Raw genomic sequence first — 57671 nt, 5'->3', positions numbered from 1 at the left:
ATGAACGATGAAACGGCGGCAAAATCAATCAGCTTTATCAAAAAGAATCGCAGTTATGTAATTAACTATAATTACGGGCAGGATTTGGTAAAGAATTATATTGAAAGAAATGGCGGCACTGCCAAAAATCCTGCGAAGCAATGGGAACTTTTTGGTAAATTGCTGAGCAATGAGGTCGGCCCCGACCAGTTGCTCCAAAAGTAAACCGCTATGTTTAAAAAAGTTGTCCCTGTTTGCCTTGCGGCTATGTTATTAGCCGGCTGCTGCTATGCGCAAAAACGAATAGTTTGGCTTGATTCTGATACAGCCAATGAAATGGACGACCTGTATGCCATTACTTACCTGCTTAAAGATGCAGGTGTAAATGTAGTTGGCCTAAGTTCGGCCCATTTTAACAATGCCGATATGCTGGTTGGCGAAAAATGGCATTATTACCCCACCAGAAACATCAATACGGTACAGCTAAGCCAGGATTTAAACGAGGAGATGTTGAAACTTATGGGCCGCACCGATATACCACACCCGCTGGGTGGCCGCGGAACCATAGGCCATGCCTGGGGCGGCAAAGAACTGGTGCTTTCGGCAGCAGAAAAGGGTATCATAGCTACCGTACACCAACTTAAAGCAGGCGAAAAGCTGGATGTTTTGTGCATAGGCGCGGCATCAAACCTGGCATCGGCGATACAGGCAGATACCTCCATTATCCCGCACATAAGAGTTTACCTGCTGGCAGCCCGCTATTTTAGCGACCGCAAGGTTTGGGATAAAAGCGAATTTAATGTACGTAACGACCTGAACGCCTTCGACCTGTTGCTAAACTGCAAAGGTTTGGATTTAACTATTATGCCCATTAATACCGCCATTGCCTTAAAATTCGACCGTACCGTTTGCCGCGATAATTTAAAAGACAAGGGTAAATTGGGCCAGCTGTTATATAACCGCTGGGATTTTGTAGAAGCCGGCCAAACCTGGATTATGTGGGACCTTGCCCTTGTAATGGCCTATCTTGATCCTGCCAAAGCCGAAAAGATAAGCGCACCCGTGCCGCCAGAGAATGATGCACGCGAGATATCGGTTTACAAAACCATTGATGCGGCTAAAATGCAGGCCGATTTTTGGAATAGGATGGAAGGGAAGTGACGTGTTGGGGTTTGCGCAAACATTGGCTTTGAACGCTGGCTACGACTCACCCCGGCTACGCTGCGCTGGCCGACCCTCTCTCCGGCTGCGCCGCAAAGAGGGTTGAGCAAATAAAAATAATATTTTAGCCCCTCTATGCGCGAAGCGGAGAGAGGGGCAGACGGGCGTAGCCTCGTCGGGGTGAGTCAACTCGCCGCCCTGCGATACACGTTATTCCCCTCCGGAAATTAGCAAAATTTTACTGCTCAGCATACCCATTATAATAATACCATTAACCCAATACAACAATGAAGTCCCGAGTTTTAATAGCCCTTTTAATTGCAACCGGTATTTATGTGTCATGTAAAAATCCAAAGCCCAGCCATAACTTAAAACCAGGGCCGCCAAACAGTGGCTGGGGGGCCTACGCGGGATCAAAAGAAGGTAACCGGTATTCGTCAAATGAGGAAATCAATTTAAGCAATGTTAGCAAGCTGAAGGAGGTTTGGCGGTACAGCACTAACGATAAAGACACGGCCAACCGCAGCCAAAACCAATGTAACCCCATTATGGTTGATGGTATTTTATATGGCACCAGCCCCAAACTGAAGCTGTTTGCATTGGATGCGGCAACCGGCGAACAAAAATGGCTTTTTGACCCGGCCAAGGCCGATACCACCAACAGCGGCGACCCAATGGCTTACTACAAAGTGAGCAGGGGAGTAATTTACTGGCAAAACAAAAGTGGCGGCGAAAAACGTTTGTTTTACAGCGTTGGCGCCAAAACTTTTGCCATCGACGCCGAAACCGGCAGCCCCATCATGACCTTTGGTAAAAATGGTTACCTGGACTTGACAAAAAATCTCGACAGGGATACCAAATCATTTGTGGCCGGTACAACGCCGGGTGTAGTTTATAAAGATTTGCTGATAGTTGGTACGCGTGTAGCCGAATCGGCAGATGCCGCGCCGGGGCACGTTAGGGCTTACGATGTGCGGACGGGGAAACTGAAATGGATTTTTCATACCATACCACATCCCGGTGAGACTGGTTACGAAACGTGGATGGATACAGCCGCTTATAAAAAGTTTGGTGGCGCTAATAGCTGGGCCGGCATGGCGCTGGATGAAAAGCGGGGGTTGGTTTATATCCCCACGGGTTCCATTGGCGGCGATTTTTATGGTGGTTTCCGCAAGGGGCAAAACCTGTTTGCCAATTCGTTACTGGCTTTAGATGCTGCCACCGGCAAGCTTAAATGGCATTTCCAGGTGGTACATCATGACCTGTGGGACAGGGATTTGCCTGCCAACCCTAATCTGGTGACTATTATGCACGACGGTAGAAAGATTGACGCGGTAGCCCAGATCACCAAGCATGGTTATATTTTTATGTTCGACAGGACAAATGGTAAACCCGTTTTCCCGATAGTGGAAACCCCTGTACCAACCAAAGGATTGCCGGGTGAGGCGCCATGGCCAACACAGCCTATCCCGACTTTGCCGCAGCCCTTTGCCCGGCAAATGTTTAACCCCGAAGATGTTACTGACCGCACACCCGAGGCACACAAAGAAATGCTGGACAAATATAACCAGGTTAAAAATCGCATTATGTTTACGCCACCGAGTAAACAAGGCGGCTGGATATTTCCTGGTTTTGACGGCGGGGGCGAGTGGGGAGGCGCCGCGGTTGATATACAAACCAATATCATGTACATCAGCAGTTCGGAAATGCCCTGGGCGCAGGTGATGATTGATGTGCCTAAAGCGACGAGCGATGGCTCGCTGGCCGGCAATGGGCAGGTTATTTACAATAAAAATTGCATAGGCTGCCATGGCCCCCAACTAAAGGGCAACGGGTCGTCGTATCCGTCATTGGTCAACATTGGTAAAAAATATAAGGAGGACCAGTTGAGCCAGATCATAGCCAGTGGCCGCAATATGATGCCATCTTTTAAACAGATAACACCCGAAGATAAAAAAGCATTGCTGGCGTTCCTGCTTAAACTACCCGATGCCAGGGCAAATAAAACATTGGCCAAAGAACCAACCGCCGACCGCGCCGCCGCCACCAAAACCGAGAAGAAAATGGTTGACGAAATACCGTACACCATGACCGGTTACAACCGCTTTTTGGATAAGGATGGTTACCCGGGCATTAAACCGCCATGGGGTACGCTTAACGCAGTTGACCTTACAACAGGCAAACTGCTTTGGAAAGTACCGGTGGGCGAATATCCGGAACTGAAGAAAAAAGGCATCCCCATTACCGGTACCGAATTATACGGTGGCCCGCTGGTAACCAAAGGCGGGCTTGTATTTGTGGCAGCCACCAAGGACGAAAAAATTCATGCTTTTGATAAAAAAACAGGTAAAATGGTTTGGGAGGCCCAACTGCCCGCCGCAGGGTATGCTACGCCTGCCACATATGCTATAAATGGAAAACAATACGTGGTTATAGCTTGCGGCGGTGGAAAGATCGGCAGTAAATCGGGCGATGAGTATGTTTGTTTTGGGTTGGGGGAGTAAAGGTGAGGATGACTAATCGTTATCATTCAGCTTGTTTTTTTCGGCAGCTTTTACATTTGTCATATATCCTTAAGTAACGGTAAGTTGTTTATCGTGCCTTAAATATTGATATATTAGCGGCACTTATCATGATTATATTAAAAGCTTTTAAAGTAGTCATATGGCTGCTGATATTGCCGGTTTGTGTTTACGCGCAGGTAAAATATCAACAAAGCACCTTGTTTGGCTTTGCTGAAGACTCGGGTGCCGGTATTTTTGATATTGATAACGCGGGGAACGCCTATGTGGTAATGTCAGGCAGGGACGATATAAACTTTGGTGGTAAATTGTTTGACCGGCATGCCGCAAGCGACTACTCGGTAGTTGGCAAATTAAATGCCGCGGGCAAGGTAATGTGGTCAAGAACATTATCGGCTGTTACCGGGTTCGATCAGATTTATGACCTTAAGGTTGATAAAAATGAAAATGTCTACATTTCGGGTGCGGGCGGCGGTATCACGCTTGATGATGGCACGGTTTTGCAATCGGGTTTGTTTTTAATAAAGCTCGACAAAAACGGGAAAACCAGTTGGGGAATCATCTCTGATGGCTACCGTTATCCCGAAATAACGGGCCCGTTGGCGCTGGCTCCCGATGGCGTTTATTGGAGCGCTATATTTTACGATAATTTAAAGATTCAAGGCTACAACATCAACGCTTTTTACCCCAATACAACAACTCCTGAAGGCATTGTTGCCAAAGTAACATCGGCAGGTAAAATAACTGCCTTGTACCATGATCCGGCGCGGGGTTCAATCCCGCAGATAATGGTATCGTCAAACAACGGCTTAGCAACCGTGATCATGAGCAGGGGAGGTATTCCTAAAAGCCAGGTAGTACTTGATGCCAACTGCCAGGTGGTATCTGATAAGCCATGGCTTATTTATGGCGATTTTCCGCTCCCGGTGAGGGCTGCCGGCAGTGGTTATCAAATGCTTACCAATATTTACAATGATACACCCAATGGCCTTGCTTACAACGGTTTTTATGATTACAGTTTCGACGATAAACTAAATACCATTAGCGCAACCAGGGTATTTGCCGATAAAGAAAACCTGGGGCTGATTTACGGCACGTTGAAATACAATGATCAGTACTTTATAACGCTGCCTAAAACATGCTGCTTTGGCTATAATTTCGATTGGTTTTTGGCCGATGGAAAAGGTAACTACAACCTTTTGCCCGATGATAACATCGGCGCCTTCGGCGACGACCCGATAACACGAACTTATGTAAAAATGGTTGGTGATACGCTGAATATGCTGGTGAGGCATTTAAGTTATTATACTACCGATTATACTTTTGATGGCAAACACTATTCAACACCATCCAACCTGGATGGAAGCTATTTTTGGTGTAAATACCTGTACGAAGACGCTGATTCCTGTAAAAAGGTACACGCCTCGGTGCTTAAAAACGGCATAGAGGGTAGCCAGGATGTTATATTGCACCTGGCTTTGCCAAGATCATGCCCGGCGAGCGAAGATATTACGGTGAAATTGTCGCAAAAAGACCCGCCCCTTAATCAAAACGACTTTGTTTTACCCGCTACAGCCGTTATCAAAAAAGGAGATACCAGCACCAATATTATAGTAAAGGTGATTAATGACGCGGTGGTTGAAAATACCGAAACATTTACCGCCAACCTGGACATTGGTGTAAACGCTGCCGGCTATAAGCTTGCAACAGGATCGACTACCAGGGATTTTACCATTGCCAACGACGATAATACGCCGGCTAACAGAATTTATACCATTAGCTATACACCCCAAATAACAGAAGGCGCATCCGGATTGATTACTGTATCGTTACCACCTGGTACCTTGTTATCATTGCCGTTAAGTTTTGATTTTTTACCCCTTGCCGATCCTTTTGCCGCGCTGCCTGGTGCCGATTATACGCCCATTGCCATCACAATACCGGCAGGTCAAAATTCGGTACAGTTTAAGGTTGACGCCAAAACAGATGATTTAATTGAAGGCGACGAATTTATTAACGGACGGTTGAGCCCGGTATTAAATGATCTGGGCACATTTACCACGGCTAATGATGCTATCCGCATAAAAATAAATGATTTGAATAATACTGTTGCCAATAGGGTGATATTGGTTACGCCGGTTACCGATACCCTAAAAGAAGGGGGCGGCATTGCTTATAGTTTTAATCTGCTGCAACCTAATAAACTGGTAAGGCAGCTGCCGGTACAAACGATGCAAACACGATGGTTTACACCATTACAACAATCGCAAAATGATATTTTGATAGATACGCCGTCGGTTGCTGCATCATTCAATATCACTTACCCTAATGATAATATCATCAGCAAAAATCGCCGGGTAAAGCTAACGCTTAGCGCAAATGACGCGCATACGGGCAGCTTTCAGTTTTTGTGGAAGGGACAGCTTACCGATTCGCTCTCTGTTGTGGCAGTTGATAATGACCAGGACTACAAATACCTTGAAGTTTCGCCGCTGAGCCTTATTATTCCCGACGGCAAATCGGCGGATGTAACACTGCAGGTACCGGGTGGGCGTTATTTTGAGGACGATATTGCGATAGCTTATAAATGGGGCGGCACGGATATCAGTACAGATCAGCGGATAATTATGCCACAGGCTGGTGTAACTATCCCTATAGGGCAAAATAAGGTTAGCATCAATATGCCCGTAGCCGATGACCAAAAGATAAACGAATTTAATGATAGGTTAATTGAATTTAACGCTCTTGCCGGCAGCGATGGCAGTACTGTAGCCATCAATCCGCAAAACACGGTGGCAGTGAAAATTATTGACGATGATTTGGGTGTGTTAAAAATCCCTAACATTTTTACGCCCAATGGCGATGGGGCTAATGATACCTGGGTGATACCAAACCTGTCATTTGATGCGCAGTGTAAGGTTACCGTGTACAACCGTTTGGGTGTAGTAGTATTTAGCAGCATCGGTTATGCCACCCCCTGGAATGGCAAAACAAACAGCGGCGATGTACCGGCAGCAACATATTATTATATCATCAACTCGCGCGGCAAAAAGTTTTCAGGTAATGTTACAGTGTTGAGGTGATGCCGGGGGGCGAACGATAGATGCAAATTCAAACTATGCATATTCTTGCCTCAGGTTGGCCCAGCGCAGACCAAAAAGGATAATTTCTATCCATCTTAACCACATTAGCCAAAGCCAATAATTATTATATTGCAGCATATGCAAAATAATAAAACTGTTTCTCCAAATAAACGCCTGGTTCGGTTTTTCATCCCGTTTACTTTAATGGTTTTAGCGGTTTGCCAATCCTTCGGGCAATCGCGATATCAGCCATCGGCATTATTCCCCGCCTTGCCGCTGTTGCCCCCGGGTAATGAATATCGTACTGCCACCGGCGAACCCGGACCTGCTTACTGGCAAAACCAGGCCGATTATGTGATAGATGTAGCCCTGGACGATCAGAAAAATGTGGTTAGCGGAACCGCTACGATAACTTATACCAATAATAGCCCCAAATCGCTATCGTCATTATGGATGCAGCTGGAACAAAATGTTTTTAAAAAAGATTCAAGGGGCATAAAATCAAAATTATTCCTTTATAAAAACCCGGATGAAGAAACCGCCGATGGGGGATACGATATACAGGCAGTAAAGCTTAAGGATGGCGCAATTACAGGCGACATTAAATACAACATTTACGATACCCGGATGGAATTGACCTTGCCGCAGCCCTTAAAAAGCGGGCAGAAAGTATCCTTCAGCGTTCAGTACCGTTACAATTTCCCTCAAAACTATAAAAATGCCGATTTCCTGGTTAACCGTACCGATATCCTGCCAACCAAATACGGCAACATTTACGCGGTTGCCCAATGGTACCCAAGGATGTGCGTATTAGATGATGTGGAAGGCTGGAATACCTTGCCTTACCTGGGTAATGGCGAATTTTACCTGGAATACGGCAATTTTAACGTGAATATTACAGTGCCCGCGGGTTATATTGTAGAGGGCTCGGGCGATCTGCTGAATCCAGAGGAGGTATTAACCCCTGTACAGCTTAAGCGCTGGCTGGCGGCTAAACAAAGCGAGGCTCCGGTATTCATCCGCCAGGCCAAAGAAGTTACAGAAGCTTCGTCGCAACCTGTAAAACCTACCTGTACCTGGAAATACAGGATGGATAATACCCGCGATTTTGCCTGGACGGCCTCGAAGTCCTTTATTTGGGAAGCCTTCAGCTTCCCGGTGGCCGGGGGCAAAAAAGTGTTGGGAAGTTCGCTGTACCCGGTTGAATCCGACAAAAAAGACAGCTGGAAACGGTCATCGGAATATATCAAATTCACGTTGCAGCATTTTTCGGAAAAATGGTTTACTTACCCTTACAATAAGGTGGTAAATGTGGCATCCAACCTGGATGGTATGGAGTACCCGGGAATGGTGTTTTGTTCGGCCAGGGATACCGGTAACGCGTATTTTATGGTGGTAAATCACGAATTGGGCCATACCTGGTTCCCGATGGTAGTAGGCGGCAACGAGCGTAAATACGCCTGGATGGATGAAGGCTTTAATACCTTTATTGATAACCTGGCTGTAAAAGATTTTAACAAAGGCGAGTTCAGGGGTTATGCCGAGATATACAGCCCGCTTGATACGCTTTTTTCAGAGCGGGTTGTCCCCATCATTACCCGGCCCGATGCCATACCCGGCGATATGGTTTTCCCGGTTCAGTACCAAAAGGTAGCCTATGTGTTAACCTTGCTGCGTAACCAGGTAGTTGGCCCCGAAAGGTTTGATAAAGCTTTTCGCAAGTATATTGCCGATTGGGCCTATAAGCACCCTACACCCTGGGATTTTTTCAGGAGTATGGATAACTCGGTAGGCGAGGACCTTAGCTGGTTTTGGAAATCGATGTTTTTAGAAAATTACCGCCTTGACCAGGGGGTAACTAAAGTTGAAAACCTGGCAAATGGCAGGGCGCAGATCACCATCGAAAACCTGGAAAAAGCCGCCATGCCGCTGGTGGTTGAACTGACTTACGCCGATGGCTCGACAGAGCACCGGGAGTTCCCGGTAGAGGTATGGGAGTATACCGGCAGCTACACTTTTACAGGCAACAAAAAAGCGGCGGTAACCAAAGTAACCATCGATCCGGATAGCCTCTATCCCGATGTAAACAGGGCCAATAATGTTTATAAAATTGTTAATTAGCCAACACGGCACGGAAGGTGATTGAAGGGTGCATGGAAGGTCGCCAACGGTGCGGGAAAGGTGCATGAAAGGTATGTGGGAGGATAATGTTTTTTAAAGGTTTTTTTTGTCGCTCAACCCTTTATCAATAACAATAAAATAACATACAGTTAAATTGATGTTGATGCCCGGCCCTTAAATTTAAGGAAGCAAAAAACCAATGGACCGTATCCTTTTCCCCCGCCGTAACTTTGATGATCTTCGTAATTGCCCGATAGATAAACTGGAGGAGGATATCTCCCGCACATCTATCCGCTTAAAACTACAGGGCAACCTGATAACAGATAATGACCGCGAACGCTATAAGCAGGAGCTGGATAAACTAAGCGTTTTTAAATACATCAGCCAGTTGCGTAAAGGGAAACTAAGCTACGAGGATTTTAACCAAAAGGTAGAATTGACATTCTGAGTTTTAAAAACTCTCCTCATATATCTTTGAACCGGGCGTTTCCAGCCTGTAATGTTTTACCTGGCCGGGGCCTTCAAACTCAAAGCGCAGGCCTACAATACGGCCAATGCTGCGTTTTTGTTCAACATCCATGATTTGTTTGTTATTGAGGTAAATTTTTAAGCGATGGTTATTAACACTGCATTTTAAGGTTTGATATTGCCTGAAATCGCAGCCGAAGGCGCTCAGGTCGTGGTCATTGCCGCCAATCCAATATTGGCCGGTTAAAACGCCCATATTGGCAATACATCCTTTGTTTACAATGGGTATCACAATGGCCATCCCATCGCCCAAAATGGTTAAATCAGCTTTACGGCAAACGGATTGTCCCGGCGTTGCTGTATTGCGCAGCGTGCATTCCATCGTGAAATTATCGGCCCGGATGCCCGGAAATTCGCGCACGTTGCAAAATTTTAACCAGGTATCATTAAACACCGGTGTGCCCAGTTTTTGCTGCATCAGGCTATCTGTAATACCCATATAGCCATCACCCTTTATTTCGGCAGATGACAAGTACACCGGTACTGGCTGATGGTCTACAATGCCAACCCATCCTTTGGTTTTGATAAAAACAACAGACTGTTTAACTATCCGGTTGTTTACCACCAGTTTTGCTATAAAATGGCCGGGGGTATAGTAGATGGACGTATGCTGTTTACCATCGCCGGGCACAAGCTCACGTCGGCGTGGGTCCCATGATTGCTGGATGTAAACACTATCTGAATGAAAGGCAGATGCGTCATAACTAAAAACCACAGAATTGGGCAGGTCATCAGATGTCTTTTTACTGCTGAATTTTACGGTTGATAAATCCGGCGTGTCTTTTCTGTTAATGCCGGCAAAATAAAAGGTGGCAACCAATAGCAAGGGGATAGCCATGAACCACAAATATTTGTACCTGTTTCTTGAGATGGTAGTGGCTGCCGGAATTTGTTCAATTGTAATGGGGGGCTCGTTTTGTTCAACCACGCCATTAACCTGGTGGTGTTGCCTGAAATCGCGCCAGCTTTCATAATCCAGGAAACGGGCCAGGGCATTGAGCGTTGCGGCTGTTGGGGAGCTATCATAACGCACTTTGCCCCAAATGCGTTTTAGGGTTGAAATACTAAGCCTGACTTTTGTTTTTTCGAAGATCAGTTTGCTCAATTGCTCAAAATCGGCATTACTCCAAATGCTGTTATCGCCCCAGTTTAACGAGCGTTCAATAAGCTGGCAGCATAATAAAAGCAGTTGTTTTTCTTTTTCCATCAATTTTTAGGCGATGACACGGTATTATAAACCTGCAAAAACGGCTTGAACAAACTTGAACAGGATTGAAACGCCCGTTGTGCTTAATTCTGAATGCTATTTGCAACTTTTGCTAAAGTTAAAATCTATAAGCATGAAGAACAATATTTTATTTAGCCTCTTTTTAATAACTACGTTTTTTTGCGGCGATGCCTGTGCGCAGCAAAAGGGCGCCTATGATTTGAGTAGCCTGTTAAAACAGGATACGCCGATAACATCGTCGGCAAAAAAATTAAACAAAATTACCGATGGCACCAGGAAGGGGATTTCGTTTACAGGTATCGTTTGGCTCAAAGATATAGACTTTACAACCGGGACAATTGACGTTGATCTTAGGGGCAAAGACGTTTTTCAGCAAAGTTTTTTGGGCATTGCTTTTCATGGCGTCGATACGGTTACTTATGATGCCATTTATTTCCGGCCTTTTAATTTTCAATCAACGGACACGCTTAGGCGCAAGCATACCGTGCAGTACATCAGTCAGCCAAATTTTTCCTGGGATAAATTGCGGGCAGATCATCCGCTTGTGTACGAAAATGCCGTTAATCCATTCCCGCTGGCTACCGCCTGGTTCCACGCGCATATTGTGGTAAAAGCTGATGAAATTGTGGTTTATGTAAATCATTCAACCCAACCATCACTCAGAGTTAAAAAGCTGAATAACCGGCAACACGGCCTCATCGGATTGTGGAATGATAGTTTGCCCGGCGATTTTGCCAACCTCGTTATCAAACAGTAAAAATGCTAACCTATAAAAAACAAATCATGAAAAAGCTATTGATACTATTTGCTCTTTTTGCAGTAATTAAGGTAAGTGCCCAGCCAAAGTATAAGGTGCTGAACCTGCCGGCCATCAACCCGAAAGAATGGGATATTCCTAAAAATGATACCCTTGACTATGAATTAGGCAGCTACCAGGGTAAAAAAGCGCTGCTGATAAAACGAAAGATAGATAATTACAAATCGGCGAGCCTGGCCTATCCTAAGAGTTTAATTTTTAAGGATGGTATTATCGAGTTTGATTTGGCATTTGCGGGCAAGGGAAATGGTTATATCGGCCTCGCCTTCAGGATTAAAGATATTCATCATTATGAAACTGTATATTTTAGGCCATTGTCGTCAGGTACCATCAACGCCATTCAATATATGCCCGAAAAAAAGGCTGAATTTAACTGGTGGGATTATGAAGCCGATAAATACCAGGCCAGCGCGATACTGCCTGCTAACGGCTGGTTTCATGTTAAAGTGATAGTTACAGGCCAAAAAATGGAAGTATATGTGAACAATGCCGCTAAACCTGCCATGGTTTACACCTTCCTTGATCCTACATTAAAAAGTGGTTCAGTTGGTTACTGGCATGGTAATTCGTCGTTAGGCGCTTACCGGAATTTAACAATAAAAACACTTGAATAGCGATGAACAGAAGAATAATTCAGCATGCGAACAACGGTAATTTTAAAGTGTAAATAATATTGGCAGGTATTGGTAATTCCGGTATATTTATGGGTAAATCTATATTTTTTGCCTAATCAATGCCGGTTTTTAACCAAAATAAGTTTCTAAAAAACAAATCAACCATTATCATTTGGTCGACCTGTTGTATAGCGATCATTATCTGGTACACCTGGGTTTATGACTGGGGGCCCAGGGGGATTTTACACCTTAAAGACACGCATCCCGAAATGATGTTGGCAAAACTGGATGCCGGTAAGGGCCAACCCAATCCAGACTCGGTACTGCTCATCAAATCATTACTTCAAAAATTGGCCGCTCAATCCGACGAATCCGTGGATACAATCGCCGCTTCGACCAAAGGCGGGCAATATTTGATATTAAAAATGTATGGCAAGCACAGGAGCAGTATTTATATTATGCAGCGGGTAGACATATTGAGTAAAAGCGGAAAGAATAGCAAAGAAAATTTTTGGCTGGGCAAAGTACAATATTTTGATAAGCTTAAAATTGTTTTGATGCTGGAAGGGCTACGAGATAAATTTGGTTCTTAAAATTCCAATCAAAATATGCAACTTTATTGCCAGCCAAATTATATCTATGAAATTCAAAATATTGCCAGCCCCCATCTGTACTGTTTGCTTTATAGCGATTGCTTTTTTTAGTAATGCCCAATCGGTTTTTAAACCGCAAAAAGCGCTTTCAGTTACCATCCAAAAAAACTTTATTGCTGCGGATGCCCAATATAAATTATTAGCAACAAAGATAGGACCGGAGGAGTTCCCGAAAACTTATCATCCCGATAAGGATAAACAGGAAAATAGCAATTCGGGCTGGTGGTGCAGTGGCTTTTATCCCGGCAGCCTGTTGTTTTTATACCAGGAAACAAAAGATAAACTGCTGCTTACCGAGGCTACCCGCATTATGGGGGTATTGGCTAAAGAGCAGTTTAATACCCATACCCATGATTTGGGCTTTATGATGTATTGCAGCTTTGGCAATGCCAACAAAATTGAGCCAAAGCCGGAGTATAAACAAATATTGATCAACAGTGCCAAGTCGCTGTCAACCAGGTTTAACCCGGCGGTGGGCTGTATTAAATCCTGGGATTCAAAACCCGGCGATTACCTGGTGATTATTGACAACATGATGAACCTTGAACTGCTTTTTTGGGCAACGCGGGAAACGGGCGATTCCAGCTATTATAAAATAGCGGTTACCCATGCCAATACAACCATGAAAAACCATTTCAGACCCGATTTTAGCTCGTACCACGTTATAAATTACGATGCCCAAACAGGAGCGGTGAAAGAAAAGAAAACTGCCCAGGGTTTTGCTAATGAATCGGCATGGGCAAGGGGCCAGTCATGGGGTTTGTATGGTTATACTGTTATGTACCGCGAAACGCATGATAAAAAATATCTTGACCAGGCACAAAACATAGCGCATTTTATATTGACTAACCCGAATTTGCCGGCAGATAAAATTCCATATTGGGATTACAATGCCAGCAACATTCCCAACGCATTAAAAGATGCATCGGCTGCGTCGGTTATGGCATCAGCCCTGCTTGAATTATGCAGGTATAGCGATGCCAAAAAGGGGCGGCAGTATTTTGATGTTGCACAAACCATATTAAAAACACTATCGGCACCTCCTTATATGGCTGCTGCGGGTACCAACGGCGGTTTTATTTTGCAGCACAGCGTTGGCCATTTCCCCGCCGGGACAGAAATTGATGTCCCTTTAACTTATGCCGATTACTATTTTATTGAGGCAATGCAGCGTTACCTGGCATTCGGCACAAAAAAATAACTTACTTTTAGCTGTAAAAATATAAAATGGCATTAGGTAAAGGTAGGTTAGAGGCTTTCAGCGATGGTGTTATCGCCATCATTATCACCATTATGGTATTGGAGATGAAGGTGCCCCACGGCGATAGTATTGAGGTGTTAAAGCCGTTTATTCCAGTCTTTATGACTTATGTATTGAGTTTTATTTATGTAGGCATTTATTGGAACAACCATCACCATACCTTGCAGGCGGTAAAATCAATAAATGGCAAAACGCTGTGGGCCAACCTGCATTTGCTGTTTTGGCTATCGTTGATACCATTTGTAACCGGATGGATGGGCGAAAATCACTTTGCCAAATGGCCTGTAATGTGTTACGGTTTTGTACTGCTGATGAATGGTATAGCGTACACAATCCTGGTGAAAAATCTTGTTCGCCATCATGGCGAGCACTCCTTATTGGCACAGGCCTTTGGTGAAGACTGGAAGGGTAAAATATCTGTTATTTTATATGCCGTAGCCATTTGCTTATCCTGGTTTAGCCCTGTTGGGGCACTTGGGTTGTATGTTTTAGTTGCCGGCATCTGGTTTATTCCTGACAAAAGAATTGAAAATAAACTAACTCATCATGATGCTGACAGCCAGCTATAAATAGAAATACCTGGTTGTCTGTTGCTAAATAATATCAACTAAATGCATTTAGTTGATGGAAAAGTATAAACTATTTCGCAATTTCGTAGTTGTAGTAGTGTTTTAACCTAAGTGATTTTTATTGCATTTTAATTAACCAATATTTGCCACTACTATACGTTTACCTATGTTGGATATTGCTTATAACCATGAGCCGGAACTGCTTATCAGGGCAGCGCCACAACATCATGACAAGGATTTGCTATTAAAAGTAGCGGAAGGGGATGAACATGCTTTTCGCTGTTTGTTTATTATGCACCATCAGCAATTAGGTGTTCATATTCATCGTATTACCAACTCAATAGAATTGGCCGAAGAAGTGGTTCAGGATGTTTTTTTGAAAATATGGATGGCGCGCGAAACCCTTGCGCAAGTAGAGGATTTTAAGGCTTACCTGTTTGTTATATCAAAAAACCATGCCCTTAATTGCCTCAAAAAGCTGGCGAAAGAGAAGGTACAGGCAAAGAAACTGGAAGAAAGCAGTCGCGGTTTGATTATGGACGATCAGCAGGATAACTTGTACTACAACTTATTGGATGAAGCAATAGATCACCTGCCATTGCAACAGCAAAAAGTGTATTTGCTAAGCAGGCACAACCGGCTTAAGTATAACGAAATTGCCGATCAGCTTAAACTCTCCCGCGAAACGGTAAAAAAATACCTGCAAATAGCCACCACCTCTATAACCGATTATGTACGCAGCCATTTGGATGTATATTCGTTTGCTTTACTGGCAATAAGTTATTGGTTAAGTAATAAAAAATAAGGTTCTATGACGGTTTGTGTGGGTAATATAGATGCTGTTGCTGATTAGTTTCTAAAGATATATTTTGTTGACACATCGGGGCTTATTAAACACGAATTAGAGGCGTAGCCTCGGCCAATCTATCGAGTAGGAAGTAAGGGAAATAATCCCTTACTTCCTACTCGATAGATGTGTCGGGCCGATGGCCCTTGGGAAGAGAGTTATGTAGAAGCTAATTGAAATCGAACAACCCATACAAAGTGTCATAGAGCCAAAAATAAATAAAAGGAGGACGATGTAATTTTTTTAGTATGAAATCACCTTTTAAATTTTATGATAAAGTATACTGAGCTACTCCTGATTTATATGATCTCGTTCACGAATTTTTCGCGCAAAGATCGCTAAGGCGCAAAAAAATAAGCAAATCACTTTGCGCCTCGGCGTCTTCGCGCGAAATAAATCTTATCAACTTTAAATGCGATTTTCCTTACTACTATCTTAATGGCCATATGCTTTGATGGTTAAAGCACATGTGTATTTCTATGCTATCGTTTAAAAATATTTTTTTATTTTTTTCAAAAGCGATAGCCCCTTTTTTATCGCATTTATTGTCTTGTATGTGAGTTAACCCCAAGCTCGGCATTTACCAATTTATAATATGAATTAACATCTACCTGTATGAGTGCATTTAATGCAAGGCTTAACTGCCTGTTTAATAGCTATTACCACCAAACTGCTACGCAGCAGGAGCGGGATGAATTGTTTGAAATCATCAATTCATCTGCCAACGATGCGGAGCTTACTGCACTTATTCATGAAGCCTGGAATAGCCTTCAGGCAGATGAGCCGCTTTTTGATGCCGCAAAAAGCATGGATATGCTCAACAATATTCTTCAAAATAAATCAAATCCGGATAATATACACCCCATAAGGCCGCCAAATAAAAACCAGTTGTGGTTAAAAGTTGGTGTTGCAGCTGCCATGATGGTGTTTGTTGGTTTTGGTGCTTATGTATTAATTAACCAACACAAAACTGCTGCAAATAAACGGACCCAGGCCAGGCTAAAGCCTGTGCCGGCGCATGATGTTTTGCCCGGTGGTAACAAGGCTGTACTTACCCTGGCCAACGGTAAAACCATAACGCTGGATAGCGCAAAAAATGGTTTGCTGGCTAATGAAGGCAATGCTCATATCAAAAAAACACATGATGGCCAGTTAGTTTACGAAGGGAGTAAAAACGAAGGATCTGATGCGCCCGCTGCTATCAATACTGTATCTACCCCGCGCGGAGGACAGTATCAGCTGGTATTGGATGATGGAAGCAAGGTTTGGTTAAACTCGGCATCATCGTTAAGTTTCCCCGCGACATTTAAAGGCGCTACCAGGGAGGTTGAAATTACTGGCGAGGCTTATTTTGAGGTGGCCAAAAATGCGAAGATGCCATTTAAAGTAAAGGTAAATAATACCGTTGTTGAAGTGCTGGGTACCCATTTTAACATTATGGCTTATAATGATGAAGATGCTATAAAAACAACCTTGTTAGAAGGATCGGTAAAAATCAGCAACAAACAATTTAGCGGCCTTTTAAAACCCGGGCAGCAGGCGTTACTTAAACAAAACGGACCTATAAAAATAACGGATGAAGCAGATGCTGACGATGCCATTGCCTGGAAGGAGGGCATCTTCCAGTTTAGAGACGCAGGTATCGAGGCCATCATGAGGCAGGCCGCGCGCTGGTACGATGTACAGGTGAGCTATACCGGCAAAGTACCGGTAAAAGAATTTACCGGTCGCATTTCGCGCAATGTAAAGGCTTCTGAACTGATGGGGATGCTAAAATATATGGGTGTTAATTTTAAAATTGAAGACAAACATATAACAGTGCTGCCATAAATAACCAGCCCCAATTAATAACCAATTTATATACAACTAATCAACAACCAATTACTCACTTTTTAAAAAAGCTATGATGGAAGAAATACCAAAAATAAGTTAGCCCGGGAGGGACCCGCATGGTAAAATGGCTTACCGCTCATGTAAAAAATAAACATGCCGGTGCTAAAATATAACCAATAAAAAACCGGGAAGTATTCGCAGTACTTTCCCGGCTAAGCATCTGGGCCCCAAAAAAATGCAATCGACGAATTGAAAGTTAATGTTTAACCCAAACTCTACAAACTTATGAATTTTAATTCTAAGGCCACGCCTTTGGTATGGCCCCAATTATCCAAAATAATTTTAGCTATGAAGCTAACAGTTATTATTATGGTGGCGGTACTTACCAACGTAAGTGCCAAAACCTACAGCCAGGTTGTTACCCTGCACCAAAAAAATGCCTCTGTCGAAAAAGTTCTTCGCTCTATTGAAAAACAAACAGGCTATCATTTTATGTATGAGAAACAGGATGTAGCTAAAGCAAGCGCAATTAACATCGAAGTTGCCGGTGTTTCATTGGAGCAGGCGCTCGACCTTGCTTTTAAAGATCAGCCTTTAACCTACAAAATTTTCCAGGAAACCATTGTGGTTAAAAAGAAAGATGAAGTTAGTACGCCAGTCGCTGACATCAAAGTTTCAGGCACGGTGTCTGATTCAAAAGGTCCGCTTCCAGGTGTAAGCATCAGGATCAAGGGGTCTGACCAGGGCACCCAAACCGATGTAAATGGTAAATTCACATTGAACGCACCCGAAAACGGAACATTGGTATTTAGCTTTGTAGGCTATACAACACAAGAAGTTGCTGTTGGTGGCAAAACTACTTTAAACGTGATGCTGGCAGAATCGCCAAAGGCCTTAAGCGAAGTGGTTGTTGTAGGCTATGGTACCCAAAAGCGGGTTGATTTAACAGGATCTGTTGGTAGCGTAAGTGCCAAAGGTTTGCAGGAAAGGCCCCAAACCAACCTGGAGCAGGAATTATCAGGTAAAATTGCCGGTGTAAACGTTTCAACAAACTCCGGCGCCCCAGGTGGTAATACTAAAATCAGGATTCGTGGTTACAGTTCCATCAACACCCGCACAGATCCTTTGTACGTAGTTGACGGGGTGATCTGGACAGAGGGAGGTAACGCTATAAGCCCTAATGATATCGAGTCGGTTGATGTGTTAAAGGATGCATCATCAACTGCTATTTACGGTACACGCGGTGCAAACGGTGTTATTTTAGTTACTACCAAACGTGGCAAAAAAGGAGAAGGCACAGTAAGCTATGATAGCTACGTAAGCGTAGGACACATGGCAAAAGAGTTGCCTGTGTTAAATTCAGCCCAATTTATGGCTGTTGAAGACCTGTCATACGCCAACATTAAAAAATACGACCCTACCGGCTGGGCGTCTGGTAAATATGCTGATCAGGATCCGGTTAAATTGCGCACTGCCTTAATTGGTAAATTATTTGATTCAAATCTTAAACCGTTATATGATGTGGATTGGCAAAAAGCTACCACACGTAATGCAGTAAGTCAAAATCATAACCTGACTTTTACAGGTGGATCAGACAAATTAACCTACGGTTTATTTTTAAACTACGCCAATGATCAGGGTATAATTTTAAATAGTTATTTAAAACGCTACAATGCCAGGTTAACTATCGACAATCAAATTAAATCATGGTTAAAAGTTGGGGCTACTTTAAATTACAATGCCCAGGATCAGCGTACTGCTGATGATGGTACCGGAGGTAACAACATTCCGCGTATGTTAATTGAGATGGTTCCGTTTATCCCAATTAAATATCCCGACGGAACTTATGGTAAACGTACAGATTATCCAAACTTAGAAGGCGGCGATAACCCGGTAGCCCAGGCCAACGAGATTGAAGCACTTTACCGCAAACGTATTTTTAGCGGTAACAGTTACCTAAATATAAACATTATACCAGGCCTTGAATTTCGCAGTACTCTGGGTGTAACAACATCTGCCAATTATAACCCTCACTTTCAAAGTGGCTTAGTTGGTGGTTCTGTAGCAAGCCAAACAAAAAGCTCTGCATCAATTGATGAGCAGAACAATACTTTTTGGCAGTGGGAAAATCACTTTACCTATAATAAAACCTTTAACAAGGTGCATACTATTAACATTGTTGCAGGTACCGAGCAGCAAAATTTTCAACAAACCGGGTTAGGTGCTTCTACCAGTAACCTGTCTGATAATTATTACCAGTACTATAATTTAGGTGCAGGTTCTATCCCTGGTATCCCTTCTTCAAATTATGACGCATGGCAAATGCGCTCTTATTTTGGACGTTTAAATTATAACTACAAAGATAAATACCTGTTAACAGTAACCGGTCGCCAGGATGGCTCTTCCCGTTTTGGTACAAATGTAAAAACCGGGTTTTTCCCATCGGCAGCTTTCGCATGGAGGGCTTCGCAGGAGGATTTTCTGAAGGATAACAAAACTATTTCTGATCTTAAATTCAGGTTGAGTTATGGTTTAACAGGTAACTCCGAAATTGGTGAGTACCGCTCACAAGCGCAAATTGGAACGGTTAACTACGTGTTTAACGGTGCGCAGGCTATAGGTACGCAGCAAACTACCATTGGTAACGAAGATCTTTCATGGGAAAAAACCGCCGAGTTTGATCTTGGTTTCTCTGTAGGCTTATTCAACAACCGTGTTAATATTGAAGCGGATGCTTATTTAAAGAAAACCAAAGCCTTGCTGCTTAACGCGCCATTGCCAGAAACCAGCGGCTTTAACAGTGTTTACAAAAACATTGGCAGGCTGCAAAACAAAGGTTTGGAGTTAACTATCAATACCCAAAATATCAAAACCGAGGACTTCTCCTGGAATACTTCGTTTAATATCTCGTTCTTAAAGAACAAAATATTGGCTTTGGGCGCGTCAAACGATGATATATTTTTGTCGCCAACGTTCCTTTCACAATTTAACCTGATGCGTGTTGGCTTACCTGCAGGTAGCTTTTATGGTTACAAAGTGTTGGGCACATGGGGTACTGCCGAAGCATCGCAAGCTGCAATATTTAACAAACTGCCAGGCGACCTGAAAATACAGGATACTAACGGCGATGGCAAAATTACAGCCGATGATAAAGTGATCCTTGGTAAATCGATACCAGATGGATACGGAACATTAAGTAACACTTTCCGTTATAAAAACATCGATTTAGGTATCGACCTGCAATTTAACTATGGTAACCAAATCATGAACCTAACCCGTCACTCGGGCCAGGATCGTACAGGCCAGGCTAACAGCTATGCCACTGTTTTAAATGCATGGACACCAACCAATCAAAATACAAGCATAGCCGAAGACAGGCCAGCCTATGTGTATTACCAAACAGAAATCTATTCAACCAAAGTTGAAAGCGGCAATTTTATCCGCGGCAGATCGGTAACACTTGGTTACACTTTCCCAACTGCTTCAATAGCTAAAATTAAATTGAGCAGGTTAAGGGTGTATGCGCAGGCTCAAAACTTGTTTGTGATAACCAAGTATACCGGCTATGATCCGGAAGTTTCTACCTATGGTTACGATCCTAAGAATCCTAACAATAACAGCAACTTTAATCAAAGCATCCAGTTTTACGATTATCCAAAACCAAGAACCTTCCTGCTTGGCTTAAATGTTAGTTTCTAATTTAAACGTTAAAACATACTATTATGAAGTTTAATTTAAAAAAATACCGGATTGGTTATTCATTACTGATTCTCACTATAATGCTTGGTAGTTGCAAAAACGAGCTTGTCGAAAAAAATAAAGGCGGTTTTGTAAAAAGTAATTATTTTACCAGTGCAAACCAGGCGCGTATATTTGTTAATGGTATTTACCAAAAGCTTTACCTGTTTCAAAATGGGGATGCCTACGGTGAAAGCCCGTTTATTACCATCGAGCTTTTTGCAGGTCATACTACCTCATTAGGGCAAAGTGTTAATAATAACAACGTTATAAACAACCGTACCGACGCTGTTAACCCGGGTTTTGAAGATGTATGGCAAAATAGCTATGGCGCTATAGCAAATGCCAATGTGGCCATAGCAAATATTCCGCCGATAACTCCTTTTGCCGACGCGGATAAAAAAGCTTTGTTAGGCGAAGCCTATTTCTTAAGGGCGTTCTTTTATTATCACCTGGTTAGGTTATACGGCGATGTACCATTAATTACCGAACCGGTTACTATTACAAGCCCCAATCTTTACCCTGCACGTACAGCTGCCGCTGCTGTGTATGATCAAATCATCAGCGACCTCAAAGCCGCGGAAGCATCGGGCCTGCCTGAATCTGATAAAACAGGTAAGGTATCGTTAGGTGCAGTGCGTACTTTGTTAGCCAGTGTTTATTTAACTACTGCCGGTTTTCCGCTTAAAAAGACTGCGAATTACGCTTTGGCCGCTGCCGAAATATTACCGGTTATAAATGGTACCGCATACACTTTGTTTGATAAGTATGATTATCTGCATGACAACGCACACAAAAACCAGGGCGAATTGATATTCCAGTCCAACTACCTGGTTGGCGTGGCTACAAATGCCATCCCCCAGTTAACTGTTCCATTTAACTTATTGGTTGGTGTATATGGCGATCACCTTGGCGCGATGATACCTACCAATGCCTTCTTTAACAGTTATGAAGCGGGCGACTTACGTGCAAAAGAAAGGCAGTTTTATTTTTCAAGCTACCCATCATCTAAAGATGGTACGATCATCAACTTTGGCGAGCATGCCCTTTACAAATATTTCCACGTAGAGAGTGCAACAGGTAATGGCCAGAGCGATGAAAACTGGACCTTTTTGCGCTTGCCTGAAGCTATGCTGATTTACGCAGAAGCAAGCAACGAAGCAGAAGGAGCACCAAATGCAACAGCAATTGCCCAGCTTAACAAAATACGGGCACGTGCGCAACTGGCCCCCATAGGTGCCTTAAGCCAGGACGCATTCCGCAAAGAGGTTTGGAAAGAGCGCTATCATGAACTGGCATATGAAAACAAAGCTTATTTTGACATACAGCGTACCCACCAGGTTTATGATGTTATCAACAACACTTTTGGTGATGCTACATCAACCAAAAACGAGCAAAATGTAACCATGAAAGCTCAGTATTACTTGTGGCCTATTCCGCAGCGCGAGATTAGCACTAATGCTAAACTAACCCAAAACCCGGGTTGGTAAGCCTCAACCTGCCCTTACTAAAAGGGCCTCACCTAAATCCTCTCCAAAAGAGAGGACTTAAAAAAACATTCAAATCAAGAACCCTCTCCTTTGGAGAGGGTAGGGTGAGGCTAAATATTTAAACATAAAAGACCGGCCAATGCAGCTGGTCTTTTATATTTACAGGTAAATTGAAAAACATTAAATGTCTCCCGGAATGAAGAAAAACATTGTACTCATTGGTTCATTATTAATGGCTGCTACATGTGCCATGGCGCAGCAGGTAAATAAAGTAACCGACCCTGTTGAATACATTAACCCGCTGATGGGTACGGATTCGCATTATGACCTATCCAACGGCAATACTTACCCGGCAATTGCACTGCCCTGGGGCATGAACTTCTGGACACCCCAAACCGGTTTAATGGGCGATGGATGGGCTTACACTTACGATGCCCATAAGATACGTGGCTTTAAGCAAACCCACCAGCCATCGCCCTGGATGAACGATTATGGGCAATTTGCTATAATGCCGGTAACCAAACATTTAAAAGTATCGCAAAACGGCCGGGCAAGCTGGTTTTCGCACAAGGCCGAGATTGCCAAACCATATTACTACAGCGTTTACCTGGCTGATCATGATGTAACTACCGAGATTACACCGACCGAAAGGGCGGCCCAGTTCAGGTTTACTTATCCCAAGACAGACAGTTCTTTTATTGTGATAGACGCGCTGAACAAAGGATCATATGTAAAAATTATTCCCGGCGAGAAAAAGATAGTAGGTTACTCTACCAAATACGCTCGCGGCCCCTTAAAAAACTTTAAAAACTACTTTGTTATTTATGTAGATAAGCCCATCACCATTGCGCAAACCTACAGCGATACTACTCTGAGCAATGGCCTGGAACTGAAAGCCGAGCATGCAAGCGCTTTAATAGGTTTTGCCACTACCCATGGCGAGAAAGTACATCTGCGGGTAGCTTCGTCATTCATCAGCATTGAGCAGGCCGAACTGAATCTGAAAAGGGAAGTAGGTAACGACAGCTTTGACGTAACCAAACAAAAAGCAAAAGACGTTTGGAATAAAACCCTTAGCCGCTTAACTGTTGAGGGCGGTACTATTGACCAGACACGTACTTTTTACTCCTGTATGTACCGTATGGTTTTCTTCCCGAATAAACTGTATGAGATAGACGAGAAAGGAAATATTGTACACTACAGCGCGTCTACAGGTAAAGTATTCCCGGGCTATAAATTTGCCGGTACCGGCTTTTGGGATACCTTCAGGGCGCTGTATCCGTTCCTGAACCTGGTTTATCCTTCGATCAATAAAGAGATGCAGGAAGGCCTTATTAATGATTATAAAGAAGGCGGCTGGCTGCCCGAATGGTCGAGCCCTGGGTATTCTGCGGTGATGATAGGCAACAACTCTGCATCTGTAGTATCCGAAGCGTACTTAAAAGGTGGTAAAGGTTATGATATCGAAAAACTGTACGAGGCCCTGGTACACGGTGCCAATAACAAAGGCCCTGCGGCGACCGGCCGCGAAGGGGTGGAGTACTACAACACATTAGGCTATGTTCCTTACGATGTTAAGATCAACGAAAATGCAGCCCGTACCCTGGAGTATGCTTACGATGATTTTACCATTTATAAGTTAGGTAAAGCCTTAGGCAAGCCTGCATCCGAAACCGATTTATACAAAAAACGGAGCATGAACTACAAAAACCTGTTCGATCCGTCAACCGGGTTAATGCGTGGTAAAAATAAGGATGGTTCATTTGAAACGCCTTTTAGTCCGTTTAAATGGGGCGATGCCTTTACCGAGGGCAACAGCTGGCATTACAGCTGGAGCGTTTTTCATGATATCCAGGGGCTGATAAACCTGATGGGTGGCAAAAAGCAATTTGTAACCAAGCTCGACTCGGTATTTACATTACCACCAGTTTTTGACGATAGTTACTACGGCGAAACTATCCACGAAATCCGCGAAATGCAGATTGTGAATATGGGGCAGTATGCTCATGGCAACCAGCCTATACAGCACATGATTTACCTGTACAACTACGCCGGCGAACCATGGAAAACTCAGCTGCATGTACGCGATGTGATGAACAAGCTGTACAAAGCTACCCCCGATGGTTATTGCGGCGATGAGGATAACGGGCAAACTTCGGCCTGGTACGTATTCTCGGCAATGGGCTTTTACCCGGTTACGCCGGCCAGCGACCAATATGTGCTGGGTGCGCCATTGTTTAAAAAGATCACTTTAAAGCTCGAGAACGGCAAAACCGTAACCATCAATGCCGCCAATAATAATTACGCCAACCGGTACATCAATACCATGAGCGTAAACGGCAAGCCTTATGATTTAAACTGGTTAAGTCACAAGGAGTTACAAAAAGGCGCAACCATCAACTTTAATATGGCCTCAACGCCTAATAAAACAAGAGGGGTGAAGGATAGCGATGTACCTTACTCCTTATCAAACGAAGCCCCCTAACCCCCTGAAGGGGGAACGATGGCGGCTTTAATTATCAAATATCAGCCTTGCGAAGTTTTTAAAACTTCGCAAGGCTTTTTTAATTATTTCATTGTCCACCAGATAGAACCTGAAAAAAAATTATGGCGTACGAGGGATATAGGTTAAACGAATGTTCTAACCCTAACGTCATTGCGAGGCACGAAGCAATCCCCTACAGGCTAAGTCCCACATAGTTCGTTATTGCGAGGTACGAAGCAATAACGGATAATGGATATTGATAATCAATAATCTACAACAATATGGTTTTTGTCATCGTCTTCACTTCAAAATCCGCAAGATTTGGCCATTCATGACCACAATTAGTAGTCGTCTCAAGTAAGCTTAATGCCATTCTTCTCTATAAACAAATTTGGGCATTTGCCAGTTGTATCTGATAGATAGCAGGCGTAACGCCAGGCCAATAATGCAAGCAATTATAATGGCAACCGCATCGCTGGCACCTAAATATTCAACTCCTAAGTAAACAGCCCCGGTAACTATCGATGCGCTTGCATAAATCTCCTTGCGGAATAGTAGTGGCACTTCGTTACAAAGCACATCGCGCAGTACGCCGCCGGCACAGCCCGTTATCATTCCGCTTAATAATACAATAGTAGCCGGCAGGCTTATTTGCTGTGCTATCTGGCAGCCGATAATGGTAAATACCACCAAACCCAGCGCATCCAGGTATAGGAACAGCGTTTTCATTTTAGTCATTAGCCGGGCTATAACGGCTGCCAATATCGCTGCACCGGCGGTTATCAGCAGGTATTCGGGATGCTCAACCCAGCTCATGGGATAGTGGTTAAACAGGATATTGCGTACGGTGCCGCCGCCTAAGGCGGTTACCCAGGCGATGATGCAAACGCCCACCCAATCCATATCCCTGCGTCCGGCAGATAGGGCTGCCGTCATGGCTTCGGCAATAATGGCGATGATATATAATATGTGTAGCATGGCAGGTAGGTGTTTAACAAATATAGCTAATTTGTTTTCTATCAAAAAGCTGAGATTCTTTCTCTCCAGGGCAAACGTATTCAAATAACTAATGGAATAGGCGATATAAGCATCAAACAACACCCTGTTTTTATTGGCTGATCCTGGTTAAATGATCCGGTTACCGAAGAGACTTGTATTGGCCAGCAACAGGCAAAAGTATTAGAATACGCCTAAATTGCACTCAGTTTCGTGTTAACCATGAAAAAATATAAAATATTGGTTATTAAATATTTATGATTATTTATCTGAAATGTGTTAAGTTATGTTAACCCAATCAGATGCGTTTGCCCCGTCTTCCTACCCCTTGAGAGGTTCAGGGCCCATCCAGTTTTTTCCATCTACGAAGCGGGAAATCATCATCGCGGCCACGGTATCGCCGGTCGCATTTAGCAGGGTAGCCATGGGGTCGACCAGTGTACCTATGATCATAGCCGGAGGTAAAGCCTCTGGCGGAAAGCCGTAGGCCGATATAAACAACAATTCGCCTATATAACCGCCATTGGGTATGCCGCCTTCAACCAGGCTTACCAGTACGGTTAAAGCCAGCGCCACTACCACGGTTTCTGCATTATTAAAGCTTTTGCCAAACAAGGCAAATACAACCGCCATTTTTACGATGGATGATATGCTTGATCCATCCTTGTGCAGGGTGCCTCCAAGTGGAATGGTTACATTGGCGATAACATCCCGGATGCCCATTTTTTTTGCGGCATCTAAATTTGCCGGGATGGTTGCAATACTGCTACAGGTGCCTACTGCCGTTGCCGATGGGATAATGTTGTTTTTCCAGTACCTTTTTACTGCGCTCACGCCGCCCGCGATAAAAGCGTAAAGGCTAAATATGGCAACAAAATAAAACGCGCCTACGCCATAGTACAAAGCCATTGAACGGGCGTAACCCCCAAATAGCTGCGGGCCGAACACGCCCACCTGGTAGGCAAAATAAGCCCCTAACCCAATAGGGCCCAGTTTCATGATCAGGATAAAAATATTTTTAAACACTTCGTTACCGCTATGCAAAAAGCGGGTAAAAGCAGCACCTTTTTCGCCGGCATTAAGGGTGGCAAAGCCTATCAGCACCGAAAATATGATCATGGCCATCATGCTTTTGCGCGATAACAACTGGTAAAATTCGCTGGTAGTAAAAAGGTTGGTGAGCTGATCGCCTAACGGTTTTTTGTCGATGGCTTCAGTAATAGGATTGGCCACTAAATGCTGATGGATAGGGAAGATCCAGATGGCTATAATGGTCACCATGGCTGCTACCAGCACCGTACCCACAAATACCAGCGAGGTTATACCCAACAGTTTACCAAGCTTATTTGTGGCATCCAACCCGGCGATCGCCGATGCAATGGCAAAAAACACCAGGGGTACAACAGCGGTGAATAACAGGTTCAGGAAAATATCGCCTATGGGTTTAATAATACTTACCTTATCGCCTAAAAAAATGCCGGCAATACTGCCAACTATAATACCCGCCATCAGCAATATGATGCCCTTGTAGTTTTTGAACCAATCATTCATGTAGCTAATATAGTTTTTTACACGTACAACGGATGCATGTGATACACTACCGGACGAACAAAAACTTAGCGCCATGTATTTATGCCGTTTTGAAATTTGCCTGGTAACACATTTTATTATATTAGCAGCCAATTTATAACCAATGCAGATTGATAAGGCCGGGGAATTTATCCTAGATAAAATAAAAAGCGAACTCCCGGTACATTTTTACTACCACAATGCAACCCATGCGCAGGATGTACACAATGCTGCTAAACGTTTAGCTTTAGGTGAAGGTATCGATTTAGCAGAAACTACTTTACTGCTTACAGCCGCTCTGTTTCATGATTCGGGTTTTTTGTATGGGGTGGATGATCATGAAAGCAACTCCTGTAAAATAGCCCGCGAGCATCTGCCAGCCTTTAATTATTCGGATGCCCAGATAGCCGTTGTTTGCGATATCATTATGGCCACCAAAATACCCCAGAAACCGCATAACAAGCTGGGCGAAATTATTTGTGATGCCGATTTGGATTATTTAGGCCGGAATGATTTTTTTATCCTTAGTAAAAGGTTATTTTCGGAACTTGAAATAACCCATAAACTGAAAACAGAACAGGAGTGGGATAAACAGCAGGTAAGCTTTCTGAAAAGCCACCGCTATTTCACCAAAACAGCCATCAGTTTACGAGAAGCTGAAAAAGAAAAGCACCTGCGTACAATAACTGAAAGATTAATATAAAGTACTATACATGACTAAACCGGAACATAGTTTATCTGAAATAATTAAGGATGTAGTAACCGTAATTGTCGGGATTTTATTTTGCGGATTTGCCCTGAAGGGTTTCCTTGTACCAAACAAGTTTTTTGATGGTGGTGTAACAGGTATGTCCCTGCTTATTCATGAGCTTTACGAAATCAATATCGCGGTAGTTATTGTGATAGCCAATATCCCGTTTATTATTATGGGGATGTTTCAGGTTAATAAAGCCTTCGCGCTGAAAACTTTTGCCTGTGTTATCGCTTTGGGGCTTTGTTTGCAATTTATTGATTATCCGGTTGTCACTTCCGATAAATTATTGGTGTCCATTTTCGGCGGCGTGTTTATGGGTTTGGGGGTAGGCCTGTCCATTCGTGGCGGCTGCGCGTTGGATGGCATAGAGATATTGGCGCTTTATACGCTTAAACGAAGCAGCCTTACCATCAGCGAAATTATTTTAGGGATAAATGTTATCATCTTCCTGATAGCTGCTTACGAGATTAGTTTACAGGCATCCTTATACTCCATATTAACTTACTATACAGCATCCCGCACCATTAGTTTTGTAATTGATGGGCTGGAAGAATATACGGCGGTAAACATCATATCCGGCCAAAGCGAGATCATCAAAGAGAAACTGGTTATGGAATTGGGCCGGGGCATCACCATATACAAAGGCGAGCGCGGCTTTTTAAAAGAAAGTTTTGATGTGCACCAGCCTGTTGATATCATTTTCACCGTAATAACCCGCTTCGAGGTACGCCGCCTAAAAAACCTGGTGCACAGCATTGACCCCAAAGCATTCGTATTCACCAACAGCATCAAAGAAGCTGCAGGTGGGGTATTGAAGAAAAGGGTTAGGGAGCATTGAGATTTTAGTATCAAGTAGTAAGTATCAAGTATCAAGATTTTTTGACGCGGTCTTTTGCTGCTGTCTTGATACTAATTAATTACTTGATACTAATCGTTGCAGCTGTCTTGATACTTACTACTTGATACTTACTACTCAAGAAACTACTTCATAAATCTCCACCGGTTTCGCTTTGTTCTTCAACGTCACTTCGCCAATTTTTTTGAGTTCGAAAGATTCTTTGGCCTTTTGGTAAACTTCTTCGGTTACAACAATCTGGTTGGCCTTGGCTACACCCTGCAGGCGCTGGGCCAGGTTTACGGCATCGCCGATTACGGTATAATCCAGGCGTTTCAGGGAGGCAGAACCAATGTTGCCTGATATCATTTCGCCCGAGTTGATGCCGATGGATACATCGGGTTTAAACGTTTTATCACCGTAAACTATAGTTTCGGTGCTGTGCATTTTTTCGCGCACGGCAAGGGCTGCATCAATGGCACGGTCCAGGTGGTACTCTCCGCGGAAAACGGCCATGACAGCATCACCCATAAATTTATCTATATGACCGGTTTGGGCTATAATTTCCTGCACCATCATATCAAAAAGCTTGTTAATTAAACTAACAACGGCATTGGCCGGTACATGTTCGGATATGGCCGTAAAGCCGCAGATATCGATGAATAAAACAGTGGCATCAACGGTTTCATTGCTTAGCAGGCTTGTTTCAAACTCCTTGTGGGTCATAAAGTTGAGCACATTCTCATCAACATACATTCTCAGAATGTTATTCTCTTTAATGGCCTGCATGGTTTTTTTCAACTCCAGCACATGCATCAACGTTTTTTCGATGGTGATATCCAGGTCGTCGAAATTTACAGGTTTAACCACAAAGTCAAACGCGCCGCGGTTCATGGCAGTCCGGATATTATCCATATCGCTGTAGGCCGATACCATTACAGCTTTTAAAATAGGGTTAGCCTCGGGCAGTTTGGTAAGCAGCGTGAGGCCGTCCATTTCGGGCATATTGATATCACTCAAAATCATATCAATCTCCGGGTCTTCGGCAAGTTTCACCAGTGCTTCAAAACCATTGTGGGCGAATACAAAATCATATACTTTTTCACGGATCTTTTTCCTGAATTTTTGTTTTATCAAAAGCTCCAGGTCCAATTCATCATCAACCACCAGTATTTTGGCCATTATTGTTCTATGTGTTTTAGTTTTTCTTTTAAATTATTAAAGTCAAGGGGCTTGGTTAAAAAGTCATTCGCCCCCAACTCCATCGATTTTTGGTAGTTTTCGTCATCGCCATAAGCAGTAATCATCATGACCACCGGTGGTGGTTTCTCGTAGGTGTGCCTTATTTTGTCGAGCAATTCCAACCCCGTCATGCCGGGCATATTGATGTCGGATAGGATCAGGATCACTTCAGAGTGGTTAACCGCCAAAAACGACATGGCTTCCTCGCCCGATTGAGCGAAGTTGAATTCGATTTCGCCATTTTTTATCTCCTTGCGAAAGCGTTGCAAAAACAACGGTTGTACATCGGCCTCGTCGTCAACAACAAGTATTTTCATAGTTTTATTCTCGTTTCAAATTTAGGTTTTGTATTGATTTAACAGGCAGTTAAAACACGATTGTTACGGCTGTTTTACCATTAATTGGCTTTTACATCGGGAATAGTGATCACAAACTTAGCAAACTCACCTTCGGCCGTTTCTACCTTCAAATCGCCGCCGTGCCCTTTTGTAATGATATCATAACTCATGGATAGGCCAAGGCCCGTTCCCTGCCCGGTTGGTTTGGTGGTAAAAAATGGCTGATATATTTTGTCCAATACCTTTTGCGGGATGCCTGTTCCGTTATCGCTTACGGTAATTTCAACGGCGTTTGGTAATTTTCGGGTAACCACCGTTACAGTTGGCTCATAGCCGGCAATGTTTTGTTTTTTCTTTTCGGCAACCGAGTAAAAGGAGTTGTTAAACAAGTTTAAAAGTACCCTCCCCAAATCCTGCGGAATGGCTTCAATTTTACCAATATTTTCATCAAAGCTGGTTTTCATGCCGGCGTTAAACATCTTGTCTTTGGCCCGCAAGCCATGATAACTCAGGCGCAGGTATTCATCGGCCAGCGCATTAATATCGGTCGGCTCTTTTTTGCCGGTGGTTGTACGCGAATGCTGCAGCATCCCTTTTACTATGGCATCAGCCCGTTTGCCATGCTGGTTTATTTTGGTCAGGTTTTGGGTAATATCGTTTATTATATCATCAGCTTCCTGTTTAATATCGTCGGGCAGCTTGCTTAGCACCTCGTCCTTAAGTTCGTCCAATAGCTCGATGCTCACCTCGCTAAAGTTGTTTACAAAGTTAAGCGGGTTTTGAATTTCATGGGCTATACCTGCGGTAAGCTCGCCCAACGATGCCATTTTTTCCTGCTGTACCAGTTGTGCCTGGGTGCTTCTCAGTTCGGATAAGGCATGTTGCAGTTCTTCCTTTTGGTTGGTTAGTTCGGCGGTACGTTGCTTTACTTCGCTTTCCAGGTTAACTTTCATCGCAGCCATCATGCGGTTCTGTTCCTCTTCGTTACGGCGTTTTATTCGCTCTGTTTCAAGGGCTTTGGCTTGTTTGCGATTTATCCACCACATGGCAAAAACCCAAAGCACAGTGAAGTTTATGAAGTTATCAAAAAGTTCGTTGTGATTTTCATGGAATTGGGGTGCAACCAGTAATATAAGGTCGCTAACAATAACTGCGGCAGCATACGGCAGTACCCAGTTAATGATAGATCTGTTTGCCTTGAATTCATCTTTCGTGAATGGCAGCGAAATTAGCCAGCCTAAAAGAGCGTGTCCAAACCACCTGATTAACCCTTCTTTTTCAAGAAAAATGCTCCCCATCATTATGGCAACCGCGCCATATAATACATACAAAAGGTATTTATCCCATTCGCTGACGATGCCCCGGTCTTTTAAACTTTTGCGCAGTTGGGTTGTAAGAAATATGGTAACAGCAGGTTCTAATCCTATCATAAAGAATCAAATTTTCAATTTGCGCCGGATGTTTAGGCAAACAATTTTAAAACTAATATTTTATTTGCATTAATCAGAATTTAATAGCGAAATGAGCAGGGAAATTGCGTTTAACGTTTATAAGATTTATTTCGCGCAAAGACGCGGAGACGCAAAGTGATTTGCTTATTTTCTCTTTGCGGCTTAGCGTCTTTGGTGCGAAAAATCTAATAACTTGATACCATTGATATCCGCATAGCACAATAAGTTGGCTATGAAATCTTAAACGCGACTTCCCCGGCCAAATCAGCCATATCACTACATCACCAGGCTGTTTTTTTTATATGATCCGGGTGTTTGCCCGGTAATATTCCTGAATATCCTCGAAAAATAAGCAAGGCTCTCAAATCCTGTTTCGGCGGCTATTTCATAAAAAGGCATACTGGTTGTGGTAAGCAACAATTGCGCGCGTTCAATGCGTTTTGATTGAATGTAGGTTAAGGGCCGTTCGCCGGTGTTCTCAAAAAACAGGCGCGAAAAATAATCAGCATTATGGTTGGCGCGTTTGGCCAGCTGGGCAACGGTGATGTTTTGGTGCAGGTTGGTTTGTATATAATTGATAGCATCAGATATTTTGGAGTGGATAATGCTTTTATCTTCCATCAAAAAAACATCCGGCTTTAAAAACATCGATACCAATTGCAAAAGTAAGCCATAAGTTTCCATATAAGCCGAGGCATGCGTCAGCTGGTTCAATTCCTCGAAGTTTTTTTGAACCGGCCGCTTCTCGTAAACTTTTGGATTGTAGGATATATACAAACTCCTGTTGGGGTTTAATTGCAATATGCGTTTAAAACATGCCAGGGCATTATCGGCGGCTTTTAACTTGAATATTTTACGGTTTGATGAAAACACCGAGGCCCCGTCAACAGATTCTTCGGCAAAGCAGATGTAGTACTGGCTTAAATAGTTGTCGCAATAATAATTGCAGGTAGTAAAACTCGGCACCAGGTATATATAGTCTGGCTCCAGTTTAATACTGCTATCGGCATTATACAGCACGCCTTCACCGCCGTCGATATAATACAGCCGGTAAAATGTACTGGTCACGTTTTTATAGTTCCAGTTTTTGTTCAGCTCTACATGATCAATGTTCAGTAAATTGAATGTCGATCTTAAAACGCTTTTGTTCATACCTGTAAGGGAATGCAATTTAATACATTTATCGTCATAATGCCCTGTAAAAGTCGGATTTGTGCAAATTGATGTGGCCTTTGTGAAATTTTTATCCCGCGGCTCCGCGTAGCTTTATCCAGATTATCAAACCGGATAAATTGTATGATGCTGAGATCTTTTTTAGTAACGCTAAGTGCCGTAATGGTAACAGGCGGCGGTTTATTTTTTTATTCATCGGCTGTTGACTTGCCTGCCGATGTGCAAAAAGCATATGATGCCCTGCCGCCAACGGTTGATTATAACATTGATGTAAAGCCCATACTATCCAACAAATGCTTTGCATGCCATGGTCCCGATAAAAACAAACAAAAGGCGGGTTTAAGGTTGGACATAGCTGCAAACGCCTACGCCGAAATACCCGATGATATAGGTGTTGTTGCCATTAAACCCGGTGACCTGCAGCATAGCGAGGTGGTAAAACGCATTTTATCAACCGATTCAACCTACCTGATGCCTGCGCCCGAATCGCACCATACGTTGTCGGCTTATGAAAAAGCTGTCATTATAAAATGGATAAAAACCGGAGCTGTATATAAACCCCATTGGGCCTTTGTAAAACCTGTGAAGGCGGCCGTTCCCGTGGTTGAAGGCGCTGTGAATAACCCTATTGATAACTTTGTGCTGGCCAGGCTTAAGCGGCAAAACCTGCTGCCATCCAAAGAAGCTGATAAAGAATTGCTGTTGCGCAGGCTTTCGCTCGACCTTACCGGCCTGCCGCCAACGCTGAAAGAGATTGATGATTTTTTAAAAGATGCATCGCCTAATGCCTATGAAAAACAGGTAGACCGCCTGTTGGCATCGCCCCATTATGGCGAAAAAATGGCGGTGGACTGGCTGGATGCCGCACGTTTTGCCGATTCGCATGGGTACACGGTAGATAGGATAAGGGATATGTCGCCCTACCGCGATTGGGTGATTAAGGCTTTTAACAGCAACTTTAGCTACGATAAATTTATCCAGTGGCAACTGGCCGGCGATTTAATGCCGCACCCGACGAAAGATATGATCATTGCTACCGCCTTTAACCGCAATCACCAGCAAAATATGGAAGGCGGCGTTGTTGAGGAGGAATACCAAACCGAATATGTGATTGACCGCACCAATACCTTTGGCAGCGCGGTATTAGGCATCACAGTGGGTTGCGCCAAATGCCATGATCACAAATTCGACCCGATATCGCAAAAAAATTATTACCAGCTGTTCAGTTTTTTCAATAACGTAAAAGAGGCGGGGCAAATATCATGGGATGATGCCTTGCCAACGCCAACATTGATGCTGCCAACAGCGCAAAAGGAAAAAATATTACAGTTTATTAATGACAACATCGCGCAGCAAAAAAACACCATTGCCCAAACAGAAAGTAAGGCTATAGCTGAGTTTGATAAATGGCTTGCCAATGGCGAGTATAAAAATCTGGCCACTGAAAAAATTCCGGCTAATGGCTTACAGGCGAGTTTCAATTTTGATAAGGGCGACCTGGCAAGTAGCGTAAACCCTAAAGACATAGGCTCCATGAAACGCGAGGGCGGCCAGGCTGGCGATGCACCTTTATTTGAGGCTAAGGGCGATGGCAAGGCATTGGCCTTAAATGGCGATACCTGGCTGGATTTAAATAAGATTGGCGTCTTCCGCAAATCGCAACCCTTTACTATCGGTATCTGGGTTAACATTCCTAAACAGTTGGGCGAAGGTGTTATTTTCCATAAAGGCAATTCCGAGCGGCTGTACAATTTCAGGGGCTATCATTTATACCTCAAAAACAACAAGTTGGAGCTGAACATGGCCCAGACAGGGCCTTCAAATGCTATAACCCTGGTTACTGTTGATGATGTGCCCCGCGATAAATGGATGCAGCTTACGGCAACCTATGATGGATCGGCAATTGCCGCCGGCTTTAAATTGTACCTGGATGGCAGCGAAATGAAGATGGAAACAACCATGGATCAGCTTACCAAGGATATTTTATTTATGGGCGATAGCCAGCCCGGCTTACAGGTTGGCGCCTGGGAACGCGGGCGTGGTTTTAAAGATGGAAAGGTAGATGATATTGTGGTATATAACCGGGTGCTTACCGGTTTCGAGGTTAAAATACTGGCCCAAAAGGATAGCTGGCAGCAGGTGGCTGCAAAAAGCAAGGATGCCCTGGGTGCCGATGATATTGGTAAGCTAAAAGCCTACTACCTTACCGCCGTTGACCCGCTGATGCTTGCCGAAACAAAAAAGTTAACCTCGTTGCGCACTACTTTATCAGATTCGACCGAAAACGTGGCCGAGTTGATGGTGATGCAGGAAATGGCTAAGCCGAAAAACTCATACCTGCTTAACCGCGGTAACTACGATATGCCCGGCGAACAGGTTTTTCCCAATACTCCTGAAGCCATACTGCCATTCGCGGCCGGTTTGCCTAAAAACAGGTATGGCCTGGCGCAATGGGCTACAAATGCCGATAATCCGTTGGTAGCAAGGGTAGCGGTAAACCGTTTGTGGCAAAACTTTTTTGGAACCGGCCTGGTGAAAACCAGCGAAGATTTTGGCAACCAAGGCGAAATGCCCAGCCACCCCGAGTTGCTGGACTGGCTGGCCACAACATTTGTTGAGCAGGGCTGGGATATGAAAGCTTTGAATAAACTGATTGTGATGTCGGCTACGTACCGTCAGGATTCACGGCCGGCTAAAGAGGCTGCCGAGAAAGATCCCGAAAATCGCTACCTGTCGCACGGCCCGGCGTACCGGATGCCTGCCGAGATGATTCGCGATAATGCCTTATTTGCCAGCGGGTTGTTAAATACTCAAATAGGCGGCAAAAGTATAAAACCATACCAGCCTGCCGGTTTATGGGAAATTAACAATACCACCTACACCCCGGATACAGGCCAGGCGGTGTACAGGCGCAGTTTGTACGTTATTGTAAAACGATCTGTCCCCAATCCAACACTCGCTACTTTTGATGCGCCATCGCGCAGCTATTGTATTGTCCGCAGGCAAAAAACCAATACGCCCTTGCAGGCTTTGGTAACCCTGAATGACCCTACGTTTGTGGAGGCTGCCAAGGTATTGGGCGAGCAAATGACCCGAAACGCTGACGGCAAGGCAGCTATAACTACCGCCTACCGCAAACTAACCAGCCGAAACCCCACAGCCGAAGAAGTAAGCCTGTTAATGGCCCTGCAACAGGTAGAACTCAAGAAGTTTAAAACACACCCTGAGAAACAAAAGGGCTGGCTTACCGCCGGCCAGTACCGGGTAGATAAAAAGCTGGATGGCGCTTTAATAGCAGCCAATACGGTAGTGGCCAGCACCATTTTAAATTCAGATGCATCATTAACCAAAAGATAAAACACCCATGTCAGATTTTCACCATGATGAGGAATTCAGGCTGCATACGCCGGAGTTTAATGAGCTTCACCGGAAGATGGACAGGCGCAATTTTTTAACCAAAACTTCACTGGGTTTGGGTGCGCTGGCCGTTGGATCGTTGTTTGGCAACAGTGTTTTTGGCAGCCCGCTTAAACGCCCGGGTAGCCTGGAGGATGATATTTTGAGCGCCCTGCCGCAGATTGCACCGAAGGCCAAAAGGGTAGTATACCTGTTCCAGGCAGGCGGGCCATCGCAATTTGAAACTTTTGATTATAAGCCCAAACTGGCTACCATGCTTGGCCAAAACCTGCCCGATTCGGTACGGCAGGGGCAAAGGCTTACCGGCATGAGCGCCAACCAGAGCGTGCTGCCGCTGGCGCCATCATTTTGTAAATTTAACCGGCACGGCCAAAGCCAAACCTGGATGAGCGAATTGATGCCCTTTACCGCCCAGGTGGTAGATGAGCTGTGTATTGTGAAATCGCTGTATTCTGAAGCCATAAACCATGATCCGGCTATAACTTTCCTGCAAACGGGTAACCAGCTGCCGGGCAGGCCCTCAATAGGCTCCTGGATTAGTTATGGCTTAGGGTCGGATAATCAAAACCTGCCTACCTTTATTGTGCTGGTTTCAAAAAACGCACCTAAAGACCAGCCTTTGTACGCCCGGCTATGGGGTAACGGTTTCCTGCCATCCAAGTTCCAGGGGGTGCAGTTTGGTTCGGGTAAAGACCCTGTTTTGTTCCTGAATAATCCCGAGGGCTATGATGGCGCCGACCGTAAGGAAATGCTGGAATACCTGTCCAAACTAAACAACCTGCAAAACGCCGCGTATGCAGATCCGGAAGTTGATGCCCGCATAGCCCAGTATGAAATGGCTGCCCGCATGCAAACATCGGTACCCGAGGTAATGAGCACCGCCAACGAACCCAAAGAAATTTTTGACATGTACGGCCCCGATAGTAAAGACCCCGGTACCTACGCCGCCAATTGCCTGCTGGCGCGAAAACTGCTGGAAAAAGATGTGAAGTTTGTGCAGCTATACCACCAGGGCTGGGATCAGCATAGCAACCTGCCATCGGGCATAGCCGGCCAATGTAAGGCCACCGACCAGGCCACCGCTGCGCTGGTCAAAGACCTGAAACAACGCGGTATGCTGGACGATACCCTGGTGATATGGGGCGGCGAATTTGGCCGAACAGCATACTCGCAGGGCAAGCTAAGTGCCGACAACTATGGCCGCGACCATCACCCGCGCTGCTTTACCATGTGGATGGCGGGTGCCGGCGTAAAACACGGCATCAGCTATGGCGAAACAGATGATTTTAGCTACAATATTGTAAAAGATCCGGTGCATGTGCACGATTTTCAGGCAACGCTGCTGCACCTGATGGGTATCAACCACGAGCTGCTTACCTACCAGTTCCAGGGCCGCCGTTTCAGGCTTACCGATGTGGAGGGAAAGGTGGTGAGGGATATATTATCTTAGTATCAAGTAGTAAGTAGCAAGTATCAAGATTTTTTATTGCTTTTGATTGAAGGTTGAGGACAGTTGTCGCCGCCTGTGATTTGTTGTTTTACACAGAACATAATCAGCAATGCATGGTTATTATGTTATAATAAGCATCAACATGGAACTCAGAATATCACATCCTTTTTGGCAGGTTATGGGGTTGGGCGCTTTGGCCGGCATGCGGTCAGCGTCGGCACCGGTTATTGCCAGTCATATATTAAGCCATCATCAAACCAAAAGACTTGATCACTCCCCATTAAAATTCATGCAATCCAGAAATGTCGCGCTGGCGCTGAAGATACTGGCCGTAGGCGAAATTATCGGCGATAAACTGCCATCGGCTAAAGACCGGGTTAAACCGGTTTCGGTTGTGTTCAGGATGATGTCCGGAGCACTTGCCGGTGCCAGTGTATATAAAGCCACGGGAGGCAATGCGGCTACCGGCGCTTTAATTGGCGGGGCAGCGGCTTTCGCATCAACATTTGGCAGTTTTTGGTTGCGCAAGGATGCTGTAAAAGTCAGTAATATAACTGATCCGTTTGTTGGCGCTATAGAAGATGCCCTGGTAATTGGCAGCGGTATTGAATTTTCAAATGCAGCTTAAGCTTCGGCTTTGGGCTGCATAAATTTTTCGAGATTGCTAACCTCGTTCCTGATTCTTGGCAAGCTGCCTGGGTAGTTTTGCTGGATAAAGCCAACCAGGTTTTCGCGGATGTAGCAGCGCAGGTCAAATGCTTCTGAAGAGTTGCGGGCACTCATAAGTACACGTACCTCGATGTTGTTTTCCTTGGTATCGGTCACCTGTACCACCTGCACTTTTTTATCCCAAAGCGGGCTCAAATTAATCAGCCGCTCAAACTCCTTGCGGATAGCATCCAGCGGAATAGTGTAATCTACATACAAAAACACAGTACCCAAAATTTCGGATGAGGTGCGTGTCCAGTTTTGAAAGGGTTTGGTGATGAAGTAATTGATAGGGAGTATCAGCCTTCGTTTATCCCAAATGTTAAGCACCACATAGGTTAGCGTAATCTCTTCCACGCGGCCCCATTCGCCTTCCACAACCAACACATCATCAATACGGATTGGCTGGGTAAACGCTATCTGGAAGCCGGCCAGCAGGTTACCCAATGAGGTTTGCGCCGCAAAACCAACAATTATACCGCCTATACCAACTCCCGTCAGCAACCCTGTGCCAATTTTGCGCATGCTGTCAAAACTGAGCAGTATGATGGCAATGGTTACAAACACAATAAGTACCACCAAAAACTTGCGGATAAACTGTATTTGCGTGCGCACTTTACGCTCAACCAGGTTATCGGCCTTGTTAAGATCGTATGTGTGGTAAATATAATCTTCAAGCACCCTGATGGAGCGTACCAGGATACCGGCGAATGATATGGTCAGGAAAATTTCGATTGTTTTATCAAGCGGGGTAAGGTAGGCCTTATCCATCCGCATCAGTGGGATAAACAGATTGAACAGGAATAAAGGAATGAAATAGGTTATAGCCTTGCCCAGGTTTATGATAACCGACCTGAAGAAAGAATAATCCGTCTCTTCTTTTTTTGCATATACCCTAAACAAACGCGTAACTGCAAGTTTTATGAGTAAACCTACCAGGATAGCTGTTACTGTTATAATAAGGTTCCATACGAAGGCAGGGATTTGTTTAGAAAATTCAAGCAGATCAGGGGGGAGTCTGTTAACAATATTCATGCTTAATAATGTTAGTTAATTACTATCATAAATACTACGAATGTAAAATTGTTTTAACAACACGTAATCAAAGGGGTGTTGCTACAGTTATGTATAGATTTTTTGATAGATTTGTTTAAAAAGTCAGGAATTTAGTTTTTAAGCTGACTGGAATTTAATAATTGATACGGCAATGGCTACAACCCACGACCATCAGGATATAAAAAGGGAAAAGATATTAGAGGCATCGTACGAGCGTTTTTTACATTATGGCTATTCAAAAACCACGATGAATGAAATTGCCGGCGACCTTTCAATGTCAAAAGCACTGCTGTATTATTACTTTCCGGATAAAAGCCAGCTGTACATGGCCGTAATGCGAAAACTGGCTGTAGACTACTTGAAAAAACTGGAAGAAAAGGCCGATACATTCGGCAGCCTTAAAGAAGCTTTTGTTTTCCAGATCAACACCCATCACGATTTTATTGTAAGTAATTATAACTTTTTTGATTTTTTCAGGCTTAACGAGCAAAATTTGCCAGATACCATTTGGGAAATTGTTGAGCAGGTGCACAAAGCCGAGCTTACTTTGTTAAGCAACGCTGTTAAAAATGAAATGGAAAAAGGCTGCATAAACCCGATTGAAAAGCCCGAAGAATTGGTAGACCTTTTATTGGATGCCATGCACGGCATCAGGGTAGGGGCTGTATCTCAAAAGAAAAGCAGTTTCCCCCGTAAAGAACACCTTGAAGAGATCAGGAGCAAGAAACTTTTGCTTACCGATATATTCATTAAAGGGTTGCTTTATTGTTAATACAATCCATTAAATACCGTTTAGTATTAAATGTCAGTACCCCGTAAAAATGACCGGGTTATCACGCGCTTGCTGTATATTATAGATAACTTTGTTGTAACATTTAATTAATAGTACTTGTTAAAGTATCTATATATAATTTGTTTATACTTCCTATTTAATTAAGAGGTGATTGTTTTAGAGTGATTTAGCCGGATGGAGATTTATTTTCATCCGGCTTTTATAAACCACACCTGCCGCCGGGCTTTATTTTATCGATATTCAACACACAATATTGGTGTTGCTGGTTTTTGCACAGTAAAATTTATCAGTTGTTTTAGGTAATGGTTTTCGATATTTGATACCACCCCCCCCAGCTGTTGCAAATTATGGTTTATTAAGATAGGTCCCGGATGTTTCTGTTAATGATGTTTTGTTTCGCTATTGTGGATCAATTGATGCTGAAGCAGTACAACAGACCGCCCTTCAACCTGTATTGTTTCTTCTGCTTTAAAAGTTCCCGTTGTATCCTCATTTGCTTTTTTGTCGCTGTCAATCAGCAGTTCCCAATTGCTGGCATATTCTGTGGCCGGCAATTTGTAGCTTAAAGGTTCGTCATGGGCGTTAAATATAATATAGAAGCTATCGTCTACTATCTTGTTGCCTTCGGCATTAACGCTGTGCAGGCCCAATCCGTTCAAAAAAACAGCCACCGATTTGGCAAAATCATGGTTCCAGTTATCTTCGCCCATTTCTGAGCCGTTTGGCAAAAACCAGGCAATATCGGCTACGCCGCTTTTTTTCTCAACCTCGCCCTTAAACCAGTTCTTGCGCGAGAATGCCGCATGCTCTTTCCTCAGCTTAATCAGTTTACTGGTAAATACCATCAGGTATTTATCCATGGTTTCCCAATTTATCCAGCTCAGTTCATTATCCTGGCAGTAGGTATTGTTGTTGCCTTTTTGGGTACGGCTCATTTCATCACCGGCCACCAGCATAGGCACCCCTTGCGATAGGAAAAGCGTGGTTAAAAAATTTCTTTTTTGCTTTTCGCGCAGCTCGTTAATGGCTTTGTCGTCGGTTGGGCCTTCAAACCCGCAGTTCCAGGACCGGTTATGGCTTTCGCCATCGTTATTATCCTCGCCATTGGCTTCGTTATGTTTTTCGTTGTAGGTTACCAGGTCGGTCAGTGTAAAGCCATCATGGGCGGTTACAAAGTTAACGCTGGCTGTTGGCCTGCGGTATGATTTGTAAAGATCGGAGCTGCCGGTGATCCTGTCGCCAAATTCGGCCAATGAACTTTCGGTGCCGCTCCAAAAATCGCGGATGCTGTCGCGGTATTTGCCGTTCCATTCGGCCCATCCCGGCGGAAACTTGCCCACCTGGTAGCCGCCTTCGCCAACATCCCATGGTTCGGCAATCAATTTAACCTGCGATATACAAGGATCCTGGTGAATAATATCAAAAAAGGCGCTCAGCCGGTTTACCTCGTGCAACTCGCGCGCCAGGGTAGCAGCAAGGTCAAACCTAAAGCCATCCACATGCATTTCCAATATCCAGTAACGCAGGCTATCCATCATCAGGCGCAATACATTGGGCAAATTGGCATTCAGTGTGTTACCGGTGCCGGTGTAGTCCATATAATACCGGTTATCCTCGGCCAGGCGGTAGTAACAACAGTTATCAATACCGCGGAACGATAGGGTAGGCCCCATCTCGCTGCCTTCGCCGGTATGGTTGTAAACCACATCAAGTATCACTTCAATCCCCGCTTTGTGCAGCTCTTTTACCATGGTTTTAAACTCGGTTACCTGCTCGCCACGCACGCCGCTTGATGAGTAGCGGGCATCGGGTGCAAAAAAGCCAATGGTATTATAGCCCCAATAGTTGGTTAAGCCCTTTTCAATAAGGTGCCTGTCATCTAAAAAATGATGGATGGGCATCAGTTCGATGGCTGTAATGCCCAGTTTCTTTAAATATTTAATAGTTACCGGGTGACCGATGGCGGCGTAGGTGCCCCTGATCTCTTCCGGAATATCGGGGTGCATTTTAGTAAAACCTTTAACGTGGGCCTCATATATTACCGAGTTAAAGTACTCGATACAAGGTGCTTTATCGCCTTCCCAATCAAAATTATGATCAACTACTACCGATTTGGGTACAAAGGCCGCGTTATCGGTTTCGCTAAAACTCAGGTCTTTTTCATCGCTGCCTATCTGGTAGCCAAAAAGGGAATCGTCCCAGTTAATAGTGCCCGATATGGCTTTGGCATACGGGTCAAGCAAAAGCTTATTGGGGTTAAAACGGTGGCCGTTTTCGGGCTCGTAGGGGCCGCTTACCCGGTAACCGTAAAGCTGGCCGGGTTTTAAACCGGGAATATAGATGTGCCAGATGAGTTCGGAATATTCGGTAACCGGGATCCTTTCTGTTTCTATTTCGTCTTCGGGACTGTGAAACAGGCAAAGTTCAACGCCGGTAGCGTTCTCGGAATATAGTGTAAAGTTTACGCCCTTACCATCCCATGTTGCGCCAAGCGGGAATGATTTACCAGGGTATGTTGTTATTTTCATAGGGGATGAGGTCCTTCATTAAAAACTTAAATTGTCAGTTATTTAAGGAAATTGCAATGGATTTGTTTGGCCGATAAAAAATATTTTACCACCTGTTTGTTGATAACTACATTGTAAAAAAATGCTCAAAATGGTTGCTTAGGGTTTAAAATTGTTAATTTATAATTGATGGTTACGAATTAACTTCTGTAGCTTTGTATATCTATTATAATAAACCTATGAGTAAAAAAATATTTGTTGTTGAAGACGATGCAGATCTGTCTGATGCGATACAGATGATCCTGCATGAAGAGGGCTATCGAACCGTTGCCTCGTTTGATAAAAACTCGATAAAGGGCGTTATATTACACATGCCAGATATGGTATTGGTTGATCATAAGCTAAAAGACGGCTTTGGTAGCGAACTTTGCGTCGCTATCAAAAAGCATCCTTTGACTTACCATATTCCTGTTATCCTGATTTCCGGTTATCCAGATTTAGCCGATATTGCCAAGGCGTGTGGTGCCGATGCGTGGTTAAGTAAGCCATTTGAACTTACCGATTTGACCCGCCTGGTTGATCATTATTTGAAACGCGCAGCTTAATTAATAGTTAAATCAATTGGTTTTTTAGAAACCAGCCACTTTAAGGGGCTTTACCTGTTGATGGCAGTTGCGGTAGGTAAAAGGTAAATATTAAATAAATACTGTTTTAAGTTATTGTGCAAACCCTAAATCCCTTATCTGGTTATCCTGTAATTTTGCAAAAAATATAACCATACAGGTTGCGCCTATCATAGCGAAAAGCATATCTGATTGCGTATCCCAGATATCGCCCTGGGTGCCTAAAAATGAATCGCCGGATGAGCCGGAAGCTACGGATACAAACCATTCTATAAACTCATATAATACGCTGATGGTGGTACAAACGCAAACCATTAGCACAGCCAGCCAGCCGCGTTTTTGGATAATATTTTTCCGGATAAATAATTCGCGGGCTATCAAGGCAGGTACAAAGCCCTGGGTAAAATGGCCAACTTTATCGTAGTTATTACGTGCCTGGTGAAAAACATCTTTTACCCAATCAAACAGCGGCACCAGCGCGTAGGTATAATGACCGCCTATAAACAAAACATAGCAATGCGCCAGTATCATGATGTAGGTAAAATAACTGAACCTGAATTTGTTGAATGTTAAAGCCAGGGCGATAAAACCAAAAATTGCCGGAAAAACTTCCAGTATCCAGGTGAAATAATCATGCGGATATATGGCCGAGCCTGTTAAGCCGGTAAAAAACAGGAACACTAACAGGTAGTATTTTTTCATGTTACAATATGGGGATTAATTTCGGGTAGTTGCAACCTGCCCGATAATTTGTTGCGCCGGTACCGCATGATAAAGGGATATGGGTGTTAAATTTGAATAATAAACCTAATGAAGATGAAAGACAAGAACAACGACAACCCATTGCATAAACTTTCGAACCCGGCACAGCGCGCCTTAGCCAACGCCGGAATAACTGATATAAACCAGTTATCTGCCTGGCAGGAAGCTGATTTTATGAAACTACATGGTACGGGCAAAAAGGGCCTGCAAATACTTAAAGCATTAATGGCCGAAAGGAATATTGCGTTTAGGCAAGCGTAAATTCACTATCAGCTTAAATTGACATCGGGTGTTCCGGCTGCTTTTCGTTTTGACCTGATTTTCAATAGCTGGTACAAAACGCCAATTACAAATACGGCAACAAGCGTCATTAAGCCCATTTTAGCTACGGGATCATTAGGATCTGCGGCCAGCGGATGACTGATGGGTAACCTGGTTAAGGTTTCGATAGTAGCCGGTATCATAGAAAAAAACAGGGTGAGCGACATGATAAAAACCTGTACATATTCGGCCGATTTTCCTAAAAAGCTAATGAATTTGGCGTAAATACCCAAAGGTAACACTGCTAAAACGATAACAGCCAGACCATGGCCCGCGGTAAAGTGCCCGGTTTTCATGATGGGCAAGGCTGTAAGGCAACCGATGACGGTGAACAGGATATACAATTTACCGGGACCGCTCTTAGGATCGATTTTTCCCTGGCGAAACAAGGCATAAAGGGCAACAAGTACGGCAAGAATACTGACAGCGGTGTGGAAAATTCCGAGTGGAGACAGGTGATTCGGCATGATGTGATGTTTTTAAAGGTAAGCAGAAATATGTTTAGAACTACCGGTTGTACAACCGGTAGTTCTAAACTACATAAAAGCCTTTGTATTTGCAAGCTATTATAAAACAAGTGTTTATATTAAGATAAGATAAAGGTGCACCAAAGGTGTTGCCAGGGGGCGCCAACGGTATGCGAAAAGGACTATTTTATTTTGATGAAGAACAACGGCTTTAATTCTGCATTTTTAATTAATTAAGTTTGTTTAAAATTAAATTAATTAATAATTATGAAACCTTTGTTTTATTTTCCTGTTATCAGAGTATATCTACCAACATTATGAATACTTTTAACGAACATGAGTCAGTAATTTACACAGATGCCGGGGGTAATGTAATTGATACATTTGTGATATTTGATACCGATAAAACCACCGGCCTTACGCACATCAATCACATGAATTTAAGGGTGCCAACTGATAGTTTACAACTACGCCCTGCGTCCATTGCCAAATGGAATTTACCAATGCAGGACGCGTTTAGCTTCCAGATATTTAAAAAACTGAAAGAGAAATACCAGGAACCTGCTATTCCAATTGTAAAGCGTACATTAACTGCCGAGCCTGGCTACAAGCTGGCGAACGCTTCTTAAATAATTAAACCAAAATATCATTCAATAAAAAACTCCGCCCTCTGATTACGAGGCGGAGTTTTTTTCGGTTTGTGCGGTGGCCTTATTAATTTGTTGCGCCGCCATTTACCAGCAGGTGCTGTCCATTAACAAATGACGACAGATCGCTTGCAAAAAATTCGGCAGCGTTGGCCACATCTTCAACTTCGGCCAGGCGGCCCATGGGGCAGCTATCAAGCAATTGTTTCCTTAATTCGGGGTAGCTGCCCGCTTCGGCAAATATTCCCGAATGGTCAACCGCAAATGGAATGATAGAATTAACAGTAATTCCTTTATGACCTATCTCTTTTGATAATATATCAACCAGGTAACGTGGCGTTGTTTTGCTGCCGCCATAAACAGCCATCCCTGGCACCGGAAATGACGTTGTGCTGGATGCTATGTAAATGATACGGCCGTTATCCTCTACATTTTTGGCTGCCTGTTGCATTGTAAAGTAAGTTCCTTTAGTGTTAATGGAAAATACCCTGTCAAACTGTTCTTCGGTAAAATCAACTACCGGGGTTTCTACAAGCTCGATACCTGCGTTGGCCACTACAATATCTATTTTACCGAATGCCTTTTTAGCTTCGGCAAACAATCTTTCAATATCAGCCACTTTGCTTACATCGGCTTGTACAGCTATAACCTTTGCGCCCATGGCGGCTATATTACTAACCACTTCATCGGCCGATGCCTTGTCTCGCGAATAATTGATTACAATATCGGCCCCTAATGCCGCATAACGCTCGGCTATCGCCTTTCCTAATCCACGTGCCGATCCTGTTATTAATGCCACCTTATTATTTAATGAGTTCATGATTTCTATGTTTTGCTATTTGATATTTTTGTCTTTAATCCTAATCTCTTGACTCTGTTTTAAGCCATAGCGCCATTTGCGCCAATGTTTTGCGCGCTTATCCATTTGGCGTCGTCGCTGGCCAGGAATACTACTATTTTGGCAATATCTTCAGGTTCGCCGATACGGTTAAAGGCCGAGAGCGATGCCAGGCGGTCAATTACTTCCTGTGGTTTGCCCTTGGTAAACAATTCGGTATTGGTAGGGCCCGGAGATACGGAGTTTACATTGATGCCCCTTGCGCCAACCTCTTTGCTAAATACACGGGTTAGTTGCTCAACTGCTGCTTTGGTGGCAACATAAGTACCATAGGTTGGCATTATTACCCGGGTTGTAGTTGACGAGAAATTTATAATGCTGCCGTTATCGGCCAGCTTGGTTGCTGCCTGGCGCATCGTATTAAAAGTGCCGCGTACATTGATGTCAAACTGGCGGGTAAAATCGTCGTCGGTAGTATCTTTCAACAGTTTGGTTATCATGATGCCGGCATTGTTTACCAATACGTCAATTTTGCCATAGTGTGCAATGGCGGCATCAAACATAGCGGCTACTTCATCGGCTTTGCTTACATCGGCTTGCAGGGCTATAGCATCGCCGCCGGCCGCTTTAATGGAGTTTACGGTTTGCACGGCTGCTTCAAGGCCGCCGGCATAGTTAACAATTACTTTTGCACCGGCTTGTGCCAGTTTGTGGGCTACTGCTGCACCAATGCCTCTTGAGGCTCCGGTTACTAAAACTACTTTTTCTGCTAATGTGTTCATGGTTTCCTTTGTTATTGTATGTTGATGTCTTGTTTGTTTCGACATAACAAAGGTGAGGTTTGGGGTTACCTCAAATGATATACATATTATAGCATTACATATAAATATCTAAGATGTGGCGGCTATGTGCTGTTTCCTGAATAAAACCGGCGACAGACCCGTATGTTTTTTAAAGTAATTGCTAAAATGGGTCGACTCGGAAAAGCCCAACCGGTAGGCAATCTCCTTGATAGATATAGTTGAGTTTTGCAGTAATGCCCTGGCCTCCGATATTGTTTTTTCTGTTATCCAGGTGCCAATGGGTTTGCCGGTTTTTATTTTGATAACGTTGCTCAGGTAATTGGGGTGCAGGCTTTGGGCATCGGCATAATCTTGTACCCGGTATGCTTTTTCAAGTAAGCCATTGCCCAGGTCGCGGTAATGTTTTTCCAGCATTCGCTTAAACTCTTTTACAATTTGCGAACTGCGGTTGCCCTCATAAATGGGGTTATAGTCCTTCCAAAAGTATTCTTTTATCTTTAAAAGGAGTACCACAAACAGGTTCCCGATGATACGGTTGCGATAAGCACTGTGATTTTGATATTCCTTATTTATCAGCAGGTACAGCTGCTCAAACTCCGAAAATGCATCTGATGACAAAACGCGGGGCTGAACAGTTTCGGCAAGCAGGAACGGAAACTCTTCAAAAATATCCTTGTGAACATTCTCTTTCAGGAATGATTCGCTAAGCGTAATCAGGTATATTTCTTCTATCTTATGCCAGTTATATGATTTATAATGCCCCGGATTTGTAAAATATATAGTTCCCGGTACAGTATCAAACACCAGTTCATCGGTTGTATATCTGCCATATCCGTTCTTTACAAATACAAACGAGAAAAAGTTAGGCCTGAAAATGAGCGATTGATAGGGGAGGATAGCATGCACATCCTTCAGGTTATGAATAGCAAAATCGGTTTTGTCATCAATGCCATCCGCAGGCAATCCAAAATGGATGTATTGCTCTTTAAGATTGTTAAAAATTAGTTTCTCTTCGTCTTTCATATTTAACTGCCAGCCTCTAAGTTAATGCAATCAAGCTATTTAATAGTTTGTATTTTGTCGCGTATTTTTTTCCTGAACATAATTTAAAGTTTATGTAAAATGATTGTTATAATTCATTACATTGTACTTAAATTCATTTTTTAAAAAGTAGGTGGTTTTAACTTTATTATGTCTGAAAGTATTGTAAGGCTTTATGATGACAATGTTGCAACATGGCTTGCCTTTAAAGAGGGCAACTGGGATGCCTACACGCAACTTTACAACGATCATTTTAAAGTACTCAATAATTACGGTTACAAATTTACCCGCGACGTAAACATTATTGAGGATGCTATACATGACCTGTTTATTAAACTCTGGACAAACAGGGCAACCCTTGGTACCCCGGCATCGGTAAAAAACTACCTTTATAAATCGCTTCGCGGTATTATTTTTCGCAAAATGCAGGGGCAATCGCGTTTTGTCGATTTAGAATCAGAAACCGATTATAATTTTTCTTTCGAGATCTCATTTGATCACCAGATTATTGCCAATGAAGAGGAACGCGAACTTCAGCATAAAATAAAAACGGTAGTAAAAACTTTGCCGGCCAGGCAGCAGGAAATCATTTACCTGCGTTTTTACGAAGGGTTGGGCTATGAAGAGATATCAGATATTATGGAAATCAACATCAACTCTACTTATAAGCTGCTTTACAAAGCGTTCAACAACTTGCAGGGCGCGCTAAAAACTTCAAAACTGGTCATTGTTATTGGTCTTTATGGCTGTTTAGGTACCCATATTCACTCAAATTAAATTTATTTTTATTTAGGAGGGATAATTCCCGTATGCTCATGTATATAAGGTTAAAATCAGAAACTTATATAGCATGGAGATTGCAAAATACGGCACTTATACCCTACAGGACTTTTTAGATGATGACGATTTTCTTCAGTTCGTTATCAGCCCCACTAAAAATGACATCAACTTCTGGCAATCGGTTACAGCTATGTACCCTGCCCAAAAAGAAATTATTGATGAAGCTGCCCAAATTATATTAGCCTACCGCAAGCAGGATGTTTTTACAAACGAAGCAAATCAACAAAAAGTTTGGAACCGTATTGAAGGTACTTTACACGGTAAAAGAACAGTAAAACAAAAAGTATTCCGCTTAAACACCTTCCTGCGGGTAGCAGCGATGATCTTATTGGTATCATCAGTTGGGATAGCGTTCTGGATGCTGAAATATAACTCAAAAAATGAAGTAGTTACCGCTTTTGGCGAATTGCGTACCGTTACCCTGCCCGATAATTCAATAGTGATACTTAACGGTAACTCTAAATTATCATACGCAAACAACTGGGATAATAAATCACGGGAGGTTTGGATCAGCGGTGAAGGTTTTTTCAGTGTAAAACATATCAATAAAGATCCACGCCATATAAAAGCTACCGAAAGATTTATTGTGCATTGCAACGATGTTAATATCGAGGTGTTAGGTACCTCCTTTAACGTACGTAACAGGCACAATAAAACCAATGTGGGCCTGGTAAGCGGTAAAATTATGCTGGAATACCTTGACCAGGCATCGCATAATAACCGGCTGCTGGTGATGAAACCGGGCGATTACGTGGAATACGCCCACCGGAAGGTGGTTACTCAAAAGAAGCTTGCTGTGCCCGAGAAATTAACACAGTGGACAAACCACCAATTATTATTTAACAATGCTACGTTATCACAAATCGGCGAGGTCATGACCGACGATTATGGATATCACATTGATTATACCGACCCGGCTATTGCCAATCTGAAAATTGAAGGAGAGATAAGTGTATCAAACGTTGACGAACTTTTGGAAACTATCTCCACTACATTATCGGTAAAGGTCACCCAATCAGACAAAAACATCACAATCACAAAAAATTAACCCCTAAACAACTCATTTATGCGAAAATTTGACTTTTCAACTTTTTTAAAATGTTGCTGTTTCTTGTTGGTGTTGCTCGGCCAGTCGGTTTACGGCTATGCTCAGTTGGCGCTTACCAGCAATAACAGGTTTCATACAAAAGCCCCGGGCTATACCATGCAGCAGGTGGCCGAAAATAAAGTGCTGTTAAAGGATGCGCTTGAAAATATCAAAAAGCAATTCAATGTGCAGATTGCTTACCAGGAAGGACTACTGGATAATAAATTTATACCGGTAAGCTTATTTAACAATGCTAAGCAGTTTAACCTTGATGACAACCTGAAACAATTATTATCAGCTTTTCAGCTGGAATACCGTAAAATCAGTAACAGCCAGATTTCTATCTACTCAGTAAAAGAAACCGTCGTTAATACGGCGCCCGTAGTTGCCGCTGTGTTAATAGGTAAGGTGGTTGACGAAAAAGACGGCCTGCCGGTTATTGGAGCATCGGTGTATTTAAAGGCCGATCCTAAAATCGGGACTTCGACTGATGTAATGGGTAATTTTAAACTGGTGGTCCCGGATAAATTTACCGGGAAACCATTAACCTTATTGGTGGCTTATATTGGTTATAATAAAGAGGAGATTACTGTAACAGATTTAACATCGCCTGTTCAAATAAAATTGAAACAGAATAACAGCACGCTTAACGAGGTTGTGGTAACCGCACTTGGTATCAGTAAGCAAAGAAAATCATTAGGTTACTCTGTTACCGAAGTTAAAGGGACCGAGTTTACCCAGGCCCGCGAAAATAACGTTGCCAATGCCTTAACAGGTAAAGTAGCGGGTGTAAATGCCGCGGGTTTATCAACCGGCCCTGGTGGTTCAAGCCGTATAGTTATACGGGGTAATGGTGGCCTTGCCGGCGATAACCAACCCCTTTATGTAGTAAACGGTATGCCTATTGATAATAGCGTACCCGGCGGAGCACCAACTGTAAACGGTATTACCAATAACGTTGACCGCGGCGATGGTATAGCCGCTTTAAACCCTGACGACATCGAGTCCATCAGCGTATTAAAGGGAGGTACTGCCGCAGCTTTGTATGGTTCACGGGCAGCAAACGGTGTTATATTGATTACTACCAAAAAAGGAAGGGTTCAAAAAGGGGTAGGGGTTGAATACAATTCAACCGCTACTTATGATAATGTAGCTGTTTTTCCGGATTATCAATATGAATACGGCCAGGGAGATGGCGGCGTAAAACCAACAACGCTGGCAACTGCCCAGGGTACCGGCAGGCGTTCATGGGGTGCAAAAATTGACGGTTCGACAGATTATGTTGCTGTTGATGGCAAAACGCACCCTTATACTGCTCAAAAAGATAACCTTAAAAATTATTATCAAACCGGGAGTACTTACACCAATAGCCTTGCGTTTTTGGGCGGTAATGAGGCAATCACTTACCGTTTTTCTGCAGCCGACCTGAATAGCAAAGGTATTTTGCCGGGTACAACTTATGATCGTAAAACTTTTAACCTGGCTTTAACCAGTAAGTTAACCAGTAAAATATCCATTGAAGCATTAGCGCAGTATAATATCGAAACTGGTCATAACCGCACCGGGGCCGGCGATGCATTGGGAAACCCTAACTGGACTCCGCTTGAGGTTGCCAATACCGTTGATATACGCTGGCTTAAACCAGGCTACGATGCCAACGGTAATGAGCAGGTGTGGAATGATGCCGCCATCGCTTCAAATGGTTACTTTGTGATCAATAAATTTAAAGAAGATGACGTTAAAGACCGTTTTATAGGCCAGGGGTCAGTATCGTACACACCAATAACAAACCTGATTTTCAAAGCAACATTAAGTCGCGACTTTTTTAACTATAATTATTCAAACATACTACCAACAGGTACATTGTACGTTCCCAATGGGCAATATCAGTCTATAAAGTCGGATGTGTCTGAAACCAACGAACTGGTGACCGTATCATACAAAACAAAAATTGTAAACGATTTTAATGGCTCGGTATTAGGTGGTGTAAACAGCCGTAAAAACATCACAAATCAGCAAACCGTAAATGGTTCGCAGTTTGTAATTCCTTATTTTTACAGCTCAACCAACCTTGCCACAACGTCAACTACTCCTTATAATGCCAAAATAGTGACTAACTCGGTATTTGGTTCGGCTGATTTCGACTACAAAAGCCTTGTATTCTTATCGTTCACCGGCCGCAAGGATTGGTTTTCTACATTAAGTTCTAAAAATAACAGCATTTTTTATCCAAGTGTGGGTGGTAGCTTTATATTGTCAGATGCTGTTAAACTACCTCAGTTTTTTACCCTTGCCAAGCTGAGGGCCTCATGGGCGCAGGTAGGCGGTGGTGCTCCTGATCCTTATGTAATTAATCTTACCTATAGCAATGTGCCAAGTGCCGGGCAGCCATTACAAAATGTTACCAGTAATAACATTACCAATAGTGCGCTTAAGCCTTACACCTCTACAACTACCGAAGCCGGTCTGGAACTGCAGATGCTGCAAAATCGCTTAGGCCTTGATGTTACCTTATATGATCGTAAAACCACAAATGATATCGTAAATACGGCTATCTCATCAACTTCGGGTTATAATAATGTAATCCTTAACGTTGGCGAAGTACGTAACAAGGGTATCGAGGTTGCATTAAACGGTTCGCCTGTAAAAACAAAAGAATTTAGCTGGAACGTTAACTATAATGTTGCATATAACGACAACAAGGTAGTAAAACTCGCCCCTGGCCTGTCGACCATTCAAATGGCGACATCTGTAAATGGTTATGCGCTGTTAAATAATACCGAGGGAATGTCATTCGGCACTTTATATGGCACACATATGGTAAAAAACAGCAGCGGGCAAGTGGTATTCAATTCAACCACCGGCTTGCCTGTTCAATCGGGATATGAACCGCTTGGCAAAAGTGTTGCCCCGCTTACCATGGGCTTAACTAACGAATTCAGGTACAAGCGCTTTTCTTTGAACTTCCTGCTCGACGGTAAGTTTGGTAATAAGGTGTTCTCATTAATGGAAGTGTATGCTACCCGTTTAGGTTTAATGAAATCAACGCTGCCTGGCCGTGAAAATGGCCTGGTGTTAAATGGAGTAGACCAAACCGGGGCTGCTTATACGCGCACCGTACCGGTAAGTGGCTTACGTACATATTATGACAACTATAAAATTTATTCAGACCTGTTTACCCATGATGGAAGCTTTGTAAAACTTCGCCAGGTTATTTTGTCATATAATTTACCCGGTCTCGATCTTAAAAAGATTCATATTCAGTCGGCAAGTATTTCATTGGTGTCACGTAACCTGTGGACGCTTTACAAAAAGACAAAGAATTTTGATCCCGAAGAGAGTTTTACCAACAGTAACACGCAGGGTTTTGAATCAATTGGTTTGCCACGTACCCGTTCACTTGGTGTAAACCTGGCAGTTAAATTCTAATATTTAAAGTTGATTAAGATGAAAAGACACATATCAAAATATACTTCGTGTTTGCTGTTAATACTCGGTATTATGGCTACACAATCATGTACTAAAAACTTCGATACGTTGAACGTTAACCCCAACGCATCGTCGAAAGCTGTTCCTCAATATATATTTACGAAGGCCGAGTACGATGGTACGGCCCGCATGCTCGATTTGTTACTGGGAACCATGCAATATACTACCAGCTTTAATGATGTGGCCGGGTTTGGCAGTAAATACGTTTTAGCTCAAAGCCAACAGTCATTTGCTGCATTTAGTAATGCTTATCCTAACGAAATCAATGAGCTGGTTGAAGTAATTAAAGCAGCAGGCACCGATGCATCGCAGGTTAACCTGGTTGCCGAGGCACGCATCTGGCGGGTATATTGTTTTAGCAGGCTTACCGATTTGTATGGAGATATTCCATACTCGCAGGCCGGGCAGGGTTATAACAGCTCTATTTATAAGCCCGCATATGATGCGCAGAAAGATATATATGCAGATATGCTGAAAGAGCTTGACCAGGCTGCTACATCGCTTGACGCCAGTAAAGCAACTTTTGGCGCTGCTGATCTGATTTACGGGGGAAGCACTGATAAATGGAAAAAATTCGCCTACTCGCTGATGTTAAGGTGTGCTATGCGAATGACCAAGGTTGATTTAACTTCGGCGCAGTCATGGGCAACAAAAGCTATAGCCGGCGGTGTGATATTAAACGATGCCGACATTGCCAAAGTGTCGTATGTTGGGTCGGGTCAGGATATCAACAAAAATCCGTTGGCAAATGATCTTTGGAACAATGATTATATTGCTCAGAACGGAACTACCAATACCGAAGGCGGCAAATATCAGGAACCATTTATCACTTACCTGAAAACCAATAAAGACCCGCGTTTAGGTGTTGTGTCTATAGTTTATAACGCAGGCGTTGCCGATACAACTTCATCAATACAAAAAGGCATGTCGGCTTCATTAAATGCCAAGCCGGCCGATTTTGTAACTTACTCTGAACCTAACCCTAAAACTATCCTGCTTTTAAACTCTCCCCGTTTGGTATTTACCGCTGCCGAGAGCTATTTTCTGCTTGCAGAGGCTGCTTCAAGAGGATGGTATAGCGCGGCTACTGCATCGTCATTGTACGAGAGTGGCATTGCGGCATCTATGCGCCAGTGGGCTATTATTGGCGGCAGCGCGGGCGCTATAAGCGATGCCCAGATTAATACCTATATCAATTACCATAAGTTTAATTCGGCAGGTACGCTTGATCAAAAAATGGCGCAGATTTATACCCAGTTTTGGATTGGTATTTTCCCTGATGCACAAGAGGTATTTGCTACTTACAGGCGTACAGGGTATCCCGCTTTGGTGCCTAATAATTATGTAGGTAATGCCACCGGCGGCAAAATATTCCGGAGGATGTTGTACCCTATATCCGAGCAAAATCTTAATGCTGCATCTTACGCAGCTGCAATTGCGCGGCAGGGCGCCGATGAGTTCCTGACAAGGATGTGGTGGGATAAATAATGCATTCGTGTTAATAAATTGATAGATTTGGTTTAAGGAAGGGGTTGGTTGCCCTTCCTTTTTTTATTTTTAGTGATGATGAGATATTTGTGTTTGTTAGTGTTGGTGATATGTTGCAATGGAGCCATTGCCCAAAACGACCTGGTGAAAGACGATAATGCCAGTAATTATAACCTAAACAAGCCCGAACGGGAACTTTGGCTAAAAAATACGGGTTTGGGTTTGTTTATCCATTTTAGTATGGATGGGCAGTTGGGCGTGGTTATCAGCCACTCGCTGGTGGGGGCAAGTGATGATTATGTGAACCGGTATTTTACCGACTTACCTAAAACTTTTGATCCATCCAAATTCGACCCGCACCAAATAGCTGTTTTGGCCAAACTTGCCGGCATGAAGTATATTGTTTTTACCACCAAGCACCATTCGGGCTTTTGCATGTGGGATACCAAAACCACCGGTTTTAATATTACCAATACACCCTATAAAAAAGACCTGTTAAAGGAATTTGTTGATGCCACACGTGAAGTTGGCCTGCAGGTAGGGTTTTATTTTTCGCCCGAGGATTTTAATTTTTTGCGTGACCATCATATTACGATAAGCCGCACCGATGTTAAAATGGATGCTGCTACCCGCAAAGCCTATGATGACTACACACGGCAGCAATGTGAGGAGCTAATGACCAAATACGGCAAAATAGATGTACTTTTTATTGATGGCGACCCCAAAGAAATTGTAAAGCAAACCTGCTGGAGGTTGCAGCCCGATTTGCTGATCACCCGTGGAGCTATCAAAACGCCCGAGCAGATTATGCCGGGGGCAATGATTAACGAACCATGGTTATCATGCATTACCATGGGTACCGCGTGGGGCTATCAGCCAACTAATGAGCGTTATAAATCGGGTAGCCAGCTGATTGGTTTACTGATAGAAGCCAGGGCTAAAGGCGGATCGTTGTTACTGAACGTTGGCCCAAAACCTAACGGCGAACTACCTATAGAGCAGGAAGAACGATTGCGCGAAATGTCGGCATGGTATTTTATAAACCGCGAATGTATTGATGATGTACGGAGTTGGGTGGTGAGCAAAGAAGGTAACATTTGGTTTACCGCGAAGAATGGGCATACCCTTTACGCCATAGTAACCGATGCCGCCGACTGGAAGGAAGGTACGCGTAAAACTTTCTTTATTCGTTCGGCAATTAGTATGCCCGACACCAAAATAAGCGTTTTGGGGCAAAACAGCCAGGTAATTGAATATAAAAGCGATGATGTAAGCTGCAGATATACCCAAACTACCAAAGGCTTGGAAGTATCGGTAGTGAAGGCGCAGCGTATTTATGACGATCATCGCTGGCCAAACCCGGTTGTTATTAAGCTGGATAATATAAACCCGGCATTTAAAGAGGCGGTTGTTGTTGAAACCGGTAGTACTACATTGGCAAAAGGCCGGGTGATATTAAAAGGCAGAATAGTGAACTATAAAGCACCCTCGGTTAAACTTGCCCGCTTTGATTACAGGCCTTATAGTGGCCAGGTAGAAACACTTTACGCCGGCAAATGGACAGCCAGCGCCTGGGTACCTGTTAAACCCGATGGCAGCTTTGAACTTACCTTGCCTTTAAAAGGCAGTTATGAATATAAGGCCGTAGCGCAACAGGCAAACGTGGAAATAGAAGGGGAGAACAAATTGCTGAGATAAGCTAAAGATGTAGCTGTACACTGTGCAACGGTATTAAGTGGCAGTTCCTTTGTAATAAAGTTAACGATTGATAAATAATTTGAATTAAGGTGCTACTTTTATCCGCAAGGAAAAGTAAACCTTCTATAAATTAAGTTATGTTCAAATCGTTATTATTAACCGTGTTTTCATTTTTGGTTACTGCGCAGTTAAGCAGTGCCAAAGTAAGCCTGCCATCTGTTTTTAGCGATAATATGGTTTTGCAACAAAAAACCAAAGCTGCTATATGGGGAAAAGCCGAAGCAGGTAAAACGGTAGTGATAACAACAACATGGTCCGGCAAAAAATACAGTACTATAGCAGATGCCGA

The 57671-nt window shown here is 43.5% G+C and carries 45 protein-coding genes (2 of these 45 only partly in view); 31 read left to right on the top strand and 14 right to left on the bottom strand.

All coding sequences use genetic code 11. The features are described 5' to 3' along the window. The 6 genes from AC1RM2_RS30310 to AC1RM2_RS30285 form a co-directional block, all read left to right on the top strand. Window positions 1-204, top strand: partial view of a hypothetical protein gene (locus AC1RM2_RS30310; protein WP_492988880.1) — the 3' end only. It extends 1107 nt beyond the left edge of the window; the window shows 204 of its 1311 coding nt (coding positions 1108-1311); its start codon lies beyond the left edge, outside the window; it ends in the stop codon at window positions 202-204. A 6-nt stretch (window positions 205-210) separates the two neighbouring features. Further along, complete coding sequence (locus tag AC1RM2_RS30305) at window positions 211-1140, top strand: nucleoside hydrolase (protein WP_492988879.1); 930 nt, start codon at window positions 211-213, stop codon at window positions 1138-1140. Between the two features lie 287 nt (window positions 1141-1427). Continuing rightward, a complete protein-coding gene (locus tag AC1RM2_RS30300) occupies window positions 1428-3644 on the top strand; it encodes an outer membrane protein assembly factor BamB family protein (RefSeq protein ID WP_492988878.1) in 2217 nt (738 codons plus the stop codon). Between the two features lie 128 nt (window positions 3645-3772). Next, window positions 3773-6745: a T9SS type B sorting domain-containing protein gene (locus AC1RM2_RS30295; RefSeq protein ID WP_492988877.1), complete on the top strand. Its 2973-nt coding sequence runs from the start codon at window positions 3773-3775 to the stop codon at window positions 6743-6745. A 138-nt stretch (window positions 6746-6883) separates the two neighbouring features. Next, window positions 6884-8866 carry a M1 family metallopeptidase gene (locus AC1RM2_RS30290; RefSeq protein ID WP_492988876.1) on the top strand — a complete coding sequence of 661 codons (1983 nt, stop codon included), beginning with the start codon at window positions 6884-6886 and terminating at the stop codon, window positions 8864-8866. 199 nt (window positions 8867-9065) lie between these two features. Further along, entirely contained in the window at window positions 9066-9314 is a 249-nt protein-coding gene (locus tag AC1RM2_RS30285) for a hypothetical protein (protein ID WP_492988875.1), read from the top strand. 3 nt (window positions 9315-9317) lie between these two features. Here AC1RM2_RS30285 and AC1RM2_RS30280 read toward each other — a convergent pair whose 3' ends face one another. After that, window positions 9318-10601 carry a hypothetical protein gene (locus AC1RM2_RS30280; protein WP_492988874.1) on the bottom strand — a complete coding sequence of 428 codons (1284 nt, stop codon included), beginning with the start codon at window positions 10599-10601 and terminating at the stop codon, window positions 9318-9320. Between the two features lie 133 nt (window positions 10602-10734). Between AC1RM2_RS30280 and AC1RM2_RS30275 the strand changes: the two genes are divergently transcribed. From AC1RM2_RS30275 to AC1RM2_RS30230, 10 genes are all read left to right on the top strand, one after another. After that, complete coding sequence (locus tag AC1RM2_RS30275) at window positions 10735-11379, top strand: hypothetical protein (protein ID WP_492988873.1); 645 nt, start codon at window positions 10735-10737, stop codon at window positions 11377-11379. A gap of 26 nt (window positions 11380-11405) precedes the next feature. After that, window positions 11406-12053 carry a LamG domain-containing protein gene (locus tag AC1RM2_RS30270; protein WP_492988872.1) on the top strand — a complete coding sequence of 216 codons (648 nt, stop codon included), beginning with the start codon at window positions 11406-11408 and terminating at the stop codon, window positions 12051-12053. Window positions 12054-12172: 119 nt separating this feature from the next. Then, window positions 12173-12646, top strand: a complete 474-nt coding sequence (locus AC1RM2_RS30265; RefSeq protein WP_492988871.1) for a hypothetical protein — start codon at window positions 12173-12175, stop codon at window positions 12644-12646. A gap of 46 nt (window positions 12647-12692) precedes the next feature. Further along, window positions 12693-13907: a glycoside hydrolase family 88 protein gene (locus AC1RM2_RS30260; RefSeq protein ID WP_492988870.1), complete on the top strand. Its 1215-nt coding sequence runs from the start codon at window positions 12693-12695 to the stop codon at window positions 13905-13907. 26 nt (window positions 13908-13933) lie between these two features. Continuing rightward, the gene (locus AC1RM2_RS30255) at window positions 13934-14536 is read left to right on the top strand and encodes a TMEM175 family protein (RefSeq protein ID WP_274212753.1); all 603 of its coding nucleotides are present in this window, start codon (window positions 13934-13936) and stop codon (window positions 14534-14536) included. 166 nt (window positions 14537-14702) lie between these two features. Then, on the top strand, window positions 14703-15341 hold the full coding sequence (locus AC1RM2_RS30250; RefSeq protein WP_492988869.1) for a sigma-70 family RNA polymerase sigma factor: 639 nt from the start codon (window positions 14703-14705) through the stop codon (window positions 15339-15341). 657 nt (window positions 15342-15998) lie between these two features. Beyond that, window positions 15999-17213: a FecR family protein gene (locus tag AC1RM2_RS30245; protein ID WP_492988868.1), complete on the top strand. Its 1215-nt coding sequence runs from the start codon at window positions 15999-16001 to the stop codon at window positions 17211-17213. 351 nt (window positions 17214-17564) lie between these two features. Then, window positions 17565-20915 (top strand): SusC/RagA family TonB-linked outer membrane protein, encoded by a 3351-nt coding sequence (locus tag AC1RM2_RS30240; RefSeq protein WP_492988867.1) that lies wholly within the window; start codon window positions 17565-17567, stop codon window positions 20913-20915. 23 nt (window positions 20916-20938) lie between these two features. Continuing rightward, the gene (locus AC1RM2_RS30235; protein ID WP_218152471.1) at window positions 20939-22444 is read left to right on the top strand and encodes a RagB/SusD family nutrient uptake outer membrane protein; all 1506 of its coding nucleotides are present in this window, start codon (window positions 20939-20941) and stop codon (window positions 22442-22444) included. 196 nt (window positions 22445-22640) lie between these two features. Further along, window positions 22641-24929 carry a GH92 family glycosyl hydrolase gene (locus AC1RM2_RS30230; protein WP_492988866.1) on the top strand — a complete coding sequence of 763 codons (2289 nt, stop codon included), beginning with the start codon at window positions 22641-22643 and terminating at the stop codon, window positions 24927-24929. A 363-nt stretch (window positions 24930-25292) separates the two neighbouring features. On the opposite strand, the gene AC1RM2_RS30225 is transcribed toward AC1RM2_RS30230, so the two are convergent. Both AC1RM2_RS30225 and AC1RM2_RS30220 read right to left on the bottom strand, forming a co-directional pair. After that, a complete protein-coding gene (locus AC1RM2_RS30225) occupies window positions 25293-25907 on the bottom strand; it encodes a trimeric intracellular cation channel family protein (RefSeq protein ID WP_492988865.1) in 615 nt (204 codons plus the stop codon). Window positions 25908-26246: 339 nt separating this feature from the next. Next, window positions 26247-27476: a dicarboxylate/amino acid:cation symporter gene (locus tag AC1RM2_RS30220; RefSeq protein WP_492988864.1), complete on the bottom strand. Its 1230-nt coding sequence runs from the start codon at window positions 27474-27476 to the stop codon at window positions 26247-26249. A gap of 142 nt (window positions 27477-27618) precedes the next feature. Here AC1RM2_RS30220 and AC1RM2_RS30215 point away from each other — a divergent pair, with 142 nt between their 5' ends. Both AC1RM2_RS30215 and AC1RM2_RS30210 read left to right on the top strand, forming a co-directional pair. Beyond that, window positions 27619-28197, top strand: a complete 579-nt coding sequence (locus tag AC1RM2_RS30215; RefSeq protein ID WP_492988863.1) for an HD domain-containing protein — start codon at window positions 27619-27621, stop codon at window positions 28195-28197. A 10-nt stretch (window positions 28198-28207) separates the two neighbouring features. Then, window positions 28208-29086: a YitT family protein gene (locus AC1RM2_RS30210; protein ID WP_492988862.1), complete on the top strand. Its 879-nt coding sequence runs from the start codon at window positions 28208-28210 to the stop codon at window positions 29084-29086. A gap of 135 nt (window positions 29087-29221) precedes the next feature. Here AC1RM2_RS30210 and AC1RM2_RS30205 read toward each other — a convergent pair whose 3' ends face one another. The 4 genes from AC1RM2_RS30205 to AC1RM2_RS30190 all read right to left on the bottom strand — a co-directional run bounded on the left by AC1RM2_RS30205 (window position 29222) and on the right by AC1RM2_RS30190 (window position 33266). After that, on the bottom strand, window positions 29222-30265 hold the full coding sequence (locus AC1RM2_RS30205; RefSeq protein ID WP_477361258.1) for an adenylate/guanylate cyclase domain-containing protein: 1044 nt from the start codon (window positions 30263-30265) through the stop codon (window positions 29222-29224). Beyond that, window positions 30265-30642, bottom strand: coding sequence for a response regulator (locus tag AC1RM2_RS30200; RefSeq protein ID WP_090651949.1), 378 nt, complete (start codon window positions 30640-30642; stop codon window positions 30265-30267). The genes AC1RM2_RS30205 and AC1RM2_RS30200 overlap by 1 nt, the downstream gene beginning before the upstream one ends. A gap of 80 nt (window positions 30643-30722) precedes the next feature. Then, the gene (locus AC1RM2_RS30195; RefSeq protein WP_492988861.1) at window positions 30723-32093 is read right to left on the bottom strand and encodes a sensor histidine kinase; all 1371 of its coding nucleotides are present in this window, start codon (window positions 32091-32093) and stop codon (window positions 30723-30725) included. 297 nt (window positions 32094-32390) lie between these two features. Next, on the bottom strand, window positions 32391-33266 hold the full coding sequence (locus AC1RM2_RS30190; protein ID WP_492988860.1) for a helix-turn-helix domain-containing protein: 876 nt from the start codon (window positions 33264-33266) through the stop codon (window positions 32391-32393). A 144-nt stretch (window positions 33267-33410) separates the two neighbouring features. On the opposite strand from AC1RM2_RS30190, the gene AC1RM2_RS30185 reads away from it, so the two are divergent. The 3 genes from AC1RM2_RS30185 to AC1RM2_RS30175 all read left to right on the top strand — a co-directional run bounded on the left by AC1RM2_RS30185 (window position 33411) and on the right by AC1RM2_RS30175 (window position 38782). Continuing rightward, entirely contained in the window at window positions 33411-36644 is a 3234-nt protein-coding gene (locus AC1RM2_RS30185) for a DUF1553 domain-containing protein (RefSeq protein ID WP_492988859.1), read from the top strand. Window positions 36645-36651: 7 nt separating this feature from the next. Next, window positions 36652-38154 carry a DUF1501 domain-containing protein gene (locus AC1RM2_RS30180; RefSeq protein ID WP_492988858.1) on the top strand — a complete coding sequence of 501 codons (1503 nt, stop codon included), beginning with the start codon at window positions 36652-36654 and terminating at the stop codon, window positions 38152-38154. Window positions 38155-38296: 142 nt separating this feature from the next. After that, on the top strand, window positions 38297-38782 hold the full coding sequence (locus tag AC1RM2_RS30175; protein ID WP_492988857.1) for a DUF4126 domain-containing protein: 486 nt from the start codon (window positions 38297-38299) through the stop codon (window positions 38780-38782). Here AC1RM2_RS30175 and AC1RM2_RS30170 read toward each other — a convergent pair. Continuing rightward, entirely contained in the window at window positions 38779-39897 is a 1119-nt protein-coding gene (locus tag AC1RM2_RS30170; protein ID WP_492988856.1) for a mechanosensitive ion channel family protein, read from the bottom strand. The genes AC1RM2_RS30175 and AC1RM2_RS30170 overlap by 4 nt on opposite strands. 172 nt (window positions 39898-40069) lie before the next feature. On the opposite strand from AC1RM2_RS30170, the gene AC1RM2_RS30165 reads away from it, so the two are divergent. Further along, entirely contained in the window at window positions 40070-40690 is a 621-nt protein-coding gene (locus AC1RM2_RS30165) for a TetR/AcrR family transcriptional regulator (RefSeq protein ID WP_492988855.1), read from the top strand. A 401-nt stretch (window positions 40691-41091) separates the two neighbouring features. On the opposite strand, the gene glgX is transcribed toward AC1RM2_RS30165, so the two are convergent. Further along, on the bottom strand, window positions 41092-43239 hold the full coding sequence (gene glgX, locus AC1RM2_RS30160; protein ID WP_492988854.1) for a glycogen debranching protein GlgX: 2148 nt from the start codon (window positions 43237-43239) through the stop codon (window positions 41092-41094). 218 nt (window positions 43240-43457) lie between these two features. Here glgX and AC1RM2_RS30155 point away from each other — a divergent pair, with 218 nt between their 5' ends. Then, complete coding sequence (locus AC1RM2_RS30155) at window positions 43458-43823, top strand: response regulator (RefSeq protein ID WP_477361234.1); 366 nt, start codon at window positions 43458-43460, stop codon at window positions 43821-43823. A 111-nt stretch (window positions 43824-43934) separates the two neighbouring features. Here AC1RM2_RS30155 and AC1RM2_RS30150 read toward each other — a convergent pair whose 3' ends face one another. Then, window positions 43935-44543 (bottom strand): DUF2238 domain-containing protein, encoded by a 609-nt coding sequence (locus AC1RM2_RS30150; protein WP_492988853.1) that lies wholly within the window; start codon window positions 44541-44543, stop codon window positions 43935-43937. A 114-nt stretch (window positions 44544-44657) separates the two neighbouring features. On the opposite strand from AC1RM2_RS30150, the gene AC1RM2_RS30145 reads away from it, so the two are divergent. Further along, on the top strand, window positions 44658-44864 hold the full coding sequence (locus AC1RM2_RS30145; RefSeq protein WP_492988852.1) for a helix-hairpin-helix domain-containing protein: 207 nt from the start codon (window positions 44658-44660) through the stop codon (window positions 44862-44864). An 8-nt stretch (window positions 44865-44872) separates the two neighbouring features. Here AC1RM2_RS30145 and AC1RM2_RS30140 read toward each other — a convergent pair whose 3' ends face one another. Then, window positions 44873-45391: a DUF2306 domain-containing protein gene (locus AC1RM2_RS30140; RefSeq protein ID WP_492988851.1), complete on the bottom strand. Its 519-nt coding sequence runs from the start codon at window positions 45389-45391 to the stop codon at window positions 44873-44875. A 317-nt stretch (window positions 45392-45708) separates the two neighbouring features. On the opposite strand from AC1RM2_RS30140, the gene AC1RM2_RS30135 reads away from it, so the two are divergent. Beyond that, window positions 45709-46020, top strand: coding sequence for a hypothetical protein (locus AC1RM2_RS30135; protein WP_492988850.1), 312 nt, complete (start codon window positions 45709-45711; stop codon window positions 46018-46020). An 85-nt stretch (window positions 46021-46105) separates the two neighbouring features. Here AC1RM2_RS30135 and AC1RM2_RS30130 read toward each other — a convergent pair whose 3' ends face one another. The 3 genes from AC1RM2_RS30130 to AC1RM2_RS30120 form a co-directional block, all read right to left on the bottom strand. Continuing rightward, window positions 46106-46858 (bottom strand): glucose 1-dehydrogenase, encoded by a 753-nt coding sequence (locus AC1RM2_RS30130; protein WP_477361222.1) that lies wholly within the window; start codon window positions 46856-46858, stop codon window positions 46106-46108. A 59-nt stretch (window positions 46859-46917) separates the two neighbouring features. Beyond that, window positions 46918-47658: an SDR family oxidoreductase gene (locus AC1RM2_RS30125; RefSeq protein ID WP_492988849.1), complete on the bottom strand. Its 741-nt coding sequence runs from the start codon at window positions 47656-47658 to the stop codon at window positions 46918-46920. Between the two features lie 108 nt (window positions 47659-47766). After that, window positions 47767-48702: a helix-turn-helix domain-containing protein gene (locus AC1RM2_RS30120; protein WP_492988848.1), complete on the bottom strand. Its 936-nt coding sequence runs from the start codon at window positions 48700-48702 to the stop codon at window positions 47767-47769. Between the two features lie 168 nt (window positions 48703-48870). Between AC1RM2_RS30120 and AC1RM2_RS30115 the strand changes: the two genes are divergently transcribed. From AC1RM2_RS30115 to AC1RM2_RS30090, 6 genes are all read left to right on the top strand, one after another. Then, a complete protein-coding gene (locus AC1RM2_RS30115; RefSeq protein WP_492988847.1) occupies window positions 48871-49497 on the top strand; it encodes an RNA polymerase sigma factor in 627 nt (208 codons plus the stop codon). A 73-nt stretch (window positions 49498-49570) separates the two neighbouring features. Further along, complete coding sequence (locus AC1RM2_RS30110; protein ID WP_492988846.1) at window positions 49571-50608, top strand: FecR family protein; 1038 nt, start codon at window positions 49571-49573, stop codon at window positions 50606-50608. An 18-nt stretch (window positions 50609-50626) separates the two neighbouring features. After that, window positions 50627-54076 (top strand): SusC/RagA family TonB-linked outer membrane protein, encoded by a 3450-nt coding sequence (locus AC1RM2_RS30105; protein WP_492988845.1) that lies wholly within the window; start codon window positions 50627-50629, stop codon window positions 54074-54076. Between the two features lie 18 nt (window positions 54077-54094). Continuing rightward, window positions 54095-55624 (top strand): SusD/RagB family nutrient-binding outer membrane lipoprotein, encoded by a 1530-nt coding sequence (locus AC1RM2_RS30100; protein ID WP_492988844.1) that lies wholly within the window; start codon window positions 54095-54097, stop codon window positions 55622-55624. Window positions 55625-55699: 75 nt separating this feature from the next. Then, a complete protein-coding gene (locus tag AC1RM2_RS30095) occupies window positions 55700-57322 on the top strand; it encodes an alpha-L-fucosidase (protein ID WP_492988843.1) in 1623 nt (540 codons plus the stop codon). A 137-nt stretch (window positions 57323-57459) separates the two neighbouring features. Further along, a protein-coding gene (locus tag AC1RM2_RS30090; RefSeq protein ID WP_492988842.1) for a sialate O-acetylesterase crosses the window boundary here: on the top strand, window positions 57460-57671 show its 5' end (the start). It continues 1762 nt past the right edge of the window; 212 of the gene's 1974 nt are visible here — the first part of the coding sequence; it begins with the start codon at window positions 57460-57462; its stop codon lies beyond the right edge, outside the window.

It is taken from the genome of Mucilaginibacter sp. GW822-FHT03E02 (assembly GCF_058801545.1).
This window is presented reverse-complemented; position numbering and strand designations above follow the sequence as displayed.

What these genes read in the sequence shown, in the direction of transcription:
- AC1RM2_RS30305 (WP_492988879.1), top strand. Translation starts at nt 211, where the DNA reads ATGTTTAAAAAAGTTGTCCCTGTTTGCCTTGCGGCTATGTTATTAGCC.
- AC1RM2_RS30300 (WP_492988878.1), top strand. Translation starts at nt 1,428, where the DNA reads ATGAAGTCCCGAGTTTTAATAGCCCTTTTAATTGCAACCGGTATTTAT.
- AC1RM2_RS30295 (WP_492988877.1), top strand. Translation starts at nt 3,773, where the DNA reads ATGATTATATTAAAAGCTTTTAAAGTAGTCATATGGCTGCTGATATTG.
- AC1RM2_RS30290 (WP_492988876.1), top strand. Translation starts at nt 6,884, where the DNA reads ATGCAAAATAATAAAACTGTTTCTCCAAATAAACGCCTGGTTCGGTTT.
- AC1RM2_RS30285 (WP_492988875.1), top strand. Translation starts at nt 9,066, where the DNA reads ATGGACCGTATCCTTTTCCCCCGCCGTAACTTTGATGATCTTCGTAAT.
- AC1RM2_RS30280 (WP_492988874.1), bottom strand. Translation starts at nt 10,601, where the DNA reads ATGGAAAAAGAAAAACAACTGCTTTTATTATGCTGCCAGCTTATTGAA.
- AC1RM2_RS30275 (WP_492988873.1), top strand. Translation starts at nt 10,735, where the DNA reads ATGAAGAACAATATTTTATTTAGCCTCTTTTTAATAACTACGTTTTTT.
- AC1RM2_RS30270 (WP_492988872.1), top strand. Translation starts at nt 11,406, where the DNA reads ATGAAAAAGCTATTGATACTATTTGCTCTTTTTGCAGTAATTAAGGTA.
- AC1RM2_RS30265 (WP_492988871.1), top strand. Translation starts at nt 12,173, where the DNA reads ATGCCGGTTTTTAACCAAAATAAGTTTCTAAAAAACAAATCAACCATT.
- AC1RM2_RS30260 (WP_492988870.1), top strand. Translation starts at nt 12,693, where the DNA reads ATGAAATTCAAAATATTGCCAGCCCCCATCTGTACTGTTTGCTTTATA.
- AC1RM2_RS30255 (WP_274212753.1), top strand. Translation starts at nt 13,934, where the DNA reads ATGGCATTAGGTAAAGGTAGGTTAGAGGCTTTCAGCGATGGTGTTATC.
- AC1RM2_RS30250 (WP_492988869.1), top strand. Translation starts at nt 14,703, where the DNA reads ATGTTGGATATTGCTTATAACCATGAGCCGGAACTGCTTATCAGGGCA.
- AC1RM2_RS30245 (WP_492988868.1), top strand. Translation starts at nt 15,999, where the DNA reads ATGAGTGCATTTAATGCAAGGCTTAACTGCCTGTTTAATAGCTATTAC.
- AC1RM2_RS30240 (WP_492988867.1), top strand. Translation starts at nt 17,565, where the DNA reads ATGAAGCTAACAGTTATTATTATGGTGGCGGTACTTACCAACGTAAGT.
- AC1RM2_RS30235 (WP_218152471.1), top strand. Translation starts at nt 20,939, where the DNA reads ATGAAGTTTAATTTAAAAAAATACCGGATTGGTTATTCATTACTGATT.
- AC1RM2_RS30230 (WP_492988866.1), top strand. Translation starts at nt 22,641, where the DNA reads ATGAAGAAAAACATTGTACTCATTGGTTCATTATTAATGGCTGCTACA.
- AC1RM2_RS30225 (WP_492988865.1), bottom strand. Translation starts at nt 25,907, where the DNA reads ATGCTACACATATTATATATCATCGCCATTATTGCCGAAGCCATGACG.
- AC1RM2_RS30220 (WP_492988864.1), bottom strand. Translation starts at nt 27,476, where the DNA reads ATGAATGATTGGTTCAAAAACTACAAGGGCATCATATTGCTGATGGCG.
- AC1RM2_RS30215 (WP_492988863.1), top strand. Translation starts at nt 27,619, where the DNA reads ATGCAGATTGATAAGGCCGGGGAATTTATCCTAGATAAAATAAAAAGC.
- AC1RM2_RS30210 (WP_492988862.1), top strand. Translation starts at nt 28,208, where the DNA reads ATGACTAAACCGGAACATAGTTTATCTGAAATAATTAAGGATGTAGTA.
- AC1RM2_RS30205 (WP_477361258.1), bottom strand. Translation starts at nt 30,265, where the DNA reads ATGGCCAAAATACTGGTGGTTGATGATGAATTGGACCTGGAGCTTTTG.
- AC1RM2_RS30200 (WP_090651949.1), bottom strand. Translation starts at nt 30,642, where the DNA reads ATGAAAATACTTGTTGTTGACGACGAGGCCGATGTACAACCGTTGTTT.
- AC1RM2_RS30195 (WP_492988861.1), bottom strand. Translation starts at nt 32,093, where the DNA reads ATGATAGGATTAGAACCTGCTGTTACCATATTTCTTACAACCCAACTG.
- AC1RM2_RS30190 (WP_492988860.1), bottom strand. Translation starts at nt 33,266, where the DNA reads ATGAACAAAAGCGTTTTAAGATCGACATTCAATTTACTGAACATTGAT.
- AC1RM2_RS30185 (WP_492988859.1), top strand. Translation starts at nt 33,411, where the DNA reads ATGATGCTGAGATCTTTTTTAGTAACGCTAAGTGCCGTAATGGTAACA.
- AC1RM2_RS30180 (WP_492988858.1), top strand. Translation starts at nt 36,652, where the DNA reads ATGTCAGATTTTCACCATGATGAGGAATTCAGGCTGCATACGCCGGAG.
- AC1RM2_RS30175 (WP_492988857.1), top strand. Translation starts at nt 38,297, where the DNA reads ATGGAACTCAGAATATCACATCCTTTTTGGCAGGTTATGGGGTTGGGC.
- AC1RM2_RS30170 (WP_492988856.1), bottom strand. Translation starts at nt 39,897, where the DNA reads ATGAATATTGTTAACAGACTCCCCCCTGATCTGCTTGAATTTTCTAAA.
- AC1RM2_RS30165 (WP_492988855.1), top strand. Translation starts at nt 40,070, where the DNA reads ATGGCTACAACCCACGACCATCAGGATATAAAAAGGGAAAAGATATTA.
- glgX (WP_492988854.1), bottom strand. Translation starts at nt 43,239, where the DNA reads ATGAAAATAACAACATACCCTGGTAAATCATTCCCGCTTGGCGCAACA.
- AC1RM2_RS30155 (WP_477361234.1), top strand. Translation starts at nt 43,458, where the DNA reads ATGAGTAAAAAAATATTTGTTGTTGAAGACGATGCAGATCTGTCTGAT.
- AC1RM2_RS30150 (WP_492988853.1), bottom strand. Translation starts at nt 44,543, where the DNA reads ATGAAAAAATACTACCTGTTAGTGTTCCTGTTTTTTACCGGCTTAACA.
- AC1RM2_RS30145 (WP_492988852.1), top strand. Translation starts at nt 44,658, where the DNA reads ATGAAAGACAAGAACAACGACAACCCATTGCATAAACTTTCGAACCCG.
- AC1RM2_RS30140 (WP_492988851.1), bottom strand. Translation starts at nt 45,391, where the DNA reads ATGCCGAATCACCTGTCTCCACTCGGAATTTTCCACACCGCTGTCAGT.
- AC1RM2_RS30135 (WP_492988850.1), top strand. Translation starts at nt 45,709, where the DNA reads ATGAATACTTTTAACGAACATGAGTCAGTAATTTACACAGATGCCGGG.
- AC1RM2_RS30130 (WP_477361222.1), bottom strand. Translation starts at nt 46,858, where the DNA reads ATGAACTCATTAAATAATAAGGTGGCATTAATAACAGGATCGGCACGT.
- AC1RM2_RS30125 (WP_492988849.1), bottom strand. Translation starts at nt 47,658, where the DNA reads ATGAACACATTAGCAGAAAAAGTAGTTTTAGTAACCGGAGCCTCAAGA.
- AC1RM2_RS30120 (WP_492988848.1), bottom strand. Translation starts at nt 48,702, where the DNA reads ATGAAAGACGAAGAGAAACTAATTTTTAACAATCTTAAAGAGCAATAC.
- AC1RM2_RS30115 (WP_492988847.1), top strand. Translation starts at nt 48,871, where the DNA reads ATGTCTGAAAGTATTGTAAGGCTTTATGATGACAATGTTGCAACATGG.
- AC1RM2_RS30110 (WP_492988846.1), top strand. Translation starts at nt 49,571, where the DNA reads ATGGAGATTGCAAAATACGGCACTTATACCCTACAGGACTTTTTAGAT.
- AC1RM2_RS30105 (WP_492988845.1), top strand. Translation starts at nt 50,627, where the DNA reads ATGCGAAAATTTGACTTTTCAACTTTTTTAAAATGTTGCTGTTTCTTG.
- AC1RM2_RS30100 (WP_492988844.1), top strand. Translation starts at nt 54,095, where the DNA reads ATGAAAAGACACATATCAAAATATACTTCGTGTTTGCTGTTAATACTC.
- AC1RM2_RS30095 (WP_492988843.1), top strand. Translation starts at nt 55,700, where the DNA reads ATGATGAGATATTTGTGTTTGTTAGTGTTGGTGATATGTTGCAATGGA.